The sequence below is a fragment of the Flavobacterium sp. genome (assembly GCF_027533505.1).
GTDB lineage: Bacteria > Bacteroidota > Bacteroidia > Flavobacteriales > Flavobacteriaceae > Flavobacterium.
Genome location: NZ_JAPZUB010000060.1, coordinates 1 through 49401, shown reverse-complemented (window position 1 = coordinate 49401; position 49401 = coordinate 1). Strand labels below are relative to the sequence as shown.

General features: G+C 39.4%; 38 protein-coding genes and 1 pseudogene. 15 read left to right on the top strand and 24 right to left on the bottom strand.

Annotation, left to right across the window (positions count from 1 at the left end; all coding sequences use genetic code 11):
- Positions 1–147 precede the first annotated feature (147 nt).
- The 6 genes from O9316_RS12035 to O9316_RS12010 all read right to left on the bottom strand — a co-directional run bounded on the left by O9316_RS12035 (position 148) and on the right by O9316_RS12010 (position 4345).
- Positions 148–585, bottom strand: a complete 438-nt coding sequence (locus O9316_RS12035) for a protein-export chaperone SecB (protein ID WP_298204203.1) — start codon at positions 583–585, stop codon at positions 148–150.
- Positions 586–590: 5 nt separating this feature from the next.
- Entirely contained in the window at positions 591–842 is a 252-nt protein-coding gene (locus O9316_RS12030; RefSeq protein WP_298204202.1) for a hypothetical protein, read from the bottom strand.
- Positions 843–853: 11 nt separating this feature from the next.
- Positions 854–1387, bottom strand: coding sequence for a hypothetical protein (locus O9316_RS12025; RefSeq protein WP_298204201.1), 534 nt, complete (start codon positions 1385–1387; stop codon positions 854–856).
- 433 nt (positions 1388–1820) lie between these two features.
- Positions 1821–2486 carry a response regulator gene (locus O9316_RS12020; RefSeq protein ID WP_298204200.1) on the bottom strand — a complete coding sequence of 222 codons (666 nt, stop codon included), beginning with the start codon at positions 2484–2486 and terminating at the stop codon, positions 1821–1823.
- A 5-nt stretch (positions 2487–2491) separates the two neighbouring features.
- Positions 2492–4138, bottom strand: a complete 1647-nt coding sequence (locus tag O9316_RS12015; protein WP_298204199.1) for a tetratricopeptide repeat-containing sensor histidine kinase — start codon at positions 4136–4138, stop codon at positions 2492–2494.
- Between the two features lie 36 nt (positions 4139–4174).
- Positions 4175–4345: a hypothetical protein gene (locus O9316_RS12010; RefSeq protein WP_298204198.1), complete on the bottom strand. Its 171-nt coding sequence runs from the start codon at positions 4343–4345 to the stop codon at positions 4175–4177.
- Between the two features lie 340 nt (positions 4346–4685).
- Between O9316_RS12010 and O9316_RS12005 the strand changes: the two genes are divergently transcribed.
- A complete protein-coding gene (locus O9316_RS12005; protein ID WP_298204197.1) occupies positions 4686–5549 on the top strand; it encodes a hypothetical protein in 864 nt (287 codons plus the stop codon).
- 755 nt (positions 5550–6304) lie between these two features.
- Here O9316_RS12005 and O9316_RS12000 read toward each other — a convergent pair.
- Positions 6305–6871 (bottom strand): hypothetical protein, encoded by a 567-nt coding sequence (locus O9316_RS12000; protein ID WP_298204195.1) that lies wholly within the window; start codon positions 6869–6871, stop codon positions 6305–6307.
- A 172-nt stretch (positions 6872–7043) separates the two neighbouring features.
- Complete coding sequence (locus O9316_RS11995) at positions 7044–7559, bottom strand: hypothetical protein (protein WP_298204194.1); 516 nt, start codon at positions 7557–7559, stop codon at positions 7044–7046.
- Between the two features lie 301 nt (positions 7560–7860).
- On the opposite strand from O9316_RS11995, the gene O9316_RS11990 reads away from it, so the two are divergent.
- From O9316_RS11990 to O9316_RS11965, 6 genes are all read left to right on the top strand, one after another.
- On the top strand, positions 7861–8337 hold the full coding sequence (locus O9316_RS11990; RefSeq protein WP_298347252.1) for a hypothetical protein: 477 nt from the start codon (positions 7861–7863) through the stop codon (positions 8335–8337).
- Positions 8338–8470: 133 nt separating this feature from the next.
- On the top strand, positions 8471–8911 hold the full coding sequence (locus O9316_RS11985) for a hypothetical protein (RefSeq protein ID WP_298204192.1): 441 nt from the start codon (positions 8471–8473) through the stop codon (positions 8909–8911).
- A 378-nt stretch (positions 8912–9289) separates the two neighbouring features.
- Positions 9290–9952 carry a TonB family protein gene (locus O9316_RS11980; protein ID WP_298204191.1) on the top strand — a complete coding sequence of 221 codons (663 nt, stop codon included), beginning with the start codon at positions 9290–9292 and terminating at the stop codon, positions 9950–9952.
- Positions 9953–10144: 192 nt separating this feature from the next.
- Positions 10145–10588, top strand: coding sequence for a WG repeat-containing protein (locus tag O9316_RS11975; RefSeq protein WP_298204190.1), 444 nt, complete (start codon positions 10145–10147; stop codon positions 10586–10588).
- Between the two features lie 239 nt (positions 10589–10827).
- Positions 10828–11355, top strand: coding sequence for a hypothetical protein (locus O9316_RS11970; protein ID WP_298204189.1), 528 nt, complete (start codon positions 10828–10830; stop codon positions 11353–11355).
- A 186-nt stretch (positions 11356–11541) separates the two neighbouring features.
- Positions 11542–11832, top strand: a complete 291-nt coding sequence (locus O9316_RS11965; protein WP_298204188.1) for a hypothetical protein — start codon at positions 11542–11544, stop codon at positions 11830–11832.
- A 168-nt stretch (positions 11833–12000) separates the two neighbouring features.
- Here O9316_RS11965 and O9316_RS11960 read toward each other — a convergent pair whose 3' ends face one another.
- Positions 12001–14109 (bottom strand): M1 family metallopeptidase, encoded by a 2109-nt coding sequence (locus O9316_RS11960; RefSeq protein WP_298204187.1) that lies wholly within the window; start codon positions 14107–14109, stop codon positions 12001–12003.
- A gap of 84 nt (positions 14110–14193) precedes the next feature.
- Between O9316_RS11960 and recG the strand changes: the two genes are divergently transcribed.
- The 6 genes from recG to O9316_RS11930 all read left to right on the top strand — a co-directional run bounded on the left by recG (position 14194) and on the right by O9316_RS11930 (position 23729).
- A complete protein-coding gene (recG, locus tag O9316_RS11955; RefSeq protein WP_298204186.1) occupies positions 14194–16299 on the top strand; it encodes an ATP-dependent DNA helicase RecG in 2106 nt (701 codons plus the stop codon).
- Positions 16300–16399: 100 nt separating this feature from the next.
- Positions 16400–17458 (top strand): efflux RND transporter periplasmic adaptor subunit, encoded by a 1059-nt coding sequence (locus tag O9316_RS11950; protein ID WP_298204185.1) that lies wholly within the window; start codon positions 16400–16402, stop codon positions 17456–17458.
- 3 nt (positions 17459–17461) lie between these two features.
- A complete protein-coding gene (locus O9316_RS11945) occupies positions 17462–20539 on the top strand; it encodes an efflux RND transporter permease subunit (protein WP_298204184.1) in 3078 nt (1025 codons plus the stop codon).
- A gap of 3 nt (positions 20540–20542) precedes the next feature.
- On the top strand, positions 20543–21838 hold the full coding sequence (locus O9316_RS11940) for a TolC family protein (RefSeq protein ID WP_298204183.1): 1296 nt from the start codon (positions 20543–20545) through the stop codon (positions 21836–21838).
- Between the two features lie 17 nt (positions 21839–21855).
- Positions 21856–22719 (top strand): bestrophin family protein, encoded by an 864-nt coding sequence (locus O9316_RS11935; protein ID WP_298204182.1) that lies wholly within the window; start codon positions 21856–21858, stop codon positions 22717–22719.
- 83 nt (positions 22720–22802) lie between these two features.
- The gene (locus O9316_RS11930; protein ID WP_298204181.1) at positions 22803–23729 is read left to right on the top strand and encodes an AraC family transcriptional regulator; all 927 of its coding nucleotides are present in this window, start codon (positions 22803–22805) and stop codon (positions 23727–23729) included.
- Here the strand turns inward: O9316_RS11930 and O9316_RS11925 are convergent.
- Both O9316_RS11925 and O9316_RS11920 read right to left on the bottom strand, forming a co-directional pair.
- Entirely contained in the window at positions 23726–24106 is a 381-nt protein-coding gene (locus tag O9316_RS11925; protein WP_298204180.1) for a DUF779 domain-containing protein, read from the bottom strand. The genes O9316_RS11930 and O9316_RS11925 overlap by 4 nt on opposite strands.
- Before the next feature lie 72 nt (positions 24107–24178).
- Positions 24179–25684: pseudogene (locus tag O9316_RS11920) on the bottom strand (aldehyde dehydrogenase family protein).
- 251 nt (positions 25685–25935) lie between these two features.
- Here O9316_RS11920 and pheT point away from each other — a divergent pair.
- Both pheT and O9316_RS11910 read left to right on the top strand, forming a co-directional pair.
- Positions 25936–28359 carry a phenylalanine--tRNA ligase subunit beta gene (pheT, locus tag O9316_RS11915; RefSeq protein WP_298204179.1) on the top strand — a complete coding sequence of 808 codons (2424 nt, stop codon included), beginning with the start codon at positions 25936–25938 and terminating at the stop codon, positions 28357–28359.
- A 135-nt stretch (positions 28360–28494) separates the two neighbouring features.
- Positions 28495–29214, top strand: coding sequence for a hypothetical protein (locus O9316_RS11910; RefSeq protein ID WP_298204178.1), 720 nt, complete (start codon positions 28495–28497; stop codon positions 29212–29214).
- Positions 29215–29278: 64 nt separating this feature from the next.
- Here the strand turns inward: O9316_RS11910 and O9316_RS11905 are convergent, their stop codons facing one another.
- The 13 genes from O9316_RS11905 to O9316_RS11845 form a co-directional block, all read right to left on the bottom strand.
- A complete protein-coding gene (locus tag O9316_RS11905) occupies positions 29279–29836 on the bottom strand; it encodes a fasciclin domain-containing protein (RefSeq protein WP_298204177.1) in 558 nt (185 codons plus the stop codon).
- A 132-nt stretch (positions 29837–29968) separates the two neighbouring features.
- Positions 29969–31732: a 30S ribosomal protein S1 gene (gene rpsA / locus O9316_RS11900; protein WP_298204176.1), complete on the bottom strand. Its 1764-nt coding sequence runs from the start codon at positions 31730–31732 to the stop codon at positions 29969–29971.
- 220 nt (positions 31733–31952) lie between these two features.
- Complete coding sequence (locus O9316_RS11895) at positions 31953–33320, bottom strand: nucleoside permease (RefSeq protein ID WP_298204204.1); 1368 nt, start codon at positions 33318–33320, stop codon at positions 31953–31955.
- Positions 33321–33385: 65 nt separating this feature from the next.
- A complete protein-coding gene (cmk, locus tag O9316_RS11890) occupies positions 33386–34078 on the bottom strand; it encodes a (d)CMP kinase (RefSeq protein WP_298204175.1) in 693 nt (230 codons plus the stop codon).
- Positions 34079–34090: 12 nt separating this feature from the next.
- Positions 34091–35119 carry a type IX secretion system protein PorQ gene (gene porQ / locus O9316_RS11885; protein WP_298204174.1) on the bottom strand — a complete coding sequence of 343 codons (1029 nt, stop codon included), beginning with the start codon at positions 35117–35119 and terminating at the stop codon, positions 34091–34093.
- 124 nt (positions 35120–35243) lie between these two features.
- A complete protein-coding gene (gene lon / locus O9316_RS11880) occupies positions 35244–37697 on the bottom strand; it encodes an endopeptidase La (RefSeq protein ID WP_298204173.1) in 2454 nt (817 codons plus the stop codon).
- A gap of 223 nt (positions 37698–37920) precedes the next feature.
- Complete coding sequence (locus O9316_RS11875) at positions 37921–38496, bottom strand: lipocalin family protein (RefSeq protein WP_298204172.1); 576 nt, start codon at positions 38494–38496, stop codon at positions 37921–37923.
- A 30-nt stretch (positions 38497–38526) separates the two neighbouring features.
- Positions 38527–39831: an MFS transporter gene (locus O9316_RS11870; protein WP_298204171.1), complete on the bottom strand. Its 1305-nt coding sequence runs from the start codon at positions 39829–39831 to the stop codon at positions 38527–38529.
- Positions 39832–39902: 71 nt separating this feature from the next.
- Positions 39903–40721 carry a M48 family metallopeptidase gene (locus O9316_RS11865; RefSeq protein ID WP_298204170.1) on the bottom strand — a complete coding sequence of 273 codons (819 nt, stop codon included), beginning with the start codon at positions 40719–40721 and terminating at the stop codon, positions 39903–39905.
- Positions 40722–40751: 30 nt separating this feature from the next.
- Complete coding sequence (locus O9316_RS11860; RefSeq protein ID WP_298204169.1) at positions 40752–43151, bottom strand: glycoside hydrolase family 31 protein; 2400 nt, start codon at positions 43149–43151, stop codon at positions 40752–40754.
- A 178-nt stretch (positions 43152–43329) separates the two neighbouring features.
- Entirely contained in the window at positions 43330–45237 is a 1908-nt protein-coding gene (gene glgB / locus O9316_RS11855; RefSeq protein ID WP_298204168.1) for a 1,4-alpha-glucan branching protein GlgB, read from the bottom strand.
- A 161-nt stretch (positions 45238–45398) separates the two neighbouring features.
- Positions 45399–47021, bottom strand: coding sequence for a trehalose synthase (locus O9316_RS11850; RefSeq protein ID WP_298204167.1), 1623 nt, complete (start codon positions 47019–47021; stop codon positions 45399–45401).
- 22 nt (positions 47022–47043) lie between these two features.
- The gene (locus tag O9316_RS11845; protein ID WP_298204166.1) at positions 47044–48984 is read right to left on the bottom strand and encodes an alpha-1,4-glucan--maltose-1-phosphate maltosyltransferase; all 1941 of its coding nucleotides are present in this window, start codon (positions 48982–48984) and stop codon (positions 47044–47046) included.
- Positions 48985–49401: the final 417 nt, after the last annotated feature.

Below are 49401 nucleotides of genomic sequence, written 5' to 3'. Positions count from 1 at the left end.
TTGGAGTTTTGGACTACAACTAAAAAATAAACCTCGCTTATCCCGAAGTTTCGGGAGCTTAAACGAGGTTGTTTTTTACGAATTATTTTGAAAAATTTTATTTTGAATGGGTTGTGCAACAGTTACCGCTGTTGTGTGTAGTGTTTATTATTTTTTGTTTACTTCGATAATATCCTCTTCTGAAATTTGTTTTAGTTCACCTTTAAAAAATTGAGGGGGTATATTAAGAGTTCCAGTAACGTTGCCTAAATTTGAAGTTAATGTAGATATAAAAGATCTAATATATGGAAACATTATTGCTGGAGCATTCATATTAACAAAATGACTTTTCATTTTATCATCGTCAACATCATTCAATTCAAAACTACCAATTGCAACTATAAATAAATTAAAAACTTCATCAACAGATATATTTACTTCTTGAATTATTTTAAAATGATTTTTGTTGTCTTTAGGAAAAAAAACTTTGGGCTCAATATCAATATTAATTTCTTGATTTTCTAAAAGTTGTTTATCAGACTGAAAATTAACAACTGGGAAATCAACACTTAAAAATCTTAGTTTTACTTGTGTTTCAATACTCATAATACCTATGCAGCAATTAGATAATCACAGGTTGAAAAGTAATCTTGTGTAAAAAAAGGCGTTTTGTTATTAATCAAATGCTCTTTTGACTGAGTAATTTCAACTCTGTTTGAAGGAATGTTTTTAAATGTGCCTTCACCAAAATTAGATATATACTTCTTTAACCTTCTGTTGAGAAGCCAAGAAGTCAAAGATTCAGAAGTTTCTAAAGCTAAAGCTTTATCTAATTGTTCTTCTAATAATTTTAAATCTAACATATCTATTTTCTTTATATAACTCTTACTGAGTCTTGAAGTGCAAAATTATAAATAATTTTTGGATTATAAACAGCTATTTGAATTCGTTTTCTAAAAGCTACAGTTCTGACTTTTCTTTTTTTACTTTGTCGATATACAATTGGTTTAACTAATGCTTTCTCTGAATTAGTTGGTAAATCTTGAAATTGTATGTAATCGACTTGTGGCCAAACATTTTTATCCCTTATGTAGTCATTTAATTCTTTCAGGGTAGGCTTTTCATGCGTTTTAATCATTATTTTTTTTGCAATCTTTTCTAACTGTTGAATCCAGAAATAATAATGAGTTTCATTAAAGACTGTATCTAAAAAACTCTCAGATTTAATATCACAAGTATAAATCTCAAAATATCCAGTAGCTCTTTTTGAATTATGTCCCCAATCATAAGCGTCTGATTCTTCTTTCCAAAAATAAAGAGCTTCTCCCAGCCACGCATCATCTCTCGTGCATGGGATTGGGAATGATAATATTTTTTTATGTTTTTCTTGAGTATGATATACAGTCACTTAATGTATGATTTTTTTTGCAATTTAGTAATTTTATATAGAGTTCCAAAACATTACACAAAACGTTCGGCCAGGTCTTAATTATCATTTAATACCCCCACAAGTTAACCATTCTCCCACTATCCCCAACTACGGTTTTTACCTGTTTTTGTTCGTATTTAACCTACCTACTAAACTAATAATCCCTTCCCACACCATTTTACGGTTTTCCTCATTTCCCTCAACAAAAAAGCCCAGATCTCTCCGGGCTTACTTTTTTTTAAAGGCATATACGAACGTGTGGATCACTTGTCCATCACAAAGGTAACAGCCCGAAAAGATCCCATTTTACGGTTTTCCGTAAAACGAGAAAAAAAATATTTTTGGTTGATTGCATAGCTATCCAGTGCACAGTAGCCACTAATTCAACATTTAAAATTTAAAATTTAGAACATCACAATATCCCGCGGTCTTTGGCAATACTGATTAAGTGAACCAAGTTACGGGCGTTAAAAGCATCGCGTAATCGGGCAATACGCTTTTCGATGGCACTTTTGCTATGGGGTTTGATGCCTTGTTGATGGAAGTATTCCCCTATTTCTTCTTGGTTCAATCCCGTGGCGAGTTGGCTTAACAAGGCTATTTCATAACTGTCTAAACTAACAAAACCCGATTCCTGCTGTACGTGAGGCAATTCAGGGTCGATATACGGTACCTGCGCCGCGACCGCTTGAATGGCTTGCTTTAACTTTTCAATACTGCGGCGTCCTTTCACAACGTAGCCCATTACGCCTAGCGTTTCTACTAATTTTTTGACACGATAGGGTTTGTCTTCAATCGTATAAACAATAGTTTTTAGTTCGGGATAGGTCAAATGAATCGCTTCCACTAAGGCTTCCCCTCCTTTTAAGGCGACATCGCGATAGTCTTTTTCAAACGATAAATCAGTAATCACCAAATCATAGGGCACGCCTCTACCGGCGGCTGCTTTTATTTTCGTCCACGCATCATCGCAATATTTTACCACGGTAATGTCTGAAACGCCGAAGGATTCCAAAACTTGGTTTACCGATTGACTAATACTGTCAATATCTTCTACTATAATTACTTTCTGAACCATAACCGTTATTTGGGTAGTATAAATTTAAGAGCACAACCTGTGGGTTGATGCGTTTCAAAACTAATACTTCCGCCCAAGGTTAAAATACGGTTTTCCACATTTACCAAACCATTTTTTGGAGATACACCAGTGGGCATACCGATTCCGTTGTCTTCATAGTGCACTACCAACTGATGCTTACTCGTTTCAAAGGTTATTTGTACCCGATTGGCACCACTGTGTTTTTTCATATTCACCAATAACTCTTGCAGTACGCGGTACAGTGTGATTTTAGAAGTAGTTGCTATCAAATTCCAATCAATCCGTTCCACGTTTAAGGCAATCACCGCAACGGTTGGCGAACTGAATCCCGACATGAGTTCGAGCAATTCCTCTTTAAACGTCAACCCAGTTTCAATGGCACCAGTAGAACGCGACAGGAATCGAGTGCGTTGGTAAATTTCTTCCAAGTGATCCAAAACTGCTTCTTTGTTTGGAGAATCAGGCGTTTGGTTTTCCACAAAAGAAAGCGTTTTAAACACATCATTGGCCAATTCATCGTGAACCTTCTTTGACAAACGCAACTCCGTTTCATAAGTAGCCCGCAATATCCGATTACGCAACCGTAAGCGTTGGTTTACAAAATAAACACCCCCTACACATACTAAAACACCCGCTGCAATAAGGAGCAACTGCAACTGTGAACGAAATCGTTCATTCTCTTTTCGAACTAAGTTTGCATCATAAATAACACTAGTGAAGTAAACTTTAGCTTTTGAGCGCACCACATCCAAACTGTCCGAAAGCCGTAAATACTGCTCCATAGGTTCCTTGGCTTTGGCGTTGGGTAACGCTTGAATCAAATAGCGTAACGCTTCCAATCGGTCTTCAGGATGATGGAGTTGGCTAGCATAACCATAAGCCTTTTGAGCCCAAATCACCGCCGAATCGCGTTGCCCTTGTCGCAAATAATAGGCTGCATAATGCATGGTACTCGCCGTAAGTTCAAGAGGATTCCCCAATGAATCCCGAAGACGGTAGGCCCTATCCAACCAAGCCTTTGTTTGCGGATGATTCAGATAGAGCGCAGCAGCGGCTTGATTATCGCGAATTTTAGCATAACAATCAGGTAAAGTATCCAACCCTGGCGTTTGAATGAGCTTCGAGTAATAGGATAACGCTCTCGGATAATCCTGTGCTTGGAGGTATAAATACCCAATATTGTTGCGCAGAAGCAGTTGATCTTTGGCATCGGTTTTTAACGCCAAAGCACGCTCCATATAGTGCCGAGCATTGACATAATCATGTTGCTCACTAAAATTATTGCCCAAAGCCGCATAAACATTCGAACGGTACAACGTGTCTTTCAAATACGATAAAGTTTGCGTAAGTAATGAATCGGCACCCGCATAATCTCCAAAACGGGTTTGTATTTTAGCCATCTCGATACTACTATACGCTTTCCATCGGGGCGTCGTATCATTCGTATAACCCAAGGATCGATAATAGTGCCCAAAAGCCTTTTGATAATCATAGGTGGCCTTAGCCGAATCCGCAGCATCCAAACAAGCATAATAATGCGTGCCTAAATCGTTGGGACGGTCGTTACAACTCACAACAGTCAACAAAAAAACAATAGCAAAAAAAAACGGGAAATGAGTGGCCAACTTCATTTCCCGAAAATACAAAACGTTTCCTACAATTCAAAGTTAAGGTTTTGGTCTTGGATTGTTAGGATCACCCAACTGTCCTCCCGTACTGTCATTGAGTCTTAAGGTCTGGTTTGTCGAGTCTGAGGGGCTTGAGATGGCCTCGTCAGCGGTACAAGACACAAAGGCAAGGGTAGCCACTACCGCGAGGGCTAATACTATTTTTTTCATGATTTTTAAGATTAAATGAAACTTGGATTTTTCGGTGTACCGATGAGCAAAGGGCGGCAAAACACACCCCGTCCGATATACATCCGTGTTTGGGAAGTACGGTGATGGGGAACGGCAACGTGATTTTTACTTCCCGAAAAAACTTCGGTTACCGCCCGACCACCGGGTTGTAATTTCTGTTGTACAAAAAGTTCCAAAGCGCTTAGGAACCGCAGTAATTACAGGGCAAAGGAAAACACCAAAAAAGCAATGAACACAAGGCATTTCCGATATTTCCTCTCTTTCCTAAGATTTCCTGTTTTTCATATCTTTAGGAAATAAAATCCAATAACCTACAGTCATGAAAACGATAGAAACCTATGCCCAAGCGATACTAGAATACCTCGCCTTAAATGCCAATGAAAATGGTATGGATCTTAAAACCACAAATCGAAGTGACCTACGCGAATACCTCGCCCAATTAGTGGAAAACGGATGTACAGAAAATGATCTACGGGTCATTCAACACGGATTAAAGCTAAACCTTGAGGTGAACGGTGCCACCATTAGACGATGCAGTGCCGAAGAATTTCGCAGTGTAGAAAACTTTATCAAAGGAAAAACAGCCAAACCCAGCACTACAGTAGTGGAGCTAGCAGCCGTTTTAGCCCAATTTCCATTGCGCCCCTATGCAAAATACCGAAACTCCTATGAGAATATTACTTTTGAAAAAACAGATAACAATAATACTTATACTGAAATAGTAAAAACGCTCAACCCGAACGAGAAATCATTACACCCAAAGGAACAAAGGGAGTCAACGAGCGCAAAAAAAAGAAAAATAACATGGCGACAAGGCATTGGAATCACTGGGTTTTTAGGGATTTTGTGTTGGGGGATCTCAAGTTTTTTAAACCAGCCCGAATGCATGCAATGGCAAGAAAATAGATATGTCTTGGTAGCGTGCCAAAAAAGCGTGAGTCCGGGAGAAGCCCCCGTTGTGGGGTATCAAAAGGAAGAGTTTAATCAGCGAAAAGTAGAATTACAAGACAGTACCGTCTTTTTTAAAAATGGAAAACCCTTGTATTTTTATTGTAAAGTCAACGGCACTCCCGAATTCTTTATTCAAGATGGAAACCATCCTGTGTACCAAGAAAAACAATTAATGGCAATATCAGGGTACATCGTTCAAAAATATCTAGTGAATAAAAAAGAAGCTGATTAATTACAAAAGTTTGGAATTGATAGTAACAACATATCAAAAAAATATAAAAATGTGTTACAAGACAGTAACTGTAACGATGAGAATTGTATGTAACTAAGTAAACTGAAAGAGTAGCATAAATTGTTAACCCAAAGTAAAGCGAAATAAAAGATATTAATACGGTAATATTGACTTATCATCTTGCCAACTTGGTATGAAAGATTGACCATTGGATATAACAACTCCATGTATACCAAATTCCAAATAAAAGAGGCAAAAAAACCTCATAAAGCAGCTGCCTCTACGATCCTCCATAGATGCGCCATAGATACGCCATAGATAGTCCATGAGGAGTCCATGAAAAAAAGAACTAAAACCAATAGTCGAAAACTATAAAAAATAGTCGAAAACCATCGAAAATTAACCCTATAAATCAAGACCTAAAACCCAATGTAAAAAACTATACTAAAATTGCACTACTGTTAGAATAATAAAATCCTTGCGTTCTTCGCGCAACCTTTGCTCCTTTGCGGTTTAAAAAAAGGCCAACGGCCGCGATTCTTTGCATACTTAATCCATTGCGTACTTCGCGTAACCTTTGCCCCTTTGCGGTTAAAAAAAAGACCAAAGGCCACAATACTTAGTGCCCTCAAACCTTTGAGCCTTCGTGCCTTCGTGGCAAAGAAAAAAGAAGCAAGAGAAAAGAAGTTATACACCCATTCCACTTTTACACCACATACGAACCACGAATACGACCGAAAACTATCACTTTAATCTTAAAACATTTGCAAAACTTTTTCAATTCCCAAGGGCAAAAGAGTAATCAATAAAATTACTACTAGGGGTACTAAAAGATGAAATCTTGTTAACTCAAAACGCTTTTGAAAATCGTATTGAATGAGACGGAATAGCATTACTAAATTAATAACTAAAATTATAACCCTAATGAATTGGATAGCTTCAAAAGGTTGAACTGAATCAAAAATCAATTTTACCACATTATATCCACCTTTTACACTCAAATAAAAAATCGAACCAACTAGTAATTGCCATCCCCAAGACTTTCGTAGTAACAAACCAATACTGCCTAACAAAAGTACAAAATACCCAAACCCTCTCAATAGCTCATGGCAATAGATACGGACTTCTGTAAATGAACTCTCTTTATAAAATCCAATGGAAATATAATTTTCAGATATTCTTGTTGCAACAATAACTTGAACAATTAAAAATAAAATACTGATAAGTAAAAAATAAATTCCGATGAGGCGTTCTTGCCAAAGTAAAGTTATCTTCATGGAGGAAAAGGCTTTTAAATTTGAATCTATGTATCTAATTTTCAAATACACCTATTTTTGGTTTTGAGGTACTGAACAATGGTATTTCTTTTTAGATAAATGAATTGTTTAATGCATAATTTAGACGCCATCTTTCGACTTATGACTTACGACTGAGACAGTGACTGCGACTGAACACTACCCCACTCCCGAAGTTTCAGGAGTTTGGGAGCGGGTTTTAAGGTAATCCTTCTTTTGTTTTAATGCAGTTTAAACTATTCAATTCATTTCCTGTATTGACAATTAAATTATTTTTAAAATACACTCTAATTAGTCTCGAAATGTAATCATTAATGATTATCTCACAATATTTACTTCGCTCACAAAAATTTAATAAAGCTATTATACCCAAATTTAACCCATCTCTATTTGACAAGTTTAGAATAGTGTAATTATTATTTTCGATTATTACAAAATGAACTCTACTATGATTCCGTGTTTGATAAAAACTATAAATTCCATTTTTCAAATCGCCTTTATGATAATCATTTTGAATTCCAATAACATCTATTTGTCTTCTACCACTTTTATAGTCATCAATTTCAAATTCTCTAATATCATTATTTTTGATTAAAAAGGTAATTAAGTGTGTTTTTAAAGAATCAAAAGTTAAAGTATTTAAATCTTGTGAATTAGAGTTACTATATATCAACAATGCAACTAAATATTTAATAATTTTTCTTTTTATTTTCATTTTCTACTTTTTTGATTAATCATATAAAATTTTCCCCGCACTACCCCACTCCCGAAGTTTCGGAACCTTGGTGAAGCTTTACAATAACACCTATACGATAGGATTGACTTTGACAAATTTCAATTCGTGCGCAAGCTGGAAAATTAAAGAATTTAAAATTATTTCAAAAAATCAATGATTTTTATTAAAAAAATAAAACCACCAATAATAAGCACAACAGCCGCAAACCAACCTTTAAAAGTCTGCGCTTTAGAAAATAAATCATAATCCTGTAGCCTTCCCTAAAATATTGCAAGACAGTTTGGATGTTTTTAAGAATAGACCAAACGCTATAATGTTTTGTCAGGAATTAAAAAAAATAACCATAGAAATTCCAATCAAAAGGAAAGATGGATTGGTTTTTCCTCCAATTCCGGGAAATATTTATATCGGCAATCTTATAAACGATAAAGTAAAAGGAGAAAAGTTCTTCACATCAAAAGATTCTTTGACCATTTTAGAACAAAATTCAAATCCTGAAAAAATTGAAATTGACAAAAGTCTATCCGAAAATATAAATTCAACAACTTTCGAAATAGAATTAGAGAAAAGAAAAAACGGAAAGGAATATAATTTCTATAATTTATCAATTCCAATATTTTCGCTTGACAGACAAAAAGCTTTTGTAGAACTTGAACATCATTGTGGAAGTCTTTGCGGAAGTGGAAAAGGTATTTATTTAAAGAAAATTAATGGAAAATGGAAAATTGTTGAAACTTGGCGGACTTGGATAAGCTAAAAAAAACATCTGCTAACAGTGGTACCTGTTGCACAACCCCTCTCAAAAACTAATTTATATAACTTATCAAAAAAAACAACCTCGTTTAAGCTCCCGAATAAAAATCAAACAATTCCATTGTAACCCTATCACTATGAAAACCTTTAGCTCCTCCCTTATCGTCTTTGCCCTGTTAAGCCTTCCCTATTCCCTTCTTGCGCAATCCACCGCAGTTGTGGGCACCTATGCGAAACATATTCTAACCGTCGACCTGGATGTGTTGGAATATCAAATCACCTTGAAGAATGATGGCACGTTTACCTTTTCATACTATTCAAAACTAAAAAATCGAATCCCCACCGAAGACCACAAAGAAGGACACGGAACCTGGGTGCTGGAAAAAAATATCGTAACATTCACCAACAGCACTTCCACTGCCGAGATGCCCCAAAATCGTTTAGATTTTTCTGAAACTCAAGCCCGGTGGATGGCGCCTTCCCCACGCAATACTAGCGCCACTGTAAAACCGCAACAATTGTTGTTTCTGAGTTCCAAAGTCAATTGGTTGCCACGGTTGGTGCTAGAGAAAACCTAACCACTGCATTTGTCTCCCTGCTTATTGCATCAAGCGTCGCAATTCGGCCTGCTCGTCTTGGTGTTAGAGTGACCTGCCTAGGCCGGCAGGCAGGCTAGTGACACCTGATCGCGCGGATTTGTAATCCGTGCTAATCCCCGCTCCCGAGCTCCCGAAATTTCGGAGTAAGCGCGGTTGTTTTTTTAGGGGTCGTTCAAAATCCCAAAATTTAGAGGGCTGATAATCCCCGCCTCCGCGCTCCCAAAGCGTCGGGAATGTTGCATGTTTAAAGAAACGAAATAACTATTCTTCTTCCTTGGTTTTTGCTATATTTGTTGGAAAGTCTGTGAAGTTTTTCATGGTCTTACGTTACCAGCATTTTTAAACACATCTGCAATTATGAAACATATCTTTCTATTTTTCATTTTAACGTTTGGCTTTTTATGTAATGGACAAAATGTTATCGAATATAAAAATGAACAAATAAACGCAATTGATGAAAATGGAAAACAAACTGGAATTTGGAAACTTTATGACGACGAAAAAAAAATAATGATTGTAATGGAGTTTAAGAATGGAGAAATTATTAGCGATACAAAATACTATTATGATTCAAACCTTATAGCTTCATATAAAGGCAACGACTTAATAGAAATTTATAAAGATGGTAAAACTATCAAAGGATATTTTTTCAGAAAAGAAAATGGAGGTCAAACCATAGTTGACAGTAAAGGAAAAGAATTGGAGGTTGAAACTTTAAGGTATTTTTATCTGTCTGGTCAGGTAATGCCAATGTATTATGGCGGTCAAACTTTATTGTTTGATTTTATAGGTAAAAACATAGATTATAAATCAATAAAAAATAACAAAGGAAAAGTAAAAGTGAAATTTGTTATTGACACTCTTGGTAGAACAGATCAAATAGAAATTGTAGAAAGCACTAATGAAGAACTGAACGAAGAAGCTAAAAGAATAGTGCAAAATCTTCCGAGATGGCAACCAGCACATCAAGGTGGCGCATTTGTGCGGTGTCCATATATTATTCCAATAACAATAAACTAAAACTGATGGTAACAGCCGTTTCGCACTATTGCTGGTTTATATTGAATCAAACTTCTTTCTTCACGATTATTTATATCTTAGCAAAACACGCGTCGTTCGCTCGTATCGCCATATCGCCAAGCAGAGAACCCTTAGATGCCATATTCTAAGTACTCCAATAAATGAGAAAATTAATATAATACCGAAAACAAAATGAAAAACAAATTATTGATTTTTATGCTTGTTATTATTTCAAGTTTAAGCCATTCCCAAAACAGCTACCAAAGAATCTACAATTATGATGAATATCACAAAGATTGGGCTTTGGTAAAAACTACAACTGGAACATTCGGATTTATTGACAGATCAGGAAAAATAGTCGTTAAACCGATTTATGCGAAAATTGGAAAATTTGGAGAAATTAAGAACGATTTAGCTTTGGTCAAAAGTATTTCAAAAACGTATGGCCTGATTAACAAAGACGGAAAAGAAGTGGTCAAAACAATTTATGCGCACATTGGAAAATTTGGAGAAATTGTAAAAGATTTAGCTTTGGTAAAATCAATTACAGGAACTTACGGATTTATTGATAAAAATGGGAATGAAATTGTACCGGTCATTTGTTATAGTATCGATGAAGCAAAAGGAAGAGTTTGAAATGGCTCTGATTCATAAAAATAGTATCTAAAAGCATAACCCGATAAAGCTAAATTTCCCCTCGCTTCCACCCTATTTTCACGACCCGCCTCAAGTTTACTTTTAGAAGCAAAAAACGTTTATCTTAGTAAAAGAAAAGGCTATCGTTTTAATCGCCAAAGTCGCGAGGCGAAGAATGTTAACATCAATTTTCATGACGCCCAGATATTTAAAAAACCGAATACAACTTTGATAAAATTATGAATTATTTTCTTGTTATCTTTCTAGTTTTAATTTTATCAGGTTGTAAAAAAGAAGGTCCTAAAACAATGACTTTAACACAAATCGAAAGCTTAAGTTTTAGACGTTCGTATGCTGGACATGAACATTTGACCGATAAACAATTAGACAGCTTATATAAGACTAATCCAATTTTGGATTATGAAATTAAACAAAGTTTATCTGCTAAACTTAACAAGAAAAAAATTCTTAATGGAAAAGAATTACGTATAGAAAAATTCAAAGAGAATTTGAACAAAAGAACCATTGGTAGAAAAATAGAAGTAAGCTATTCGTTTGATTTTAAAAAAGCAAATGCAATAAACATTATAATAAAGAATAGCAATGTGGAGATAAAAAAACACGTTGATTTTGATACAAATAATTTCGTTGGAGTTGTTTACGAAGATTTAAATAACGACACTATTGAAGAAATACTAATCTTGGAAAATTTCTACATGATGAATGGCGATAATTTTGTGTTATCAATATTCAAGTTGACACCATAAAACTATTGCCAACTGCCCCTAGCCACTATGGCTCGAATGTGCTAAATTGTTGTTAAGTTTACACGAAAAACGTTTATCTTAGTATGAAAATAATCGTTTCACTTTGACCGCCACTGTCGCGAGGGCAATGCAACATAAGCGACAACCTCTAAAAAATTGCATGAATCAACTTTTCTTAAATTAAGTATGTTATTATATAAAATTCTTTATAAGTTTTCGCTATATGGTGGTATATTACTTTTAGTTGTAGGAATCATACAAAAATCAACAGCCATATTAGCAAGAGGTTTAACTTTTAGTAAGTATGGAAATGTTTCCTACGGAATACTAGATGGAAATGGAACTTTACTTCTCTCTGCCGGATGCTTAATACTAAGCTTTTGGAGCAGAAAAGTATTCTTAAATTTAGAAAAGGAAAGACAACAAAAAATAAATAGTGAAAGGCTTGAATTCAAACAGAAAAGGAGAAAAAAATAAGGCTGTCACCAACCATAGATATGCTGCTTTGACAGCATTCTCTTCACTTCCTCCCTATTTCCTCGACCCGCAAATTGTGAACAATATGTATTAAAAACAAGTGTCTGAAAGATAATATTCCTTTCACTTAGACCGATATTATCGCCGGACAGCGGAGCGAAAACCACCTTACTTAAGCAACCGTTGCAACTCCGTTTTTTCGTCGGTTGAAAGTTCAGGAATCAGGGCCATAAACCGTTCGCGCAACGCCTCTTGTTTAATCAATTTGCGAATGGTATCGCGTGCATATTTGACCAACTGCCATTTGGGATGTTGCGTGGCATTGACCAAGTTTTTGAGGACGGTTTTCTCTTGGGGAAAAAGAGAAACGGCTTGTTGAAAGGCAGGAATTCGAGTAACACTTTCGTACCTGGGCGACGTAAAATCAATCAACTCCGCCTTCAACGAGGCATAATCGGGACTCGTTTCAGACATCAAGACCAAATACGCCCCCAAATAGGCAATCCGCAACCCCAAATCATTGGCACCACGCCAGTCTTTGGCGATTTCAAAATAACGCATCCGATCGTTAGGAAAACGCTTTAACAAATGAACCAAAGCATTGCCCCGCACCTCATAGGAAGGCGCCTGCAACAAGGTTTCATAGCTTGCTTTCAACGGTTCAGGGATATCCGTAAGCAGTTCACTCACCGCCGTCAATACATCGATATTATCCCCATGTAATGCCAAACGGTACAAGGCTTCGGTTTGCGCGATGGGGTGCCCTTTGAGTTGAAACAGCACTTCGGCTTGCAAGGGCCAAAACGCCTTCGATGCTAACAGGGTTGTAAAACGTGAAAGCTTATTTTCGAGCGGAAGACTGCGCTCTTTTTGGAGTTGCACCAAAGCTTGTATCGTGGCACTCTTTGCCAAGCATTGGTTGATGTCGGCTTCGGGATACTTGTACGATTCCAACCACCGCTGCTGAAACGCCTCTGTGTCAAAATCGGAATAGTGTTGCACTACAGCCAAAAAATCGGCGGTTACCACATTTTTAAACGCATACTTTTTTAAATAGGCTTTTACAATCCTATCAAACACCTTTTTCCCTACCTGATCCCGAAGGTAATGCAATGCCCAAGCGCCTTTTTGATAATACGACAACGAACTCGCTTTTTCATGTAAAATGGGTACCGTATCGTTTTTGGCCGCCGCTTTAATTAAGTTGGCATTACGGTACAATTGATAGTAGAAGTAATCTTCGCCAAACAACTCTTTTTCAGCTAATAAAGCATAATAGGTAGCAAATCCTTCTTGCAACCAATGGTGCTTCCCTGATTGGGCCGTAATCAAATCGCCAAACCATTGATGGGCCAATTCATGGGCATTGACATTGCAATAATTTTTATCATTTACGGCTATAGAATCTACGACATAATCTTGAGCAAATAACGTGGACGTTGTGTTTTCCATACCCGCATACAAAAAGTCTCGCACCGGAATTTGTCGGTAAATGCGCCAGGGATATTTGACGCCAATTTCTTTTTCCAAAAAATTAAAAATCCGTTCATTGTGCCAATACGTGGTTGCCCATTTATCGGCATCTTTGGGTTGGAAGTAGGATTCTAACGGAATACCCGAAGCGCTGGTTTCTGATTTCACAGCAAAGTTCCCCACGGCCAACATGACCAAATACGACGCCATCGGTTTTTTCATACGGTAGTTCCATGTGGTGTATATTTTTCCTTCTTGGATAGCGCGAAAGGATTCTTTCTTTACCAATTCGCCATTACTAAGGGCGGTCAATCGGTTGGGATTGGCGACTTCATTTTCGAGCGTAGTCACACTGATGGAGAACGTGAGCTTTTCATTGACATCATCAAAACTGGGCAACCAATGGCTGGTGTACTTGCCTTGTCCTTGGGTCCAAATTTGATAATCATCGGAGGTTCCCACAAAATACAATGCTTGTTTCGGACGGGCCTTATAATTAAATGACAAGCGATTTTTCCCTTTTTTAAATCCGGTATACAAGAGCAACTGACGCTCATTGGCATTGTACTCGACCGCTTTTCCATTGAGCATCATCAAACTAAAGCGCATGTTTTTGGCGTCAATACGAAGGGTATCGGTAGGCGCCTTCACGGTAAAAGTGAATTGGCAATGACCACTTACTTCTTTGGTGTCAAAATTAGGAAACACCGTAGCTTTCAAGGCCGTAAAATCTACGGATACAGGCGGTTGAGCCCATAGAAAACCAGTGGCAAACAACGAGAGAAGTAAAGTGTAAAAACGCATAACAAAGGCTTTGGACAAAGATAAGGGAAGATTTCGAAATTCAGGTTTTTAAAGTATCTTAGCCCTTCGGATAATAGCCGTTGTATGTCCACAACTTTAGACACTCCTATCGAATTCCTAAAAGGCGTTGGCCCCCAGCGCGGTGCCCTTTTGCGCAGCGAATTGGAGATTCATACGTATGGCGATTTGTTGCAACTTTTTCCAAACCGCTACATTGATCGTACACGGTATTATACAGTTAACCAACTGGTCAACAGTCCCACAGAGGTTCAAGTTATAGGCAAGATTGTCCATCTCAAAACAGTACAAACCGGCAAAGCAAAAAGTCGGTTGGTAGCTACTTTTATCGATGCTACTGGCGAAATGGAACTGGTATGGTTTCAAGGCCATAAGTGGATAAAGGAGAACCTCAAACTCAACCAACCTTATGTGGCCTTTGGTCGTGTAGCGCAATATGCGGGTACCCTTTCGATGGCCCATCCCGAATTGGAGTTGTTGGAAGAGCATCAAAACAGTCTCCGCACCGCCATCCAACCCGTATATCCGAGTACTGAAAAATTGGCCAATAAAGGGATTTCCAATCGGGTTGTACTTAAAATGATGCAACAGTTGTTTTTGGAAACGGGAGGACAATTTAGCGAAACCCTTCCCGCCTATTTGATGGAGCAATTGAAGCTTGTTGCTAAACGCGATGCCTTGTTGCAAATTCATTTTCCCAAAGATCAAGAAGGATTGTTAAAGGCCCAATTTCGGTTAAAATTCGAAGAGCTTTTCTTCATTCAATTGCAATTGATAACCAAAAACTTGGTGCGAAAACACAAAATAAAAGGGTTGCCGTTTACCCAAGTGGGAACACATTTCAATACATTTTATACCCAACACCTTCCCTTTCCCCTAACCCAAGCCCAAAAGCGAGTGATTAAAGAAATCCGCAACGATTTGGGCAGTCAGGCGCAAATGAACCGTTTGCTACAAGGGGATGTCGGTTCGGGCAAAACGATTGTGGCTTTCATGAGCATGCTCTTGGCCACCGACAACGGCTACCAAAGTTGCTTGATGGCCCCTACCGAAATTTTGGCGCAGCAACATTTTAATAGTATTCAAGCCTTGGCGGCTCCCTTGGGGCTTCGGGTGGAATTGCTCACGGGATCGACCAAAACAGCCGAGCGCAATCGTTTGTTTGAAGCGCTTGCGGACGGAAGTTGTTCGATTGTCATTGGTACCCATGCGTTGTTAGAAGACAAAGTGCAGTTTCAAAACTTAGGCTTGTCAGTGATCGATGAGCAACACAAGTTTGGGGTAGCGCAACGCAGTCGATTGTGGCAAAAAAATACAGTCCCGCCCCATATTCTGGTCATGACGGCCACTCCAATCCCTCGAACACTAGCGATGAGTTTGTATGGCGATCTTGACATTTCGGTGATTGATGAATTGCCTGCGGGCAGGAAACCCATTCAAACAGTCCACCGCTACGATGCAAACCGATTAAAAGTTTGGAAGTTTTTGAAAGACGAAATTGCCAAAGGGCGACAAGTGTATATTGTTTATCCGTTGATTCAAGAAAGTGAAAAAATGGATTACAAGGATTTAATGGACGGTTATGAAAGTATTTCGCGCGATTTTCCCTTACCCGAATATGCCATTTCAATAGTTCATGGTAAAATGAAACCCGCCGAGAAAGAGGCCGAGATGCAACGATTTGCGCAAGGGAAAACCCAAATCATGGTAGCCACTACCGTTATTGAAGTTGGTGTAAATGTACCGAATGCCTCGGTGATGGTGATTGAAAGTGCCGAGCGGTTTGGACTGTCGCAACTGCATCAATTGCGGGGACGCGTCGGTCGAGGTGCCGAACAGAGTTATTGCATTTTGATGACAAGCCATCAATTGAGTCAAGAGAGCAAGACCCGTTTGGAAACCATGTGCCGCACCAACGACGGATTTGAAATAGCCGAAGTCGATTTAAAACTTCGCGGGCCTGGCGATATTATGGGTACGCAACAAAGTGGTATTTTAAACTTGCAAATTGCCGATTTGGTGAAAGACAAAGATATTCTGCAATTGGCACGCAGTTATGCTTTAGCATTGTTGAAAAAAGACCCCGCGATGGAACGCCCTGAACACCAAACATTACGCGCTGTTTTTCTGGCTATAAGTCGGAAAAAGAACATTTGGAATTATATTAGTTGATACAATAGTTGTAGGTACAGATGTTAAATTAATACAAAGTTTGCCCCGTACTCCACTTGAAAATGTAGCTTTGTATCACCAAACCTGCAGTATAGCATCCATGAAAACCAAAACCTTATTTTTCCTAAGTATAGGGATAATTGTAGGGGCATTAGTTGTTTTTCGACTCGTAAAAAATAGCGAAAACGAACCCAAAAATGCCACTCCAACTGCACCCAAACCCCTGAAAGTTAGTGCCCTTATTGTTACGCCCCAAAACTTTTCCAATACAATTTCGCTATCGGGTTCGTTGGAAGCCAATGAAGAAGTAACCCTACATCCAGAAGTCAGTGGTATTGCTGAAAAAATACTTTTTACCGAAGGTACTCGAGTACAAAAAGGGCAACTTTTGGTAAAAATTAATGACGCAGAACTTCGCGCACAACTCACGCAAGCGCTTACCAAAGAACGGTTGACAAGTGAACAAGAACGTCGTGCTCGACTATTGTTAGAAAAAGAAGCCATCAGTCGTGAGGAATACGATATTGCGAGTGCCGATTACCGAACCGCCAAAGCCCAAAAACAACTGATTCAGGTACAAATTGCCAAAACAAGCCTCCGTGCACCATTTACAGGAACAATCGGATTGCGTAGCATTTCACCGGGGACGTATGTTACCCCTACCACTGCGATTGCACATTTGGTAAATACCCAACCCCTTAAAGTGGCCTTTTCGCTCCCAGAAAAATATGCTTCAGCCATTCGTTTGCACCAAACGATTCAATTCACCGTAGCCAATACTAAAGACGTATTCACGGCAAAAATATATGCTTTAGAACCCATGATCAACGCTACCACCCGAACGTTACAAGTTCGTGCTTATGCCGATAATAAAAAGGGGGCTTTACTTCCGGGAACATTTGCCAACATTCAGTTGCCATTAAAAAACATTCCCGATGCCATCCGCATTCCTTCAGAAGCCGTCATTCCCGTAAAAGAGGGTAAAAAAGTTTTTGTCGCACGACAAGGCAAAGCACAATCGGTGCCTATTGAAACCCTTACACGAACGGGGAAAGAGGTGATTGTCACATCTGGACTGCGAGCGGGAGACACGCTTTTAATCTCGGGGATAATGGCACTCAAAGACGATTTGCCGGTTGAACTTCAATGGAAACCGTAAACGATGGGACTTTCTACACTTAGTATCAAGCGGCCCGTTTTCACCATTGTAGTGAATTTGCTTATTATCCTTTTCGGGATATTGGGTTACTCCTACTTGGGGGTTCGAGAATTCCCCTCCATTGACCCTGCGGTTATTACGGTACAAACGAATTATACGGGAGCCAATGCCGATATTATCGAACAGCAAATTACGGAGCCCCTCGAGAAAGCGATTAATTCGGTTGATGGGATACGAAACATAACCTCTAATTCGGCGCAGGGATCGAGTACAATCACAGTGGAGTTCAAATTGGAGAAAAATTTAGAGGAGGCAGCCAACGACGTGCGCGATAAAGTGGCACAAGCGGTTCGTTCCCTCCCTCAAGATATAGACGCGCCACCTGTAGTTGCTAAAGCGGATGCCGATTCGGATCCTATTATTACGATGACTGTACAAAGCGACACGCGCAATGTCATGGAATTGAGCGAATATGCCGAAAATGTATTGGCCGAACGGTTACAAACGATTTCAGGGGTGAGTAGCGTTCAAATTTGGGGCCAAAAACGGTATGCCATGCGCTTGTGGCTGGATCCTGTAAAAATGAGCGCCTACGGACTTACGGTTAAGGATGTCTCAACGGCATTGAATGCTCAAAATGTGGAATTACCATCAGGAAAAATTACAGGTAAATCGACAGAACTTACGGTGCGCACCTTGGGAAATCTTGCAGAGGAAGACGAATTTAATGCGATCATTATTGCGTCGGAAGGCGGGAATACTATCCGCTTTAGTGATATCGGACGGGCCGAATTGGCACCTCAGGTTTTGGAATCACAATTAACCGAATCGGGAAAACCATTGTTAGGCTTGGCGATTATTCCCCAACCGGGAACCAATTATTTGGATATCGCCAATCAATTTTATAAGCAATATGCACAATTTGAAAAAGATTTGCCCAAAGATATTCATCTGAATGTCGCTTTAGACAATACCCTTTTCATCAAAAAATCGGTAACCGAAGTTGCTGAAACTTTATTGATATCGATACTTTTAGTAATTCTTATTATCTATCTGTTTTTCAGAGACTGGTCTATTGCTTTTCGGCCGTTATTAGACATCCCCGTTTCGTTGATTGCTACCTTTTTTATCATGTATTTGTGTGGCTTTTCCATCAATGTGCTTACCCTCTTGGCGATTGTTTTGGCCACGGGCTTGGTGGTCGATGATGGAATTGTGGTAACCGAAAATATTTTCAAAAAAGTCGAAGAAGGATTGTCACCCATGGAAGCGGCGATCAAAGGGTCGAATGAAATTTTCTTTGCTGTGATTTCGATTTCCATCACTTTGGCTGCCGTTTTTCTACCCATTATTTTCTTGGAGGGGTTTGTCGGACGGTTGTTTCGGGAGTTTGGGGTAGTCATTGGGGCTGCGGTTTTGGTCTCGGCCTTTGTTTCACTGACCTTGACACCCATGCTCAATGCGTATTTGATGAAAGAAGGCGGACATCAACCGGGTCGTTTTTATCAATTTACCGAACCCTATTTTCAGCGCATGAATGAAGGGTATGCCGAATCGCTTAAAAGTTTTTTAGGAAAAAAATGGGTTAGTTTTCCCATTTTAGCTAGCTGCTTTGGATTGATTTATCTCTTTTTCTCCATTTTACCCAAAGAAACGGCGCCCTATGACGATCGAAATTTGGTCATTTTAGGCGTAACGACTCCTGAAGGGGCTACATACGACTATACCGATCGTTTGATGCAAGATTTGTCACAGTTGATTAATGATTCGATACCCGAGAAAAAAGTGGGATTAATTGTCACCTCGCCTACTTTTTTCACCTCAGCGGTCAATACAGGACGGGTGCGTTTGGCGTTGGTCGAACCCGAAGCGCGTACCCGAAGTCAGAAAGCTATTGCCGAAGACTTAGGAAAATGGACAAAAAAGTATACCGACGCCAAGATTACGGTTTCTGAACAACCTACGATATCGGTCAACCGTCGTGGTGGACTTCCGGTACAGTATGTCATTCAAGCCCAATCGTTTGAAAAATTACGTGAAAAAATTCCACCTTTTATGGAATTGGCTTCGCAAGACCCCACTTTTTCTATCGTTGATGTCAATTTGAAGTTTAATAAACCTGAATTGAATTTATCGATCGATCGCGAAAAAGCGGAGAGCTTGGGCGTATCGGTATTGGATGTGGCACAAACCTTACAGCTTTCACTCAGTGGACAGCGTTTTGGCTATTTTATGCGAAATGGCAAGCAGTATCAAGTCATAGGTCAATTTGACGATAAAGATCGAGATGATCCGTTGGACCTGACGGCTATGTATGTGAAAAACAAACGGGGCGAATTGGTGCAACTCGACAATGTGGTCACCGTTGAAGAACAAAGCAATCCCCCGCAATTGTATCACAACAACCGCTATATGTCGGCCACAGTTTCGGCAGGTTTGGCACCGGGAAAAAGTATTGGTGAAGGTATTGAGGCCATGAATGCGATCAAAACCAAAGTTTTGGACGATTCTTTTACTACCGATTTGAATGGAGAATCGCGTGATTTTGTGGAAAGTAGTTCCAATACTCTCTTTGCTTTTGGACTGGCTCTTTTATTAATTTACCTCATTTTAGCGGCTCAATTTGAGAGTTTTGTCGATCCGTTGATTATCATTCTCACCGTCCCTATGGCCGTTGCTGGCGCTTTATTATCGCTATGGCTTTTTGGCCAAAGTTGGAATATCTTCAGTCAAATTGGTACGGTCATGTTGATTGGATTGGTCACCAAAAATGGTATTTTGATTGTTGAATTTGCCAATCAACTGCGGGAGCAAGGACGAACGAAATACGAAGCCATTGTTGAAGCTTCTGAAGCCCGATTACGTCCGATATTAATGACGAGTTTAGCGATTGCCCTAGGCGCTTTGCCCATAGCCTTATCGTTGGGCGCAGCTTCGGCTAGTCGTATAGGAATGGGTGTGGTTATTGTGGGAGGAACATTGTTCTCTTTATTGCTCACACTTTATGTCATTCCAGCAGTATATTTAATGTGGTCAAGGGTCCGAAAACATCGTCCTGAATTTGATGCTTTAGAAAATTAAGCTATGCGAACCATTACTTTATTCTTTCTTTTATTCGTTTTTCATTCGGGAATTGCACAACCCGTACTTCGCCTTGAGGAGGCTGTAGATTTGGCCTTACAAAACAACTTCGATATTGTATTGGCCAAAAACAATGCTTCAATCGCGTCAACCCAAAATGATTTAGGAAATGCGGGAATGTTGCCCAATATTATGCTCAATGTGAATGACATTAATTCGATTACCAATACCAATCAAATACAAGGCGGTACCGAACGAACTTTGAATAATGCCAAAAATTTAGTGCTGAATTATGGTATTGCTTTAGACTGGACTATTTTTGATGGACTTCGGATGTTTGCCCGAAAAGAACAACTAAAAAAATTGGAAGCCCAAGGAAAAGCAACTCTTCAATCGGCAATTCTCACACGACTTAGTGATGTATACATGGCGTATTTTGATTTGGTCCAACGGCAACAACAGATTAAAGTTGTAGACACAGCGATTGCATTGTCGAAAGCACGTTATACCGTGGCAGAAAATCGATATAAAATTGGTAAAGCCTCCAAACTAGAAGTACTCACTGCGCAAGTCGATTTAAATACTGACGAGAGCTTGCAAGTGCGACAAAAAGAACAATTTAAAGCGGCAAAAATCAATCTGAATGTCTTGATGGCCCGTGCTCCAGAACTGGACTTTCAAGTGGAAGAGGCTGTTCTTTTGGATGAAAATATAGATTTAGCCTCCTACATCACCTTGGCCAAGTCCCAAAATCCGCAATTAATTGCCTTAATGTTGGCTAAAAACAGTGCAGAACTGCAGTTGAAGCAAATTCGGGCTGGACGTTATCCCACAATTCGGGTGAATACGGGCTACACTATTCAACGCACAGAAGCTTCGTTAGGATTCATTACCCAGTCGCAAAGTCAGGGATTTACGTACGGATTTTCGGCGAGCATGCCTATTTTTCAAGGCAATCAAATTAGTCGAGAGGAACGCATAGCCAAATTAGAAATTGAAAATGCCAAACTTACAGTAGCGCAACAAGAATTACTGATTATTGGACAACTGCAAAGTGCTTTTGAAAGTTATGTAGCGCAAAAAAGTTTGGCCGTTATTGAAGCGCAAAATGTGACCTTAGCGGCTCAAAATCTTGACATTACGTTGGCTAAATTTAAAATTGGCACCCTCACTCCTATTGAATACCGTACGGCGCAACAACAATATATTGAGGCAAAGCTTCGCCATAGTAATGCCCTTTTTCAAGCCAAAATTTTCGAAACAACCTTGAAAGAATTATCGGGTACGTTGCGGTTTTAACCCTTAGATGAAAAAACATGACGCATTACAATCCCAAAGCTTGGTTTAGTTTTATATTTCAACTTCACAAATCGGATACCTTTCGTAAACTGCTACCGATGATGGTATTAATTGGACTGTATACAGCTGGCATTTGCTATTTGGAACTCACAGTTTGGAAGTTATCAGAAAATAGTCATGTGAAAAATATTCCTTTAATGCACAGCATGGTGGGATTTGTAATATCGTTACTATTAGCTTACCGAACCAATACCGCTTATGATCGTTGGTGGGAAGGACGAAAGTTATGGGGAAGTTTAGTAAACAGTAGCCGTAATTTGGCCTTAAAATTGAGTGCTATACTCAAAGAAGAACGGGATACTGCTTTTTTCAAGAAAATGATTCCTGCCTATGCTGAGGTTCTTCAAAGGCATTTGTCCGATGAAGAAATGTCGCTGACCTTGTTTGACGACCTAACTTTGGCCATAGACCATCAAAAACACAGCCCCAATCAATTGGCTAAAGTGCTTTATCAAAAACTGTTGACTTTACATGATTCAGGTAAAATATCGGGAGAACAGTTACTTATTTTAAACGCCGACCTACAAGTATTTACTGAGGTTTGTGGTGCTTGTGAACGAATAAAAAACACACCTATCCCCTATTCGTATAGTGCCTTTATCAAAAAATTCATTTTCATTTACATCATGACCTTACCCTTTGGCTATGTTTTCAGTTTAGGCTATTATACGATTCCTGTGGTGATTTTTATTTTCTATGTCCTTGCGAGCTTGGAACTTATAGCGGAAGAAATCGAGGATCCTTTTGGCATGGATATGAATGATTTGCCTACAAAAAAAATAGCTAGTAGCATCAAAAAACATATCGAGGAGCTTTTGTAGCTATACTAAATCAGCACTTTTTTTCTAGCATTTATTCGATTCAGACTTATTAATTTGTACTTTGGTTTGACAAAAACCTTCGTATGCCGGTCAAAACCCTAATCGATAAACCAGAACTAACGCATGAAAAGTCGTTAAAAACGCTGGTTGAAAACCGCACAATTTTTTCGTTAGATCATTGTGAGCTTAATATTTTTGAAACCTATCAAAAATCGGAATTAGTTCCATTGAAGTTTAATGATTTGGTTGTGACCAGCATGCTTCGAGGTAAAAAAGTTATGCATCTTTTTGAGGACCCAAGTTTTGATTACCTCCCGGGTGAAACGGTCATCGTTCCGGGTAATGCCGAAATGAAAATCGATTTTCCAGAAGCATCAAGAACGAATCCGACCCAATGTATTGCACTCGCCATTGATCATACAATCATTCAAAGTACGCTTGATTTTTTAAACGAAAAATATCCCAAAGAAGGACGAAACAATCTTTGGAAATTGGACCATGAAAATTATTTTTTCTACAATAATGTAGAATTAGCGGGTACGATCAACAAACTCATTAAAGAATGTATGGGCGATTCGTTAACCAAAGATGCTATTGCGGACTTAACCTTACAAGAATTAATCATTCGTATAATTCAAACACAAACGACAAAACGGTATGAAGAAGATCAATACATCAATATTTCGAGTCCTATTGCCCCAGTGATTGAATGTATAAAATCAAACATCCATCAAACCATTAATCTCAAAGACCTCAGCGATAAGGCCTGCATGAGTCCAACGAGTTTCTATCGTTATTTTAAAAGGGAGCTTGGCATGAGTCCGATCGAATTTATTTTGAACGAAAAAATCAAATACGCCAAAAAATTGTTGAGCAATCCAAAAATTAACATCAACGAAGTGTCCTATGCCACGGGATTTGAAGATTGCAACTACTTCATTCGATTATTTAAAAAATACGAAGGCGTAACACCGAAGCAATACCAATTGATGAATTTTACAATGCACTAGTCGTACGATTTATAGCGAACGGGTTCTAATTGTATTAATTCTTCCGGTTCGAAAAGTCTGTATTTCACTTGAAAGGTTTTGCCGTACGGTGTCTCCAAGGAAAATCCCCCTGGCCCATGACCTTCGGTAACATCGAGTGTAAAATGCATATGTTTCCAATATTCAAATAAATCTTTATCGAGCCAAAAATCGTATCCTTTAATTTGTCCAATACAAACATCACCTGAACGCAGCATAAACCCGCCTTGCTCAAAACATTGGGGTTGTGTTCCTTCACAACATCCTCCCGCTTGGTAAAACATTAAAGGGCCAAATTTTTCTTCCAATAAGGTGATTACCTCCAGTGCTTCGGGCGTAACCGCTAAACGTGTTAACATACAAATATTTTTTATAAAAAAACCGCAAATCAGTCCGAAGCCGTTTGCGGTTTGGTTGGATTAAGCGTATGATTAAAAGAATCCTAATTTATTTTTATCGTAGGAAATCAACATATTTTTGGCTTGACGGTAATGATCCAACATCATTTTATGGTTTTCACGACCGATACCCGATTGTTTATAGCCACCGAATGGAGCACCTGCGGGATAGGCATGGTATTAATTAACCCAAACTCGTCCTGCTTTTATCGCACGAGGCACCTGATACAATTCGTGTGCATCCCGTGTCCAAACTCCGGCACCTAAACCATACATGGTATCGTTGGCGATTTCGATGGCTTCTTCGGTGGTTTTGAAAGTTGTCACTGCCAATACAGGACCGAAGATTTCCTCTTGGAAAATGCGCATTTTATTGTGGCCTTTAAATACTGTTGGTTGAATGTAGTAACCGCCTTCTAAATCACCGCCTAAATGGCTAACTTCACCACCACATAACAATTCGGCTCCTTCTTCTTTCCCGAGTTGAATGTAAGATAATATTTTATCTTTTTGAATTTGAGAGGCTTGTGCGCCCATCATCACCGTCGGATCAAAGGGATTTCCTAATTTTACAGCCGCTACACGTTCTAGCACCCGTTGCATAAACTTATCATAAATTGATTCGTGTACCAATAATCGGGAGGGACACGTACACACTTCGCCTTGGTTCAAGCAAAATAAAACCACACCTTCCAAAGCTTTATCAAAAAACTCATCGTCGGCTTCCATGACAGAGGGAAAGAATATATTAGGTGACTTGCCACCTAACTCAAGGGTAACAGGAATGATATTTTCGGTTGCATATTGCATTACCATGCGTCCTGTAGCCGTAGAGCCTGTAAAAGCTGCTTTGGCAACCTTAGGATTGGTTACAAGCGTTCGTCCCAATTCAGCGCCAAATCCGTTTACGATATTAATAACACCCGCAGGCACCAAATCTTCAATCAGTTCCATAAGTACCATGATGGATATAGGGGTACTTTCGGCCGGCTTCAACACAACACAATTCCCTGCGGCCAAAGCGGGAGCCAATTTCCACACGGCCATTAAAATTGGGAAATTCCAAGGAATAATTTGGGCCACTACACCAATGGGTTCGTGTACTATAATAGAAACGGTATCTTTGTCCAACTCACTGATTGATCCTTCTTCGGCACGGATAACGCTTGCAAAGTAGCGAAAATGATCGATGGCCAAAGGAAGGTCGGCTGCCATCGTCTCTCGGATAGCTTTACCATTATCGAGCGTTTCTACGGCAGCAAGGTGCGTAAGATTGGCTTCAATGCGATCCGCAATTTTATTTAAGAGTATACTGCGTGTTGTTTTTGAAGTTTGACTCCATGCTTCAAAGGCTGTATGGGCTGCATTGACCGCATTTTCAATATCCATTTTTGCCGAATGGGCTGCTTTGGCCATTACTTTTCCATCTACCGGTGAAATGACATCAAAGTATTGTCCCGTTGAAGGCGCGGTCCATTTTCCGTTTATGTAATTGTCATATTTGACTTTAAGTGTTGGTCTTTCTATTTGATTACTCATTGTTGAACTGTTTATAATTTACATGTTCAAAATTAGAATCTCACTCCATTGACGAATAGCATTTTTTCATCAAAGTATAGCACAAAATTGATTTCATTCTATTTTTAACTAAAAAAATATGTAAAATCAATTTATTTAAACATAATTTTTTATCATTTTCACAAGCCTTTATTTTAGTTTACGAGAACAAAATAATTTTTACTATCCCGCCCGATATCGCTATCTTTGCCCCCGTCAAAATCAATACCATTATGCGAATTTCCTATAATTGGCTCAAGCAATTTTTAAAAATAGATTTACCTTCAGAAGAAACAGCGGCTTTATTGACTGACTTGGGACTGGAAGTAGAAGTAGTTGAAAAATACCAATCGGTAAAAGGCGGCTTAGTAGGAGTTGTTGTAGGTGAAGTCAAAACATGCGAAAAACACCCTGACGCCGATCGATTAAAAATAACTACTGTTGACTTAGGGGATGGCAATCCACCCGTACAAATAGTTTGCGGGGCTCCTAATGTTGCAGCGGGGCAAAAAGTTCCTGTAGCCACCATAGGCACACTGCTTTTTGATGCTTCGGGGAACGAATTTGAAATCAAAAAAGGAAAGATTCGTGGCCAAGAAAGTCACGGTATGATTTGTGCTGAGGACGAATTGGGCTTAGGAACCAATCATGAAGGTATTATGATTTTGGATGCCAAGTTAAAACCAGGGACTCCCCTTGCCGAAGTATTAAAAATTGAAAACGATGAAGTCTTTGAAATTGGATTAACACCCAACCGTGCCGATGCGATGTCGCATATGGGGGTTGCCAGAGACTTACGGGCCGGTTTGTTACTTCGCAATAAGAATATTGAGTTGATTACGCCTTCGGTATCTGCATTTAAAGTGGATAAACGTACGTTAAAGATTCCTGTTGATGTTGTCGATTCTAAATTGTGTCCACGCTATTGCGGCGTAACAATCTCGGGGATTAAAGTAAAAGCCTCTCCCGAATGGTTGCAAAACCGTTTAAAAGCGATTGGACTTACCCCGAAAAATAACATAGTGGATGTCACCAATTATATTTTACACGAATTGGGCCAACCCTTACACGCCTTTGATGCCGCAAAAATCAACGGGAAAATCACAGTGAAAACGGTAGCTAAGGGAACTAAATTTGTTACTTTAGATGATACTGAACGGGAATTGCATGAAGATGACTTAATGATTTGTGATGAAAATGGTCCGTTGTGTATGGCTGGAGTTTTCGGAGGCAAGTCATCGGGAGTGACTGAAACAACTACTTCTATTTTCTTAGAAAGCGCCTATTTCAATCCTGTAACGATTCGTAAAACGGCCAAGCGCCATGGATTGAGTACCGATGCTTCGTTTCGTTTTGAGCGCGGAATTGACCCTAATATCACCGAATATGCCTTAAAAAGAGCTTCCATGTTGATTATGGAAGTGGCGGGAGGGGAAATGACTTCGGATGTGGTAGACTTATACCCTAAAAAAGTTGAAGATTTTTCAGTATTCTTGAATTTTGACAAAGCCTTTAAATTAATTGGTCAAGAGATCCCCAAAGAAACCATTAAAAAGATTTTGGCCTCTTTAGACATTAAAGTGAATAGCATTACCGATGCAGGATTAGGATTAATTATTCCGGCTTATCGGGTGGATGTGCAACGCGAGATTGATGTGATTGAAGAAATTCTACGGGTATACGGGTATAATAATGTCAATTTTACCAAGAAAATCAATGCTACAGTTGCCAATTCGCCTCGCACAGAAGATTATAAATTACAGAATATCGTGGCGCAACAGTTGAATGCGTTAGGGTTTCATGAAATGATGGCCAATTCGCTAACAACGGGCGACTATGTAAAGTTATCGCCCCAATTGAAAGAGGAATACAATGTGGCAATGTTGAATCCGTTGAGTAACGATTTGGCAACCTTACGCCAGTCAATGTTGTTTTCGGGCTTGGAAGCGTTGTCGTATAACATCAACCGTAAGAATGCGGATTTAAAATTGTTTGAGTTCGGGAAAACCTACCACAAATTGTTATCGGGCTATCAGGAGAAAAAACATTTAACCGTTTTCATGACGGGTAATCGCACCGCTGAAAGTTGGAATGAACCCCAACGTCCTACCGATTTCTTTGTTTTTAAAGGGGTGATCCTTGCCCTTTTTGATCGATTAGGATACGCTAAAATTGAGGACAAACCTGTGCACAACGATGTGTTTTCGGAAGGAATCTCCTTAGGGTATGGCAATGATGTATTGGTTGAACTTGGCGTAGTTAAAAATCATATTATCAAGCATTTTGATATAAAACAAGATGTTTTTTATGCTGATTTTAATTGGGACTTGATCATCAAAATGATTTCCAACAAAATCAAATTTCAAGACATCCCTAAGTATCCTGAGGTTCGTCGTGACCTAGCCTTGTTGGTAGATCAAAGTGTTGCTTTTGAACGTTTGTATAAGCTGGCACGACAAACAGAAAAAGGGTTGCTAAAACAAATACGCTTGTTTGATGTATATGAAGGCAAAAATTTACCGGAAGGCAAAAAATCATATGCCTTGAGCTTTATACTTCAAGACACGACCAAAACGCTTACCGACACGCAGATTGATAAAATCATGGGCAAGTTACAATCCGTTTTTGAAAATGAGGTGGGAGCCCAACTACGATAAGTAAAATCGCATTGAATACAAAAGTAAGCCATCGTAATTGATGGCTTTTTTTAGGTAAAATATTAACGAAAGTTCATCGTTGTACGTTTATAATTTCTTTTAAATTCGTAATTGTCAAACTTTTACCTCTTCACCATGAGATTGCTTGAAAAAAGATCGTTAGCGGTGGAATTACAGCAAGTCCGCAACAAGGTTACTTCTTCTGAATCATTCGTTGAATCGTTTCACAAATCGAGCATAACGAGTACGTTAGCCGATTCTAAAGCGTGTGCTGCTGCGATAGATTCGCCTGTTTCCATGTCCAATGCATTCACTTTTGATTTGTTGGACACACAACGTATCTATCATGAATCACACATTAAAAAGTTATGTGTTGACTATCGTCTTCGCTTTTTGGATATATCATTATTTAAACAAGATTTTCCGATTGAAGCAATTGATGCAATTCAAGATTTAGAAAAAACTCATCACGTTTCGTTACAAGGATTGAAAATTGCGGCGCCTTCCAAGACCTTTAGTCTAAAAAATTATGACGATCCACTGTTGTTTGCGCCTTTGGGTAATGATTATTACTATCTGATTCACCAATGGGGAAATGACGTGTCACCTTGGCGAAAGTGGAGATATTGGCCGATAAAAAATGCCGTTAACTTTATGATATTTAGTTTGGTATTGAGCGCCTTATTCACTTGGGTAATGCCCCTTAACAAATTAGGCACAACGTTACTATGGGCGCCATTCATTGTATTCTTGTTTGCCTTCAAATCGATTGTTGCTACGGTTGCTTATTACTTTTTCATGATGGGCAAAAACTTCAATAGCGAAATTTGGAACCGTCCCTTTAAAGAAAACTAAAAAAGACCGATTCATTTCCGAATCGGTCTTTTCATTTTAAACCTAACAAAACAAAATTAACTAGTTACGGTAACACTACGGTATCTATCACATGAATGACACCGTTAGATTGGAAAACATTGCCAATAGTAACGGTAGCTACGTTTCCATTTCGGTCACTCACCAAGAGTGAATTGCCTTTTTGCGTGACGGTTAATTCGCCACCGGCCACTGTTTTCAACGTCGTCTTTCCTTTTCCTTTTTTCACCATTTCCATTAAATCTTGTGCAGAAAATTTTCCTGCGACAACATGAAACTTCAATACGGTTTGCAGTTTTTCTAAATTTTCAGGCTTCAAAAGATATTCTACCGTTCCTGCGGGCAATTTATCAAAAGCTGCATTAGTGGGTGCAAACACCGTGAAGGGTCCAGCACTTTGCAATACATCGACCAAACCGGCGGCTTTTACGGCAGCCACTAAGGTGGTATGGTCTTTTGAGTTGATCGCATTTTGAACAATGTTTTTGGAGGGATACATAGGAGCTCCTCCTACATTGACTGTTTTTTCACTTTGCGCAAAAGACACACCTGTTACTAATAATCCGGCTAAAACGAATTGTACCCATTGATTCTTTGTTTTCATAACTTTTTTTTTAGAATTAATATCATGTTTGTAAAGGCATATACGACGTGAATGCAAGATTGGTTTTTTGGGGAATAAAAAAAATCCCGAACCTAAGTCCGGGATTTATAGTATGTGTTAATCAACTAGTGATTATTTTTCACCTTTTTCCATTTTAGCTTTTAATTCCGCTAAGATGTCATTGTTATCTCCTAAAGTTGAAGCAGGAGCATTATTCGATGAAGCCGATTCAACAGCTTTCACGTTTTTCTCTTCTTCTTCTCTGAAGATAGCGGTATGAGAAGCCACTACACGTTTGAATTCTTTATTGAACTCAATCACTTTAAATTCAGCAGACTCCCCTTTTTTCAATTTCTTACCGTCTTCTTTTTCCAAGTGACGAGCAGGAATGAAGGCAACTACATCATCTCCGAAATCAACGGTAGCCCCTTTGTCAACGATTTCAGCAATAGTTCCACTGTGAACTGTACCTACACCGTAAGCCGCTTCGTGCTTATCCCATGGGTTTTCTGTGGTTTGCTTGTGACCTAACGAAAGTTTTCTACCCTCTACGTCCAATTCTAACACAACAACATCCAATTTATCACCTACGTTCACAAACTCCGATGGGTGTTTGATTTTTTTCGTCCAAGACAAATCAGAGATGTATACTAACCCGTCGATTCCTTCTTCTAATTCAACGAAGATACCGAAGTTAGTAAAGTTACGAACGATACCTGTATGTTTAGAACCCACAGGGTATTTTGAAGTAATGTCTGTCCAAGGATCTTGAGACAATTGTTTGATACCTAACGACATTTTACGCTCATCGCGGTCTAAGGTTAAGATAACAGCTTCTACCTCATCCCCTACTTTTACGAAATCTTGAGCCGAACGTAAGTGTGTTGACCAAGACATTTCAGAAACGTGGATTAACCCTTCAACACCTTCAGCTACTTCAATGAAAGCACCGTAGTCAGCGATAACCACTACTTTACCTTTCACTTTATCGCCTACAGACAATTCAGAACCTAAAGCATCCCATGGGTGGGCGTGTAATTGTTTTAAACCTAATTGGATACGCGTTTTTTCGTCATCAAAGTCTAAAATAACCACATTCAATTTTTGATCTAATTCCAAGACTTCGCTTGGGTGGTTGATACGAGACCAAGACAAGTCAGTGATATGGATTAATCCGTCAACACCTCCTAAATCGATGAAAACACCATAAGAAGTGATGTTTTTAACTACACCTTCTAGTACTTGACCTTTTTCTAGTTGACCAATGATTTCTTTTTTCTGTACTTCGATATCGGCTTCGATCAATGCTTTGTGTGATACTACAACATTTTTGAATTCGTGGTTAATTTTTACCACTTTGAATTCCATCATTTTGTTAACGTATACATCGTAATCACGGATTGGTTTCACGTCGATTTGAGAACCGGGTAAGAACGCTTCGATTCCGAATACGTCAACGATCATACCTCCTTTAGTTCTACATTTCACAAAACCGTTAACGATTTCTCCAGTTTCGTGAGCTGCAATAACGCGATCCCAAGATTTGATTGTTCTTGCTTTACGGTGAGAAAGCACCAATTGTCCTGTTTTGTCTTCACGAACATCAATTAATACTTCTACTTTGTCTCCAACTTTTAAGTTTGGATTGTAACGGAATTCGTTTAAAGAAATAACCCCTTCCGATTTTGCATTAATATCAACGATAGCGTCACGGTCAGTAATACGTACAACCACACCTTCAACCACTTCTTCGTTATCGGTTGAAATAAAAGTTTTAGCAACTAAGTCTTCAAACTCTCTTAAATTGTTTTCGTCTACTGCGTCGATTCCCTCGGCATAGTTATGCCAGTTAAATTCATTTAAAAACGCTACTTGATCTTTGTTTAATTCAGCCATGCTGATGATTCTATTTGTATGTTGTGCTTTTCGAGTTTCATGAGCGAGTAAAATACACAACAGTGTTTTACGTAAATGATTCAATACCAATTGGAAACTCTTCTTCGCCAAAAGGTGTGCAAAAGTACGTTTTTATTCTTAACCTCAAAACATTTCAAACAGAAAATTAAGCTCTTAGCTACAAAAAACCCTCTCCGAAGAAAGGGTTATCTACTTTTAATTAATGACTTACCTGCGCTACTTCTTCTGGATTGTGTTTGTGCTTGAAGAATACAGCAAATAAAATTGCAATAACAAGCGAATAGGCTGCAAAAGCGAGCCAAATGTTGTGCCAGTCGCGTACTGCAATTAATTTAGACAAAGAGCCATCACTTAATAGTTGTACTTTCTTTTCAGATACAAATTTTTGTAGTAACGGGTTAGAAGCTTCAGTCTGTAAATAATTTGCTAAATCAGAAACTTTAGTAAATTGAAACGTAAAATATTTTTCTATGAGCCATCCTGAGGTAAAACTTCCTAATACTGCACCAAACCCATTGGTCATCATCATAAACAACCCTTGCGCTGAAGAACGTATTTTGGCTGATGTTGAAGTTTCTACGAATAATGACCCTGAAATATTGAAAAAATCAAAAGCCATTCCATACACAATACAAGACAATACAATCATCCACAATCCATCGATAGGATTTCCGTAAGCAAAAAGTCCAAAACGCAAAACCCAAGCCAACATGGATATTAACATGACTTGCTTTATACCAAATCGTTTCAAGAAAAAAGGAATCGCTAAGATGAAAAGCGTCTCTGATATTTGTGAAATAGACATAATAATCGTTGAATATTCAACTACGAATGAATCCGCATATTTTGGAAAATTTTTAAATTCATCCAAAAAAACATCGCCATAGGCATTGGTTAGTTGCAAAGCTCCTCCTAAAAACATGGAAAAAATAAAAAACAACGCCATTTTGTAATTTCCGAAGAGTTTGAACGATTCTAATCCCAACGATTTTTTTTCGCTCTGTGCATGTTGGGGTGGACATTTGGGGAGAGAAAAAGAATACAATCCTAAAACAATGGCACCAATTCCTGCGATATAAAACTGGTATTCAGTAGCTTTACTATCGGTTAGATTTGTAAGCCACATAGCCGCAATAAAACCAATCGTCCCCCACACGCGAATGGGAGGAAAATCTTTCACCACATCGCTATGGGGGCTGTTTTTTAATGCGGTGTATGAAATAGAGTTGGATAACGCAATGGTAGGCATGTAAAAGCTCATGGCCAATAACATCACATAAATGAACGTTGATGGGTCATTTACTTGTGGCAAATAAAATAAAACGGCAGCGTACAACAAATGCAAAACACCATACAGCCGTTCGGCATTTACAAAACGATCGGCAATAATACCCGTTAAAGTGGGCATATACAGGGACGCAATTCCCATAGTTCCGAACACTAAACCAAATTGGGTGCCATCCCATTGGCGTGTTCCAAACCAATAATTAGCTATCGTTATTAACCATGCTCCCCATACAAAAAACTGCATGAAGTTCATGAAAACCAGTCTATTTTTTACACTCATCATCGTTATTCGTTTTGGTTAATCAAGCTCGTAAAGCTACAAGAATTAATGAGATTCACAAAGATTTACATCGATTTCGTTTTGGCTGCAACCCATTCCAACACGAGTTGTAGTTGTTCTTCCCGTCCTAGGTTAGAATTATCCAATTCAATCGCATCGTCTGCCTTTACCAAGGGAGAATCGGCCCGATGGGTATCGATATAATCGCGTTGGTTAACGTTTTGCAAAACCTCTTCATACGTTACCGAATCGCCTTTGGCCTGTAACTCTGCAAAACGCCGTTGTGCCCTCGTTGCTGGACTGGCTGTCATATATATTTTCAATGCCGCATCGGGAAATACCACGGTTCCAATGTCGCGGCCATCCATCACCACGCCTTTTTCTTTTCCCATGGCCTGTTGCTGTTCGACCAACTTAGCGCGAACGGATGAAATTTCAGCGACTTTACTTACTAATGACGAAACCTCTAAGGTGCGGATTTCGCGTTCAACATTGACCCCATTGAGGTACATTTCACCATATCCCAACTCGGAATTAAATACAAAATGTAAGGTAATTTTATCAAGATTAGCGGTTACACCTTCAGCATCTAAATGATTGGGGGAAACGAATCCGTGTTGCATGGCGTACAAGGTAACGGCCCGGTACATGGCTCCTGTATCTACATAAATATAGCCTAATTGTTGTGCCAATTGTTTGGCTAAAGTACTTTTCCCAGTAGAGGAAAATCCGTCGATGGCAATGGTAATTTTTTTCAATAAACTAAAATTTTAATAATCATCTTGCAGGTTTATGGTCAACCCGAACAAACTTGTATTGGCTGCCAGGGTATACCTTGAGTAGGAATAATTAAATTTTAATCGTCCCATTTTTAACCCAAATCCGGCTGAAATTCCCGAAAAATTTCGTTGATCTACAATGCGTAATTCTTCGGCGCGACGGAAATTATATCCCAATCGCAAATTAACACTTTTTCGAGGAAACAATTCAACTCCAAAAATCACATGGCGGAGGGCGTTGTTGATAAAACCAACTTTTTCTTCATTTGAACCTCCATCAATAGTGCCTACGGCTCGATTAGGATTGGAAAAGGCCACATTCCATTGCTGTAAATTTTCTAATGTTAAATGCCAACGAATGGGTACATTATCCAATTCTTGCGAAACACCAATAAGCACTTCCAAAGGCAATCGCTCTCGGGTTCCGGCAAAAGTGGTGATTTGGGTACCCACATTTCGAACCGAAAGCGCCCAATTGACATCGTTGCGTTCGTCGATAAACAAAAATCCAAAATCGGCTGCAGCTCCAAACGAGCTGTACGATTCTAACGTTGAAGAAATAAGTTTGGCATTGGCTCCCAAATAAATACTCGTAAAAGGAATATTGTACGCATACCCTAAAGAGAGTGCCATTTCACTTCCTGTAAACGTATTGGTGGGTGTCCCGAATTCGTCATACCCTTCAAAAGAACCGTAGTTGACATAGTTTACCCCAGCGTGAAATGTTTGAATATGACGGTCATACGTATAAGCATACGCGGCTGTACCATACGTCACTTCACCAAAAAGACTGCCATAATTTACCGCCAAATGATTGTCCATTTCTGGATTGATCGTGGCTGGATTGAATAACGCTTGATTAACATCGGAATCATAAAGGGTAATCACCTTTCCGCCCAAAGCTGCTTGTCGCGGTGAGGTCACTAAATTAAGAAACTGATATACCGAACGACCGCCCACTTGACTCCATCCAAGGGAGGTACAAAGCAGCACACATAAAAGTTGCAGTTTAGGGGTCATAGTTTTGAACAACACTCAGGGTATAACGGAAATGCGAAGATATTATTTTTAACGGGACTCAGAAAATCACGCCAAAAAAAAGCGCCAGGATTTCCCAGCGCTATTTTGTTAAAAAAGGGATTGATTAAGCGATCGCTTTGGCATTTTTTACTTTTTGAGTCGTCAGCGCCAAAGTAATGACTTCTTGCATCTCTTTTACATAATGAAAAGTCAACCCTTTTAGGTATTCGGTATTGATTTCATTGATGTCACTTTCATTTTCGTGACATAAAATAATCTCTTTAATATTGGCTCTTTTGGCTGCCAAGATTTTTTCTTTAATGCCACCAACGGGTAAAACTTTCCCACGCAGCGTAATCTCACCGGTCATGGCCAAACTTTTCTTGACTTTTCGCTGGGTAAGCAATGAAACAATAGAGGTCAACATTGCGATACCGGCACTGGGTCCATCTTTCGGTGTGGCCCCTTCGGGTACATGGAGGTGAATGTTGTACTTGCCAATAACATCTTGATCCAAACCAAATAACTCGGCATTGGCTTTGATATATTCTAACGCAATAGTCGCTGATTCTTTCATTACATTCCCCAAGTTTCCGGTCAAAGTTAGACTCCCTTTCCCTTTCGAAATCGATGATTCAATGAATAAAATATCGCCTCCCACCGAAGTCCAAGCCAAGCCGGTTACAACGCCAGCCACCTCATTACCTTCCGCTTTATCGCGTTCCAATTTGGGAGCCCCTAAAATCGTCACTACATCTTCATCGGTCAATTTCACATTATAGGCTTCTTCTAGCGCAATAGATTTGGCAGCATTGCGTATAACTTGAGCGATTTTTTGTTCTAATCCGCGCACACCTGACTCACGGGTGTAGCCTTCTACGATTTTTTCTAACTGTCGTTTCCCAATTGTTAAATCCTTTGATGTTAACCCATGCTCTTTTAACTGTTTGGGAACCAAATGTTGACGTGCAATTTCGACTTTTTCTTCAATCGTGTAGCCCGACATTTGAATCACTTCCATACGGTCACGTAAGGCAGGTTGTATGGTCGACATTGTATTGGAAGTAGCAATAAACATCACTTTCGACAAATCGTAACCCATTTCGAGGAAATTGTCATAGAACGAATTATTCTGCTCGGGATCTAAAACCTCTAATAAAGCTGACGAAGGATCGCCGTTGTGGCTTATGGAGAGTTTATCGATTTCATCTAAAATAAAAACGGGATTAGATGTTCCTGCTTTCTTGATGTTTTGAATAATACGACCCGGCATCGCTCCAATATAAGTTTTACGATGCCCCCGAATTTCAGCTTCATCGCGCAAACCTCCGAGTGAAATACGAACGTACTCGCGCCCAAGTGCTTCTGCAATGGATCGACCAATCGACGTCTTCCCTACCCCTGGAGGTCCGGTTAAACACAAAATCGGTGATTTCATATCGTTTCGAAGCTTCAAAACGGCCAAGTGTTCAATAATTCGTTTTTTAACATCCTCCAATCCAAAATGATCGCGGTCTAGTATTTTTTGGGCATTTTTTAAATCAAATTTATCTTTGGAAAAATGCTCCCAAGGTAAATCAAGAATCAATTCCAAATAATTGCGTTGAATCCCAAAATCAGGGGATTGCGGATTCATACGTTGGAATTTCGAAAACTCTTTTTCAAAATTTTTAGCCGTTTTCTCGTCCCATTTTTTGGCTTTGGCACGTTGCCGCATTTCTTCAAATTCTTGCTCATACGTCACCCCACCCAATTCTTCCTGAATGGTTTTCATTTGTTGGTGCAAGAAATACTCTCGTTGTTGTTGGTCAAGGTCGATTCGAACTTTGGTTTGAATGTCGTTTTTGAGTTCTAGCTTTTGCAACTCAACATTCATATACTTCAACGTTTCCAGCGCACGTTCTTTCAAAACGTTCATTTCCAACAAATTTTGCTTCTCTTGAACCGACAAATTCATGTTGGAAGAAATAAAATTGATGAGAAACGATTGGCTTTCAATATTCTTGATGGCAAAGGTTGCTTCGGTGGGAATATTCGGACTTTCCTTGATAATTTCGATGGCCAATTCACGCATTGAATCGATGATGGCATTGAATTCAGTATCGTAAACACCTGGGCGTTTCTCAGGAACTTCTTTGATGTCGGCTTTAAAATAGGGTCGTTCTGAAATCATGGCATCGATTTCAAAACGCTTTTTCCCTTGAAGAATAACTGTTACATTCCCATCGGGCATTTTAAGTACGCGTAAAATACGTGCAACAGTTCCAATAGGATAGATATCATTTATTGAAGGATCTTCGATTTCTTCATTCTTTTGCGCCACAACGCCAATGATTTTGTCGCCTGCATTGGCATCATTGATCAGTTTAATGGACTTATCACGACCGGCTGTGATTGGGATAACAACCCCCGGGAAAAGAACCGTATTGCGCAAAGGAAGTATAGGGAGCGTCTTGGGCAAGTCCTCATTGGCCATTTCCTCCTCATCTTCGGGAGTCATAAGCGGAATCATTTCCGCATCGGCGTTGAAGTCCTGCAAGGACAAACTGTCAAAAGAGATAAGTTTTTGATTCGACATAATGGCTTTTTGTCAAAATGACATTTAAATATTAACAATTCCGTAAACAAAGGTAGGAGATGCTGTGGCAAAACCCAACAAAAAATCGACATATAACCTAGAAAAACCCATTAAATAAAGGCTTTTTGCTATTCATCGATGTTTTCATCAGAAAAAGGTCAACATTTATGCCATAAAACAAAAAACCGCCAAAGTGGCGGTTTGTAAACTAAATATGGTTAAATTATTGTTTTGTATAAATAAAGGTAATATCGGAATTCAAATAGATAGGATTACCTCCAGTGGATCCTACAATTGATCCATCTTCAATAACCATAACCAAAGTATTTCCAACAACAGTAAATTCATCTATATTAGGAACGCCACCCTCTGTATAAGACAACCTTAAAGTATTTCCTTGTATAGTCCAATTTCCATTGATATCCGGATCTTCAAAACAAGCTAATTGGGTCGTATTTAAATCAATTTCAATCCCTTTGGTATCCGCTGTAAAAGTTCCATTAGTATTTAATGTCAAAAGAGAATTATTAAAGCAATTGGTTTCAGACATTTGATTAATAGATGCCGTTCCGTCGTTGTTAAGATCCGTTGGCACACTAGTATTAAAGGCTGTTAAAATATATGTACCCGTGATCGCACTTCCACTTCCACCGCCGTTTCCACCTCCATTACCCCCACTACCGCCTCCACCGGGATTGTTAGCTGCATTAGCTAAAGCCGCAGGATCCACGGGCTCAACATCACAAGAGTAAAAAGATAATGCAAATACAGCTAAGGCTAGGAAACTTATTTTTTTCATTGTTGTTAAAATTTTTTCAAATATATAAAATTAGTTTTTCAGATTTACATTTTTAGGTACGCGAAGCAATAGAATCAAACCTACTACAAAAAATAGTCCAAGAAAAACGATAGCATTGCGCATGGAGCCCGTAATTTGATCGATAATGCCATAGAGGGTCATTCCGATAACAATCCCTACTTTTTCGGTGACATCATAAAAACTAAAAAACGAAGCCGTATCGTCGGTTTCGGGCAATAATTTTGAATACGTTGACCGGGCCAGTGATTGAATACCGCCCATAACCAAACCTACAAATCCAGCTGTAGCATAGAAATGAATGGGTAAGGTTATAAAATAGGCAAAGCAACAAAGCACTGCCCAAAAAGCACAGAGAAAAATCAAGGTGCTAATGTTGCCGTACTTCTCAGAAGCCCTCGAAGTGAGAAAAGCGCCCAAGACAGCTACCAATTGAATCAATAAAATACTGATGATTAATCCCGTTGTTTTTTGGCTTGGATTTTCCCACTGCACTTCGGTAGCTCCGAAATACGTAGCGACTAGCATCACGGTTTGAACCGCCATGATAAACACAAAATAACTGTTCAAATAACGTTTCAAGGGTAGGTTTTGTTGCATTTGCTTCCATACCTGTTTCAACTCGTGAAAGCCTTTAAAAATAAAATCTTTTGTTAGCGGTACATTCGTACGGTTGCCTTTGGGTAAATAATAGTAGGTTATATGACTAAATCCAATCCACCAAACACCCACCATTATAAACGAGTATTTCATCATGGCGATTTTCTCCATCCCTTCTACCGACATCACCATGGCCAAATTGACAATGAGTAATATCGTACTCCCAATGTAGCCCATTGAAAATCCGCGTGCACTTACCCTGTCTTGTTGTTCAGGAAATGCAATATCGGGCAGGTACGAATTGTAAAATACTAAACTCGCCCAGAATCCGATGAGTCCAAAGAAATAAAAGACATATCCAAGGGTTAGATTCTCGATATCAAACCAATACAATCCAATACAGGACAACCCGCCCATGTAGCAGAAAAAGCGTAAAAAAGACTTCTTGTTTCCCAAGTAGTCTGCAATTCCTGACAAAAAAGGCGAACAAATAGCCACCCAAATAAAGGCAAAAGCCGTAACGAAAGATATCATTGCGGTGGCTTTAATTTCATATCCTAGAAATAGTGCATTTTTTTGGTTGGCCAATTCAAAGATTTGCTCGTAATAAATTGGAAAAATGGCAGAAGCAATGACTAAGCTATACACCGAGTTGGCCCAATCATAGAATGCCCATGCGTTCAACAACTTAGGGTGGCCTTTAGGAAGATTTGACATAACGAATGAATACAATTAAAAAAGTCATCACAACCACTGCGATGACTTCAAATATAGAAGAATAAAATGATTTATTTAAAGCTAACTCCGAATTTTGCAGCTTCGGTTTTAACGGCAGGTAACAATTCACGAATTTGCGCCATACGGGTTGCGTCAGAGGGGTGTGTACTCAAAAACTCCGGAGGGGCTTGTCCTCCCGACTTAGCACCCATGCGCTCCCAAAACGGAATGGCTTCCTCGGGATTGTAGCCCGCTATGGCCATCAGTAAAAGTCCGATTTTATCAGCTTCACTTTCATGCTTACGACTAAAGGGCATCATTCCTCCTACTTGCGTAGTAACTCCGTAAGCGGTCATGGCGAGTTGTTGCGTTTCTGCCGATTTATTTCCTACAGCAGCTCCAACACCAATGGCTCCCAATTGTTGTAATAATCCTGCGCTCATCCGTTGTTGGCCGTGGTTGCATAAAGCATGAGCCACTTCATGCCCCATAACCGTTGCCAAGCCTGCGTCGGTTTGCGTGATTGGAAGAATACCCGTATAAAACACAATTTTTCCTCCTGGCATACACCATGCATTGACTTCTTTACTGTCTACCAAACGGAATTCCCATTGGTAATCTTTAAGGTATTCGGGATGCCCATTGGCCTGCAACCAACGTTCGGCGGCCACTTTAATTTTTGTCCCAATTTGCTCTACTTTACGGGCTTCTGGTGTATTGGTCACCACTTTGTTTTCGGACAAAAACTGACTATACTGTTGAAAAGAAGAGGGCAATATTTCACTATTCGGCACAAAAGCCATGGTGCTTTTTCCTGTAAAAGGATTGGTAGCACACGCTGCAACGAGTAAAATTGCAACAAATCCAGAGGTTAACTTTTTGTAATTCATGGGCCCAAATTTTACACAAAAATACAAAACTTACACTCCAATGATATGCAATTCAGTGAAATCCTTGTCGATGACAATTCCTTCAGCTACATTAATGGCCTCTTTGTCAAAAAGGATTTTTTCATTGTCAATTTCAATTCCTTTTACTTCAAATGGCAATCCAATCACTTGAATGGTAATGGTTTGATATTGCGTTTCAAAAGACCCCTCTTGATGTTGTGTGATAAAAAGTTCGTTTTCTTTTCCGTTTAGGCTAAACGTTTTGTAGCTGTAACGTCCTTTGGTGTAATCATACCCATCTTGTGCATCTTCAAAGACATACGATTTTTCTTTCCCTAATTTAAAATATACCTCCAAACGCAATTCGGGACATTCGATTTGTCCCACATATTGTTGAACGGGATATTTAGGAATAATAGCTCCTTCTTTGATAAAGATTGGAATTTGGTCAAAATCGGTGCTTACCCACAACTCTCGTTTTCCACGAACTAATTCTTGTGTCCAATAGTTATACCAGTTGCCTTGTGGTAAATACAAGCGTCGTCCTTGTGCATTGGGTTCTAAAATAGGACAGACAAAAATCTGATTTCCAAATAAAAACTCATCTGTTCGGTAATGCGTTTGGGGATCTTCTTGATCAAAATACACCAAGGGTTTCAACATCGGAATTCCGTCATTGATATAGTGCCAAAACATGGTATAGAGATACGGTAATAATTGGTAGCGTAGTTCGACAAATTTTCGTGTAATTTCAATGACTTCATCCCCAAAACTCCAAGGTTCCTGATCACCATGGTGTCCCGAAGAGTGGGTACGACAAAAGGGGTGAAACACGCCCAATTGAATCCAACGCGCATACAATTCCGCACTGGGTTGTTCGGCAAATCCTCCGATATCGCTCCCTGTAAAGCCCATTCCTGAAATGGACATACGTTGCATTTGTACATTGGCAATCCATAAATGTTCCCAAGTAGCCACATTATCACCGGTCCAAGAAGAAGTGTAGCGTTGTGCTCCAGAATATGCTGACCGGGTAATGATAAACGGACGCTTGGGGAAAGCAAATCGCTTCACGCCTTCGTAGGTTGCCCGAGCCATTTGGGTTCCGTAGATATTGTGGGCTTTGCGGTGACTGCAATTGTTGCCATCATAATTGTGACGAACATCTAGCGGGAAAGTTTTGGTGGGTACTTCCATGACTGCGGGTTCGTTCATATCGTTCCACACGCCTTTCACTCCAATTTCGGCAATCAACTCCTTAAACAATCCAGCCCACCACTCACGCACTTCAGGATTGGTGTAATCGGGAAAATTACATTCACCGGGCCACACTTTTCCTTTCATATAGGGACCATCGGCACGTTTACAGAAATAATCTTTTTCAAGCGCTTCTTTATACACCCAATAATCATTATCAATTTTTATCCCGGGATCAATGATAACTACTGTTTTAAATCCGTCTTTGGCCAATTCTTGCACCATTCGCTTAGGTTCTGGAAAGTAGTCTTTACTCCATGTAAAACAGCGGAAACCCTCCATATAATCAATATCGAGATAGATGGCATCACAGGGAATTTGAAGTTCGCGAAACTTTGACGTAATCTCTTTTACCTTAGCTTCGGGATAATAACTCCATTTGCATTGATGATAACCTAGCGTCCAAAGGGGGGGCAATTCTGGTTTTCCGGTCAAATGGGTATAGGTAGTGACCACATCGCTCATTTTGGGTCCGTAAATGAAATAATAATTCATTTCGCCCCCATCGGCCCAAAAGCTTGTAACCCCTTTTCGTTCGTGACTAAAATCAAAAAAGGAACGGAAGGTGTTGTCAAAGAAAATGCCATAAGCCTTAGTATTACGAAGACCAATGTAAAATGGGACAACTTTGTATAAAGGTTCTTGATCTTTATGAAATGCATATTGGTCGGTAGCCCAGTTTTCGAGGCGTTTGCCTTTTAAGTTCAAATGGGTTGCTTTGTCCCCTAATCCATAGAAACTTTCACCTTCGGGCGACATTTTGCTCATTTTAACGATATTGCCGCCAAATTCATAGGATTCTTCCCAATGAAAACCCAACTCATCTTCGACAATCGGAGTGCCGTCGAGTTCATAAATCCCTACACGAGCACTTTGCTTTTGTACGATGACATATACTTTGCTCGTTTGTAATTTAAAATGATCGTCAAACTCGGTCAACTCGAGCACATTGTAACCGTGAGACTGACTTTTGTCAATAGCATAGGAGAAATCATTACTAAAATACCCTTTGGCCGTGAATCGGAAACGAATCATGCTATCACGCAAAACGGTAACGCGCATGATCACATTGTTATCGGTAAAGAAATCGATAGAATCAACTTCTTTAGTATAGGAGGTTATTGTGGACGGAAATAAATCGCCTTTATACTCAAGTTCGGTATTAATAATCATAAGAATGCAAATGTAAAAGTGCCAAATTTACAAAGTTGAAAGCGATAAATTAACACCCTAATATTCTTATTTTTAACTACAACGTTTGCGGTGTGAATAGCTTTTGACTGTTTCTAAAATAGACCAAAAAAGTCCGAGGGGAATCGGACTTTTTTTTGAGACTATTTCCATGTTGACACTACGAAAGTGTAAAAACGACCATGCCTAAAGGAGGTAATTTAATTTCGGCAGAACATTCACGTCCGTTCCAGGGAAGTTTTTCTATTTTGACCGGTTGGTGATGTACCACATTGCTTCCTCCGTATTCGGATTTATCGGAGTTGAAAAGCTCTTTCAACTTACCCGTTTTCGGAATCCCAATACGGTACTGCTCATGCACAACCGGGGTCATATTACAAACGATAATGACGAACTCTTTTTCTTTTGTTCCTTTGCGGATGTAGGCCAAGACTGAATTTTCGTTATCGCTATAATTAATCCACTCAAATCCCTCGGCGGAAAATTGTTTTTCATACAATGCCGGAGTATTGCGGTATAAAGCATTTAAATCGGTGATACACTGTTTGATTCCTTTGTGGTACTCGTATTGTAGCAAATGCCATTCCAGGCTTTGTTCAAAATTCCATTCGCCACTTTGGCCAAATTCACTACCCATAAACAGCAATTTTGTACCGGGATGGGTAAACATATAGCCATACAGTAAACGAAGATTGGCAAATCGTTGCCATTCATCACCGGTCATACGCCCCAAAATTGAATGCTTTCCATACACCACTTCATCATGTGACAAGGGCAACATGAAGTTCTCGGTAAAGGCATAAGTCATGGAGAACGTGATGTCGTTTTGGTGGTATTTTCGGTAAATAGGTTCTTTTTTAAAATACTGTAAAGTATCATGCATCCAGCCCATCATCCATTTCATACCAAAACCTAAACCTCCCAAGAAAGTGGGGCGTGATACCATTGGAAAACTAGTACTTTCCTCGGCAATAGTTTGCACATCGGGAAACATTTGATAAACAGCTTCGTTGAAATCCTTGAGGAAGCTAATCGTTTCGAGATTTTCTCTTCCCCCATAGATATTGGGCTCCCACTCCCCGTCTTTTCTTGAATAATCCAAATACAACATTGAGGCTACCGCATCTACGCGTAAACCGTCGGCGTGGTAATGTTGTAACCAAAAGATAGCATTACTTATCAAGAACGACCGGACTTCATTGCGACCGTAATTGAAAATCAAACTTTTCCAATCGGGGTGATAGCCTTTACGAATATCGGGATGTTCATACAGATGTGAACCATCAAAAAAGCCGAGCCCATGGGCATCACTGGGAAAATGCGACGGTACCCAATCGAGAATCACGCCTATCCCTGCTTGGTGCAATTTATCGACCAAGAACATAAAATCTTGAGGTTTGCCAAAACGTGACGTTGGCGCAAAATAGCCGACCAGCTGATAGCCCCATGAGGGATCAAAAGGATATTCCATGATGGGCATAAACTCCACATGGGTAAATCCGGTTTCTTTCACATAATTCACTAGATCCTCGGCGAGCTCGATATAACTCAGCGATCGATTTTGTTCGAGGTTGCGTTTCCACGATCCCAAATGCACTTCATATACCGACATTGGTTTGTCTAAACCGTTGTGGTTGGCACGATTTTTCATCCAAGTGGCATCTTTCCATTTATAAGTCAAATCCCAAACTACCGAGGCAGTATGTGGTGGTGTTTCACAATACAGCGCAAAGGGATCGGCTTTTTCGGTGATTTGGTCGCCGTAGTTGGATTGTATTTTGAATTTGTATTTGGTGCCTTTATCGATACCGGGAATGAAACCTTCCCAGATGCCCGAACTGTCCCAACGCACTTGTAGCGGATGCTGGCCTTCTACCCAATAGTTGAAATCGCCAATCACGGACACATTTTTGGCGGAGGGTGCCCAAACGGCAAAATAGCATCCTTGAACGCCGTTGACTTCGAGAAGGTGGGCGCCTAGTTTTTCATAGAGTTTAAAATGTTTACCGGCTTTGAACAAATCGATGTCGAAATCGGTAAAGAGGGAGTGGTGTTGTACTGGGTTCATGTGGTGTGAGACCTAACAGGTTTTTGAAACATGTTAGGTTTTATGATTAATAAATTATATTTCTTTTTAGCCCGGATAGTAGCGGCATCCTCACGGAGTTTTCGGAGTGAGATACAGCGAATAGCCGGAACGGGGTTCGGTTGAAAGTTAGGGTTATGCTCCTAATAATTCATAATACTCTGAATACCGCGCAACGGAATCACCGCCCATCGGGGTCGAGAATTTAGCTCATAACCCAACTCATAAACTGCTTTCTCGAGCAGACAGTATTTCAATAGAAATTCGATTTCTTGACTATAACCGATATTAAGATTTCCAGCTTGTACTTTTTCGATATACGTATCCAAAAAGGCACCGACCAAGTAACGGAATAGCAATTCGGCTGCGTCAAACAATTCCTCCTGTTCTTGTGGGTACTTGTCGCGGTTGTTGAAAATGGTCGCATAGATAGCATAATGAAATGAGCGAAACATACCCGCGACATCTTTAAGAGGGGGCTGTTTCACTTTCCGGTCGCGGATAGTACTTTCGGGTTCGCCCTCAAAATCAAGGATGTAGAAATCATCGCCATTGACAAGGACTTGCCCCAAATGATAATCGCCGTGTATACGGATGCGTTCGGACTTCATTTTGGTCCAATCGAAATCCACAAAATGCTTACGAATCAGCTTTTTATGTTCAAGAAACTGATGGGCTAGTTCAAGTGCTAATCCGTCAAGTTTGTGCAAACTATTTTCAATAATATTTAAGCGATTTTGAAATTGATACAACAAACGATTCTTCAACCAAACCGAATAATCGCCATTGTAACGCGTGGGAGTAAAAGCGGTGTCGTGACTATCCCCTCCAAGCGCCACATGCATTTCTGCTGTTCGGAGTGCCAACGTTTGAATGCGTAAAAAAAGACTCAGTCCTACCCAATCAATGATTTCAGGTGGAATTTCTTGAATTTTCAAACGCTTAAACATAGGAATTTGGGGCAGCTTGCTAACTTTGATTTTTTTTCGTGTTAACGTATCAAACACCGTATCCAAATGATCAAGCATGAATTTCCAAGCATCGCCTTGATTGGGTACCAATTCTTGCATTAATCCTAAGGTTATATTCCCTTCTGGAAGCGCAAGATTGATACTTCCCGTATAGGCTGGAGTGTTTTTGTATTCCATGCGCTCGGTCAAGAAGCGACTGATTTCATAATCGGGATTGGTACTCACATAAATACGACGGAAAATTTTTAACACAAAACTGTCGTTGTACACTATGGAAGTATTACTTTGCTCAACCCCCATGAATTTAGAGGATTTATAGGCCACATCACCCAAATGCATCCCTTTGTGAAACACAAGTTTAAACTCCTTATTATGGGTCGATTGCGCAATATTTTCATAGAGTAATTTTCGAAAATCCTCTTGATGCAATGCATCGACTAAATAGCCGTCGATGTGTGCAAACCGTGCGGGAGAAATGATGGTGCTTGTATCCAATTCATCCGAGGTCATAAAAGCAATAGGCATGAAATAATGTTGGAAAAAGGCTTCCTTAAAATTGACTTCCAATAAAACGCCATAATAGGTGTTTTTCTTTGAGGTAATTTTAAAATGATCTACCACTTCAATGTACTTAAGTGTACTTGATTTTCCGCCATACCAACGCTTGTTGATGATGTAATTCTCTAAAATGTCGGAAGAGAAAACTTTGATAAACTCATCATCGTTGAAGGCGTTTTTCCATTCACTCTTAAAAGCAAATGGAGTGGCGAAAGTTTCCTGATTGTCCAATTTCATGGCCTAGACGTTTTTGTTCGGGTTATTTGATAATTTTAAATAAATGGAATGGTAAAGCTGAATGCAACTCCACAAAATTCCACTCCTTGTCCCAATGATAACTGTTTCCAGTAATCAAATCGATCACTGTAATCGAATGTCCCTCACTGACCCCCAAAGTGGTAAGCGGCAGACGAACCCAAGCTTGTTTGGTGTAATAGGCGTCCAAACTAGCAATCATCAGTAATTCATTGGTTTTTGCATCGTCATATTTATAGTAGGCAATGATTTGGTCGTTATCAGTATCGCAAAATTCGATATTGTTGGTTTGTTGTAAGGCAGCATTTTCGTGACGAATACTATTTATTTTGGTGATTAACAGCGTTATTTTATTCTCCTGTTGCCAATTCCAATGTCTAATTTGATACTTTTCACTGTCATAATATTCCTCTTTACCTGGGACCGCATCGGAAACCATAAACTCAAATACAGGTCCGTAAATACCCACTGAGGAGCTAAGTGTCGCTGCCAAAAAATACTTTTGTAAATACATACTCTCATTGGCACCTTGTAATGCAAACGGATTGATATCGGGCGTATTAGGCCAGAAATTTGGTCGGAAAAATTCCTTTTGATTCGTTTGCGTAAGTTCTGTTACATAATCTTGAAGTTCTGACTTTGAATTACGCCAAGTAAAATAGGTATACGACTGTGTGAATCCTTGTTTGGCTAATTCGTGCATGATTTTAGGACGAGTAAAGGCTTCCGATAAAAACAGTACATCAGGATGCTTTTTCTTCACTTCTGCGATTAGCCAACCCCAGAAATAAAAAGGTTTTGTATGGGGATTATCTACACGATAAACACGAATTCCACACTCTTCAATCCAATATAGAGCACAGCTCAAAAGTTCGTTCCAAAGATTTTTCCAATCTGTGGTTTCAAAATAAATAGGAAGAATATCTTGGTATTTTTTAGGAGGATTCTCAGCATATTGCACCGTTCCATCGGGACGCCATTTAAACCATTGCGGATGCTCTTTAACCCATGGATGATCGGGGGCAGCTTGTAAAGCAAAATCCATCGCAACTTCAATTCCAAGCGATTGTGCCGAAGATACAAGCAATTTAAAATCTTCTAGAGACCCTAACTCAGGATGGAGCGATTTATGACCCCCATGATGGGAACCAATACCCCATGGGGAACCGACATCGCCGGGAACTGCATCTGTGGCATTGTTTTTTCCTTTGCGATTGACTTCCCCTATAGGATGCACAGGAGGAAAATACAAGGTATCAAATCCCATTTTTGCTACGCGAGGCAATAAAGCTTCACAATCCTTAAACGTACCGTGTTGTCCAGGGGTTGAAGACGCAGATCGAGGAAAAAATTCATACCATGTGCTATACAACGCTTTCTTTCGATCTACATAAACAGAATACTCCTGCGACTGATTCGCCAATAGTTTTGTAGGATACTTTTTAAAAACAGCTTTGAGTTCCTCTGAAATAGCGGCTTTTATAGATTCATTATAATATTTTTCATCCGAAAACCACGTTGTTAATTCCAACAAATATTTTTTTTCTGAGGCCGACACTAGTTTTAACAACGATTGAATGTACTCAACTCCCTCAAGTAATTCTGATTTCACATATTGATGATCGTTGATTTTCTTGGTAATGCCATACTGCCAGTTCAAGGCGTAATCAACCCAAGCTTCCACAAAATAACTATATTTCCCTTGCTTTTCAACCGTAAATTGTCCCGAAAATACATCATTTGGAAGCGCATGCATTCGAACTTCCGTCCACTTTTTGTCTTTCTCAAATTTATATTGAATGGCGGCTTCCAAAACATCATGCCCGTCGGCCAAAACATCGGCTGTTACTTGTACCGATTGCCCAACAATTCGTTTTATTGGAAAGATTCCGTTATCTACTTGAGGTACTATATTTTCTAAGATAACACGTCTTTGATTTTGCATTATTATGTCTTTTTATGAACTTTTTAAATTTAGGAAAAAAACATATAATGCAAACACGAAGATTCAAATTTATGGATATTTTAAAAAACAGTAAGCTAATGAAACTGATATTGTCAAATGTGAAGCAAATGAAGTAAAATTAATCAGTTTTTGAATTAGTCACCAATTTACCATGACCTGCATTACATATTCTGCGCCCAAAATCAATATTCATGCAGCCCGAGTTTCTAAAGATATACATTCTAGATAGGTTAAGGTTACTTAAACATTTATAATTCATAACTCATAATTCATAACTCATAATTCATTTGCGCCGCACCGATAAAAAAAATGAGGCCCTTCAACTTGAAGGGCCTCACTAAAAACAAGGCGGCGGTTCGACCGTAGGGACACGCCGCACCGATAAAAAAAAGAGTC

Coding starts and splice junctions, on each gene's coding strand:
- O9316_RS12035 (WP_298204203.1), bottom strand. CDS start 585: ATGAGTATTGAAACACAAGTAAAACTAAGATTTTTAAGTGTTGATTTC.
- O9316_RS12030 (WP_298204202.1), bottom strand. CDS start 842: ATGTTAGATTTAAAATTATTAGAAGAACAATTAGATAAAGCTTTAGCT.
- O9316_RS12020 (WP_298204200.1), bottom strand. CDS start 2,486: ATGGTTCAGAAAGTAATTATAGTAGAAGATATTGACAGTATTAGTCAA.
- O9316_RS12015 (WP_298204199.1), bottom strand. CDS start 4,138: ATGAAGTTGGCCACTCATTTCCCGTTTTTTTTTGCTATTGTTTTTTTG.
- O9316_RS12010 (WP_298204198.1), bottom strand. CDS start 4,345: ATGAAAAAAATAGTATTAGCCCTCGCGGTAGTGGCTACCCTTGCCTTT.
- O9316_RS12005 (WP_298204197.1), top strand. CDS start 4,686: ATGAAAACGATAGAAACCTATGCCCAAGCGATACTAGAATACCTCGCC.
- O9316_RS11995 (WP_298204194.1), bottom strand. CDS start 7,559: ATGAAAATAAAAAGAAAAATTATTAAATATTTAGTTGCATTGTTGATA.
- O9316_RS11985 (WP_298204192.1), top strand. CDS start 8,471: ATGAAAACCTTTAGCTCCTCCCTTATCGTCTTTGCCCTGTTAAGCCTT.
- O9316_RS11980 (WP_298204191.1), top strand. CDS start 9,290: ATGAAACATATCTTTCTATTTTTCATTTTAACGTTTGGCTTTTTATGT.
- O9316_RS11975 (WP_298204190.1), top strand. CDS start 10,145: ATGAAAAACAAATTATTGATTTTTATGCTTGTTATTATTTCAAGTTTA.
- O9316_RS11970 (WP_298204189.1), top strand. CDS start 10,828: ATGAATTATTTTCTTGTTATCTTTCTAGTTTTAATTTTATCAGGTTGT.
- O9316_RS11965 (WP_298204188.1), top strand. CDS start 11,542: ATGTTATTATATAAAATTCTTTATAAGTTTTCGCTATATGGTGGTATA.
- O9316_RS11960 (WP_298204187.1), bottom strand. CDS start 14,109: ATGCGTTTTTACACTTTACTTCTCTCGTTGTTTGCCACTGGTTTTCTA.
- recG (WP_298204186.1), top strand. CDS start 14,194: ATGTCCACAACTTTAGACACTCCTATCGAATTCCTAAAAGGCGTTGGC.
- O9316_RS11950 (WP_298204185.1), top strand. CDS start 16,400: ATGAAAACCAAAACCTTATTTTTCCTAAGTATAGGGATAATTGTAGGG.
- O9316_RS11945 (WP_298204184.1), top strand. CDS start 17,462: ATGGGACTTTCTACACTTAGTATCAAGCGGCCCGTTTTCACCATTGTA.
- O9316_RS11940 (WP_298204183.1), top strand. CDS start 20,543: ATGCGAACCATTACTTTATTCTTTCTTTTATTCGTTTTTCATTCGGGA.
- O9316_RS11935 (WP_298204182.1), top strand. CDS start 21,856: ATGACGCATTACAATCCCAAAGCTTGGTTTAGTTTTATATTTCAACTT.
- O9316_RS11930 (WP_298204181.1), top strand. CDS start 22,803: ATGCCGGTCAAAACCCTAATCGATAAACCAGAACTAACGCATGAAAAG.
- O9316_RS11925 (WP_298204180.1), bottom strand. CDS start 24,106: ATGTTAACACGTTTAGCGGTTACGCCCGAAGCACTGGAGGTAATCACC.
- pheT (WP_298204179.1), top strand. CDS start 25,936: ATGCGAATTTCCTATAATTGGCTCAAGCAATTTTTAAAAATAGATTTA.
- O9316_RS11910 (WP_298204178.1), top strand. CDS start 28,495: ATGAGATTGCTTGAAAAAAGATCGTTAGCGGTGGAATTACAGCAAGTC.
- O9316_RS11905 (WP_298204177.1), bottom strand. CDS start 29,836: ATGAAAACAAAGAATCAATGGGTACAATTCGTTTTAGCCGGATTATTA.
- rpsA (WP_298204176.1), bottom strand. CDS start 31,732: ATGGCTGAATTAAACAAAGATCAAGTAGCGTTTTTAAATGAATTTAAC.
- O9316_RS11895 (WP_298204204.1), bottom strand. CDS start 33,320: ATGAGTGTAAAAAATAGACTGGTTTTCATGAACTTCATGCAGTTTTTT.
- porQ (WP_298204174.1), bottom strand. CDS start 35,119: ATGACCCCTAAACTGCAACTTTTATGTGTGCTGCTTTGTACCTCCCTT.
- lon (WP_298204173.1), bottom strand. CDS start 37,697: ATGTCGAATCAAAAACTTATCTCTTTTGACAGTTTGTCCTTGCAGGAC.
- O9316_RS11875 (WP_298204172.1), bottom strand. CDS start 38,496: ATGAAAAAAATAAGTTTCCTAGCCTTAGCTGTATTTGCATTATCTTTT.
- O9316_RS11870 (WP_298204171.1), bottom strand. CDS start 39,831: ATGTCAAATCTTCCTAAAGGCCACCCTAAGTTGTTGAACGCATGGGCA.
- O9316_RS11865 (WP_298204170.1), bottom strand. CDS start 40,721: ATGAATTACAAAAAGTTAACCTCTGGATTTGTTGCAATTTTACTCGTT.
- O9316_RS11860 (WP_298204169.1), bottom strand. CDS start 43,151: ATGATTATTAATACCGAACTTGAGTATAAAGGCGATTTATTTCCGTCC.
- glgB (WP_298204168.1), bottom strand. CDS start 45,237: ATGAACCCAGTACAACACCACTCCCTCTTTACCGATTTCGACATCGAT.
- O9316_RS11850 (WP_298204167.1), bottom strand. CDS start 47,021: ATGAAATTGGACAATCAGGAAACTTTCGCCACTCCATTTGCTTTTAAG.
- O9316_RS11845 (WP_298204166.1), bottom strand. CDS start 48,984: ATGCAAAATCAAAGACGTGTTATCTTAGAAAATATAGTACCTCAAGTA.